Source organism: Cupriavidus sp. 01L43 (assembly GCF_056399925.1).
Genome location: NZ_JBFTSH010000002.1, coordinates 565,389 through 621,595, shown reverse-complemented (window position 1 = coordinate 621,595; position 56,207 = coordinate 565,389). Strand labels below are relative to the sequence as shown.

Genomic DNA, 56,207 nt, shown 5'->3' with positions numbered 1-56,207 from the left:
CTGGAGTCGCTCGAAGGCAAGAAGGGCCAGCCGCGCTTCAAGCCGCCTTTCCCGGCGAGCTTCGGCCTGTACGGCAAGCCGACCACGATCAACAACACCGAGACGTTTGCCGCGGTGCCCTTCCTGCTGGAAGTGGGCCCGGAAAACTATCTCAAGCTGGGCAAGCCGAACAACGGCGGCACCAAGATCTTCTCGATCTCGGGTGACATCGAGCGTCCGGGCAACTACGAGATCCCGCTGGGCACGCCGTTCTCGACGCTGCTCGAGCTGGCTGGCGGCATGCGCGGTGGCAAGCGCATCAAGGCGGTGATTCCGGGCGGCTCGTCCGCTCCGGTGGTGCCGGGCGACCTGATGATGGCGTCGGACATGGACTACGACTCGATCGCCAAGGCCGGCTCGATGCTGGGCTCGGGCGCCGTGATCGTCATGGACGAAACGCGCTGCATGGTGCGCTCGCTGCTGCGCCTGTCGTATTTCTACTTTGAAGAATCGTGCGGCCAGTGCACGCCGTGCCGCGAAGGCACCGGCTGGCTCTATCGCATGGTCAATCGCATTGAACACGGAGAAGGGCGCCAGGAAGACCTGGACCTGCTCAACAACGTCGCGGAAAACATCATGGGGCGCACGATCTGCGCGCTCGGCGATGCAGCGGCGATGCCGGTACGCGGCATGCTCAAGCACTACTGGAAAGAGTTCGAGTATCACGTCGAACACAAGCAGTGCATGGTCCCGGCCCATTCTTAAGCGTGGCAGAACATGGTTGAACTCGAGATCGACGGCAAGAAGGTAGAGGTTGCGGAAGGCAGCCTCGTGATGGAAGCCGCCCGCAAGCTGGGCACTTACATCCCGCATTTCTGCTACCACCGCAAACTCTCCATCGCGGCGAACTGCCGCATGTGCCTGGTGGAAGTGGAGAAGGCGCCCAAGGCGCTGCCCGCCTGCGCCACGCCGGTGACGCCCGGCATGAAGGTCTTCACGAACTCTGAAAAGGCCGTCAAGGCCCAGAAGTCCGTGATGGAATTCCTGCTGATCAACCACCCGCTCGACTGCCCGATCTGCGATCAGGGCGGCGAATGCCAGCTCCAGGATCTGGCGGTGGGCTACGGTGCGTCGGAGTCGCGCTACAAGGAAGAGAAGCGCGTGGTGTTCCACAAGAATGTGGGCCCGCTGATCTCCATGGAGGAGATGACCCGCTGCATCCACTGCACCCGTTGCGTGCGCTTCGGCCAGGAAGTGGCCGGCGTGATGGAACTGGGCATGCTGAACCGTGGCGAGCACTCGGAAATCACGACCTTCGTCGGCCAGACCGTGGATTCGGAACTGTCCGGCAACATGATCGACCTGTGCCCGGTTGGCGCGCTGACGAGCAAGCCGTTCCGCTACTCGGCCCGTACGTGGGAACTGGCGCGCCGCAAGTCGGTGTCGCCGCACGATGGCCTGGGCGCGAACCTCGTGATCCAGACCAAGAACCAGCGCGTCATGCGCGTGCTGCCGCTGGAAAACGAAGAGATCAACGAGTGCTGGCTGTCGGACAAGGACCGCTTCGCCTATGAAGGCCTGAACAGCCCGGACCGCCTGGTGCGTCCGCTGCTGAAGCAGGGTGGCGAATGGATGGAAACCGACTGGCAGACCGCGCTGGAATACGTGGCCAACGGCCTCGCGAGCATCAAGCGCGACCATGGCGCCGACCAGATCGCCGCGCTGGCCAGCCCGCACAGCACGCTCGAAGAGATGTACCTGCTCGGCAAGCTGGTGCGCGGCCTCGGCAGCGACAACATCGACTTCCGCCTGCGCCAGACCGATTTCTCGGCAGCCCTGAAGGGCACGCCGTGGCTCGGCATGCCGGTGGCCGACGTGACCACGCTGCAACGCGTGCTCGTGATTGGTTCGTCGTTGCGCAAGGATCACCCGCTGCTGGCCTCGCGTCTGCGTCAGGCTGGCAAGAAGGGCGCTCGCGTGACGGTGCTGGGCGCTGGCGGTGAAGACCTGCTGATGCCGGCAACGCGCATCGACGTGGTCCCGTCCGCCTGGACCGCCGCCCTGGCCGGTGTGGCCCGTGCCGTGGCGTCTGCCAAGGGCGTGGCGGCTCCCGCCGGTACCGATGGTTTCGATGGCGGCGACGCCGCGGCCAAGCTGGCCGAAGCGCTGCTGTCCGGCGAACGCCGCGCGGTGTTCCTCGGCAACGAGGCCGTGCGCCACCCGCAATTTTCGGCGCTGCACGCGCTGGCACAGTGGATCGCCACGGAAACGGGCGCGACGCTGGGCTTCCTGACCGAAGCGGCCAACACCGTCGGCGGCTACATCGCCGGCGCGCTGCCGCAGCAAGGCGGCGCCAATGCGCAGGCGATGCTCGACACGCCGCGCAAGGCCTATATCGTACTGAACGCCGAACCCGAGTTCGACACCGCCGACGCCCGCAAGGCGCTGGCTGCGCTGAACCAGGCCGGTACGGTCGTGGTGCTGTCGCCGTTCCGCTCGGAAGCGGCCATGCAGTACGCCGACGTGATCCTGCCGGTGACGCCGTTCACGGAAACCGCCGGTACCTTCGTCAATGCCGAAGGCACGCCGCAGAGCTTCAACGGCGTGGTGCGCGCACTGGGCGAATCGCGTCCGGGCTGGAAGGTGCTGCGCGTGCTGGGCAACCTGCTGGACGTGCCGGGCTTCGACTTCGACACGGCGGAAGCCGTGCGCGAGGAAGTGCTGGCCAAGCCGGTGGCGCCGCAACTGAATAACACCACCGATGCCCCGATCCGCGTGACGGCAGCTGCCGCCAACGGTATCGAGCGCATTGCCGATGTACCGATCTACCACGCCGACCCGATCGTGCGCCGTGCCGACTCGCTGCAGCTGACCGCGGCTGCGCGCCGTGCACTGCAGGTGGCGCTGTCGTCGGACCTGTTCGACAAGCTGGGCGTGCAGGTGGGCGACCCGGTGCGCGTGACGCAGGGCGAGGGTAGCGTGGTGCTGCCGGCCGCACTGGAAATCACGCTGCCGGCCAACACCGTGCGCGTGCCGGCCGCTACCGTGGCCGCCGCGACGCTGGGTGCGCTGTACGGTAACGTCACCGTCGAGAAAGCCATCGAGCTGCCGGGCCAGCAGGCCACGGCAACGCCGGCGGCCACCGCATAAGAAGAGCGAGAACGCAACATGATCGATTGGATTACCTCGCAAGGCCAGGCCGTGTTCGGTGGCGCGTGGACGCCGCTGTGGATTCTCATCCGCGCGGTGGTCATCGTGGTCCCGCTGCTGCTGTGCGTGGCCTACCTGATTCTCTGGGAGCGCAAGCTGATTGGCTGGATGCACGTGCGGATCGGTCCGAACCGCGTGGGCCCGCTCGGCCTGCTGCAGCCGATTGCCGACGTGCTGAAGCTGCTGCTCAAGGAAGTCATGATGCCGTCGCAGGTCAGCCGGGGCATGTACCTGGTGGCCCCGCTGATGGTGCTGATGCCGGCCGTGGCGATCTGGGCGGTGATCCCGTTCCAGGCCGAGGTGGTGATGGCCGACGTGAACGCCGGCCTGCTCTATGTGATGGCGATCAGCTCGGTGGGCGTCTATGGCGTGATCCTGGCTGGTTGGGCCTCGAACTCGAAGTATGCGTTCATCGGCGGGATGCGCGCCGCTGCGCAGATGGTGTCGTATGAAATCGCCATGGGCTTCGCGCTCGTGACGGTGCTGATGGTGTCGGGCAGCCTGAACCTGTCGGCCATCGTGAACAGCCAGAACACCGGCTACTTCGCCAACATGGGCATCAACGTGCTCTCGTGGAACTGGTTGCCGCTGCTGCCGATGTTCGGCGTCTACTTCATCTCGGGCGTGGCGGAAACAAACCGTCACCCGTTCGACGTGGTGGAAGGCGAATCGGAAATCGTCGCCGGCCACATGATCGAATACTCGGGCATGGGCTTCGCGCTGTTCTTCCTGGCCGAATACATCAACATGATCGTCATCTCGACGATGACCGCGCTGATGTTCCTTGGCGGCTGGGCGCCCCCGTTCTCGAGCGCGCTGACCAACTGGATTCCGGGCTTCTTCTGGCTGCTGATCAAGGTTTTCCTGCTGCTGTCGGTATTCATCTGGATCCGTGCATCGTTCCCGCGCTACCGCTATGACCAGATCATGCGCCTGGGTTGGAAGATCTTCATTCCGCTGACCGTAGGCTGGCTGATCATCGTGGCGATCTGGATCAAGTCGCCGTGGAACATCTGGCACTGATGTGCCMGGCGACGGTGCGCTGCTGCAAGTGGCAGGGCGCGCCGCGCGGAAATAATTAGGAAGCAATCGTCATGCTGCTCGCCATCAAGGACTTCTTCAACAGCCTGCTCCTGAAGGAACTCTTCAAGGGCATGGCGCTGACCGGCCGCTATCTCTTCGCGCGCAAGATCACCGTCCAGTTCCCGGAAGAGAAAACGCCGATGTCGCCGCGTTTCCGCGGTCTGCACGCGCTGCGTCGCTACCCGAACGGGGAAGAGCGTTGCATCGCCTGCAAGCTGTGCGAAGCGGTGTGCCCGGCCGTGGCCATCTCGATCGAGTCGGACCAGCGTACGGACGGCACGCGCCGCACCACGCGTTACGACATCGACCTGACCAAGTGCATTTTCTGCGGCTTCTGCGAGGAAGCCTGCCCGGTCGACGCGATCGTCGAGACGCACATTCTCGAGTATCACGGCGAGAAGCGCGGCGACCTGTACTTCACGAAGGACATGCTGCTGGCCGTGGGCGACCGCTACGAGCCGCAGATTGCCGCGAGCAAGGCTGCGGACGCCAAGTACCGCTAAGCAGGTCAGCCTCGCTGAACAGGGCGGGCGCCGGAAGCGGCACCCGGACCTGAAGTGAATTTGAATTTGAATCGGCCCTGAACAGGGGCCACCAGAAGGATGCCGCGCACGGCGCGGGCCACCCCGGGGGTGGTTCGTGCCGCGCGGCCCAAAGAGGATCCGATAGGGACCATGGAACTCACGACCGCCATCTTCTACGTCTTTGCGCTGGTGCTGGTGCTTTCTGCACTGAAAGTCATCACGGCAAAGAACCCGGTGCATTCCGCACTGTTCCTCGTCCTGGCGTTCTTCACCGCCGCGGCGATCTGGATGATCCTGAAGGCGGAGTTCCTCGCCATCCTGCTCGTGCTCGTCTACGTGGGCGCCGTGATGGTGCTGTTCCTGTTCGTGGTGATGATGATCGATATCGATATCGAGCACCTGCGCCGCGACTTCTGGACCTACGTGCCGCTGGCCTCGGTGGTGGGCGCGCTGATCATCGCCGAAATGGCGATCGTGCTGGTGCGCAACTTCATCGGCACCACGGCCGCCGCGCTGCCGCCCGGCTCGCAGGACCCGAACTACTCGAACACCGGCGCGCTCGGCAAGCTGATCTACACCGACTACATCTTCGCATTCGAAGTGGCCGGCATCATCCTGCTCGTGGCCATCGTCGCCGCCGTGGCGCTGACGCTGCGCCGCCGCAAGGACGTCAAGGCACAAGATGTGTCGAACCAGCTGCGTACCCGCCGCGACGACCGCGTGCGCCTGGTGAACATGCCGGCCGAGGGCCGGGCCGGAGCGGATGCGAACGCAGCCGCCAATAAGAACTAAGCCCGGAGAATAACGCTGTGCTCTCTCTCGCCCACTTCCTCGTGCTCGGTGCGATCCTGTTCGCAATCAGCATCGTTGGCATCTTCCTGAACCGCAAGAACGTAATCGTGCTGCTGATGGCGCTCGAGTTGATGCTGCTTGCGGTCAATATGAACTTCGTCGCCTTCTCGCACTATATGGGCGACCTGGCCGGACAGGTTTTCGTTTTCTTCATCCTTACGGTGGCCGCTGCCGAGTCGGCAATCGGTCTGGCAATCCTGGTCGTGCTGTTCCGTAACCTGGACACGATCAACGTGGATGACATGGATACGCTCAAGGGCTGATCCATGACCTCCATGACCCAAGACTGCTCCCCGACCGCACACCAATAAGCGTCCTATGGCAACCACGCTCAACCCCAACCTGCTGCTGGCGATTCCGCTGGCGCCGCTCGCCGGCGCCGCGATAGCCGGCCTGTTCGGCACCAAGTTCTTCGGCACGTTCTCCTCGGACACGCGCGGCGGCCGCATCGTGGCCCACACCGCCACGATCCTCGGTGTGGCCATCGCCTTCATCCTCTCGCTGCTGGTGCTGCGCGACGTGATGGACGGCGCCGGCTACAACGGCACTGTCTACGAGTGGATGGCCATCGGCAGCCTGAAGATGGAAGTCGGCTTCCTGGTGGATTCGCTGACCGCGATGATGATGGTCGTCGTGACCTTCGTGTCGCTGATGGTTCACATCTACACCGTCGGCTACATGCAGGGCGACGACGGCTACAACCGATTCTTCGCCTACATCTCGCTGTTCACCTTCTCGATGCTGATGCTGGTGATGAGCAACAACTTCCTGCAGCTGTTCTTCGGCTGGGAAGCGGTGGGCCTCGTCTCGTACCTGCTGATCGGCTTCTGGTACACGCGCCCGACGGCCATCTTCGCCAATATGAAGGCGTTCCTGGTCAACCGCGTGGGCGACTTCGGTTTCATCCTCGGCATCGGTCTGCTGCTGGCCTACAGCGGCAGCATGGATTACAGCGCCGTGTTCGCCAAGCGCGAGGCTCTGGCCGCCGTGACCTTCCCGGGCACCGACTGGATGATGCTGACCGTGGCCTGCATCTGCCTGTTCATCGGCGCGATGGGCAAGTCGGCGCAGTTCCCGCTGCACGTGTGGCTGCCTGACTCGATGGAAGGCCCGACCCCGATCTCGGCACTGATTCACGCGGCAACCATGGTGACCGCCGGCATCTTCATGGTGGCGCGCATGTCGCCGCTGTTCGAACTGTCGGATACCGCGCTGTCCTTCGTGCTGGTGATCGGCGCGATCACCGCGCTGTTCATGGGCTTCCTGGGCATCATCCAGAACGACATCAAGCGCGTGGTGGCGTACTCCACGCTGTCGCAGCTGGGCTACATGACCGTTGCGCTGGGCGCTTCGGCCTACTCGGTGGCGGTGTTCCACCTGATGACGCACGCGTTCTTCAAGGCACTGCTGTTCCTTGGCGCCGGCTCGGTCATCATCGGCATGCACCACGACCAGGACATCCGCAACATGGGCGGCCTGCGCAAGTACATGCCGATCACCTGGATCACGTCGCTGGTGGGCTCGCTGGCCCTGATCGGCACGCCGTTCTTCGCGGGCTTCTATTCGAAGGACTCGATCATCGAGGCCGTCGCCGAGTCGCATATCGCCGGTTCGGGCTTTGCGTACTTCGCGGTGCTGGCCGGTGTGTTCGTGACCGCCTTCTACTCGTTCCGCATGTACTTCCTGGTGTTCCACGGTGAAGAGCGCTTCGGCAAGGCCCACGCGCACGATCACCACGATCATCACGAGGAAGAAGAAGAATCGCACGGTGACGACCATCACCATGGTCTGGCACCGGGCGAGAAGCCGCACGAGTCGCCGTGGGTGGTGACGCTGCCGCTGGTGCTGCTGGCCATTCCGTCGGTCATCATCGGCGCCATCGCCATCGAGCCGATGCTGTTCGGCGAGTTCTTCAAGCACGGCGTCGCGTTCAAGGACGTGATCTTCGTGGGCGAGAACCACCATGCGATGGAAGAGCTGCGCGAAGCGTTCCACGGCTGGGTGCCGATGGCGATCCACTCGCTGACGACCCCGGTGCTGTGGCTGGCCATCGCTGGCGTGGTGCTGTCGTGGTTCTTCTACATGAAGCGCCCGGACATCCCGGCCGCGATCCAGCAACGCTTCTCGGGCCTCTACAAGCTGCTCGACAACAAGTACTACATGGACGCGTTCAACCAGGCGGTGTTCGCACGTGGTGCGCGCCTGCTGGGTACCGGCCTGTGGAAGGGCGGCGACCAGGGCCTGATCGATGGCCTGTTCGTCAACGGTTCGGCCCGTGTGGTGGCGTCGTTCGCTGCCGCCAGCCGCTACCTGCAGTCCGGCTACATCTACCATTACGCATTCGCGATGATCCTCGGCATGCTGGTGCTCCTGACGCTGACGATCACTGGCGTGATAGGCACCAAGTGATAGGCACCAAGTAAGGAAAACAAAGAAATGGTTCTGTCTTTCGCAATCTGGCTGCCTATCTTCTTCGGCTTGCTGGTCCTCGCCTCGGGCTCTGATCGCAGCAAGTGCTACGTGCGCTGGATGTCGCTGTTCGGCGCGCTGGCCAGCTTCGTCGTTACGCTGCCGCTCGTGTTTCACTTCGAGACCGCCTCGGCGGCCATGCAGTTCGTCGAGAACGTGAACTGGATCGACCGCTTCAAGATCAACTACCACCTCGGGGTGGACGGGATCTCGATGTGGTTCGTCGTGCTGACCTCGTTCATCACCGTGATCGTCGTGATCTCGGCCTGGGAAGTGATTACCGAGCGCGTGGCCGAGTACATGGCCGCGTTCCTGATCCTGTCCGGCCTGATGGTCGGCGTGTTCTGCGCGCTCGACGGCATGCTGTTCTACGTGTTCTTCGAGGCCACGCTGATCCCGATGTACATCATCATCGGTGTCTGGGGCGGCCCGAACCGCGTCTACGCGGCCTTCAAGTTCTTCCTCTACACGCTGCTCGGCTCGCTGCTGACGCTGGTTGCGCTGCTGTATCTCTACAGCAAGACCGGTACCTTCGACATCCTGTCGTGGCACCAGGCCAAGCTGACGATGAACGAGCAGATCGCGCTGTTCCTGGCGTTCTTCATGGCCTTCGCGGTCAAGGTGCCGATGTGGCCGGTCCACACCTGGCTGCCGGACGCCCACGTGGAAGCGCCGACCGGCGGTTCCGTGGTGCTGGCCGCGATCATGCTGAAGCTCGGTGCTTACGGCTTCCTGCGGTTCTCGCTGCCGATCGCCCCGGATGCCAGCCACACGCTCGCCCCGTTCATCATCACGATCTCGCTGATCGCGGTGATCTACATCGGCCTCGTGGCGCTGGTCCAGGCCGACATGAAGAAGCTGGTGGCCTACTCGTCGATCGCCCACATGGGTTTCGTGACGCTGGGCTTCTTCATCTTCAACGACATCGGCGTGGAAGGCGGCATCATCCAGATGATCTCGCACGGCTTTATCTCGGGCGCCATGTTCCTGTGCATCGGCGTGCTCTATGATCGCGTGCACTCGCGCCAGATCGCCGACTACGGCGGTGTGGTGAACACGATGCCGAAGTTCGCAGCGCTGTCGGTGTTCTTCGCCATGGCCAACTGCGGCCTGCCGGCCACCTCGGGCTTCGTGGGCGAGTTCATGGTCATCCTGGGCGCCGTGAAGTACAACTTCTGGATCGGCCTGCTGGCTGCCACGGCCCTGATCCTCGGCGCGGCGTACTCGCTGTGGATGGTCAAGCGCGTGATCTTTGGCGACATCGTGCACCAGCACGTGCGCGAGCTGATCGACCTGAACAAGCGCGAGTTCTTCATGCTGGGCCTGCTGGCCATCATGACGCTGTACATGGGCCTGTACCCGAAACCCTTTACCGATGTGATGCACGCGTCGGTCGCGAACCTGCTGTCCCACGTGGCGCAGTCCAAGCTGTAACAGCGGGGGAGAGAAATCAACATGCAACCGTCTTCTAGCCTGGCTCCGGTGGCGCCAATCATCTTCCTGGCGATTGCCGTCGCGGCGATCAACTGGATCGACCTTGCCCGTGGCAAGGGCAGCAAGAGCGTGGCGTACCCGCTGTCGCTGCTGACCACCCTGGTGCTTACCGTCTGGTTCGGCATGGACGCCGCCGCCGGCGAAACGCACTACGCCTTCGCCAACCTCGTCGTGATCGACCCGATGGCCAACGTGCTGTCGGCGTTCTGCTCGGCCGGCATGTTCCTGACGCTGGTCTATACGCGCAGCTACCTCGGCGAGCGTGACATGTTCGCGGGCGAGTTCTACATGCTCGCGCTGTTCACGCTGGGCGGGCAGATCGTCATGATCACCGGCAACAACTTCCTGACCCTGTACCTGGGCCTGGAACTGCTGTCGCTGTCGTCCTACGCGCTGGTGGCCCTGCGCCGCGAGTCGCGCGTGACGTCGGAATCGGCGATGAAGTACTTCGTGCTGGGCGCGCTGGCTTCGGGCTTCCTGCTCTACGGCGTGTCGATGATGTACGGCGCCACCGGTTCGCTGAATCTGGGCGAAGTGTTCCGTGCCGTGGAATCGGGCCGTATCAACACGACGATGCTGGCCTTCGGCGTGGTGTTCATCGTCGCCGGCCTGTCGTTCAAGCTCGGCGCCGCGCCGTTCCATATGTGGATTCCGGACATCTACCAAGGTTCGCCGACTGCCGTGACGCTGCTGATCGCGGCCGGCCCGAAGGTCGCCGCCTTCGCGCTGTTCATGCGCGTGCTGGTGGAAGGCCTGCTGCCGCTGGCCAATGACTGGCAGATGATGCTGGTCGTGCTGTCGGTGCTGTCGCTGGCGATCGGTAACCTGACCGCCATCGTCCAGACCAACCTGAAGCGGATGCTGGCGTACTCGACCATCTCGCACATGGGCTTCATCCTGCTGGGCCTGGTGTCCGGCGTGGTGGCGAACAAGACGGATGGTGCCGCCGATGCGTACAGCGCATCGATGTTCTACTCGGTGACGTACATGCTGACCACGCTCGGCACGTTCGGCCTGATCCTGATCCGCACCCGCAAGGGCTTCGAAGCCGAGACGCTTGATGACCTGAAGGGCATGTCGCGCCGCCACCCGTGGTTCGCGCTGCTGATGCTGGTGATGATGTTCTCGATGAGCGGCATCCCGCCGACCGTTGGCTTCTACGCCAAGCTGGCCGTGCTGGAAGCGGTGGTTTCGGCTGGCATGAGCTGGCTGGCGATCGTCGCGGTGCTGTTCTCGTTGATCGGCGCGTTCTACTACCTGCGCGTGATCAAGCTGATGTACTTCGATGCGCCGGTGGGTGAAGAGCCGCTGGAAGCGTCGATTGGCCTGCGCTCGGTGCTGAGCCTGAATGGCCTGGCCATCATCCTGCTGGGCCTGTTCCCGGCGGCGCTGATGAACCTGTGCTACCAGGCGATCCGCGCCACGCTGGCGTCCTGATCGTCACCCATAGAATAGGCACCGGATCATGAGTTCCTCGGCGGGCGGCTGGTTTGTCATCTTGTTGGCACTGGTGTGTGCCAACCTGCCGTTCGTCAACCAGCGCCTGTTCGCGGCGGTGGGCCTCCGCTGGAAGGATGCCCGCAAGCCGCTGTGGGTGCGGGTGGCGGAACTGATCGTGTGGTACGCGGTGGCAGGTGCCGCCGGTTTCGCGGTGGAGGCTGGCCTCGGCAACGCCTTCCCGCAGGGCTGGCAGTTCTACGCCATTACGGCTTGCATGATGCTGGTGTTCGCCTTCCCCGGCTTCACTTGGCAATACCTGGTCAAACATCGCACGGCCTGAAGGCTTGCCCGCGCCCCGGCCGTGCTTTCCTCACCGGAGCGTTCATGACGGACAAGACCCACAAGGCCCCCCCGGCGCCCGCAAGCGGTGCCGACGAGCATCTCAGCGAAACCTGCGTGGCGTCCGCCACCCTCCATCGCGGTAAATTCCTCACCCTCAAGCAAGACATCGTCAGGCTGCCGGACGGCAAGCAAGCCGGCCGCGAGTACGTGCTGCATCCGGGCGCGGTCATGATGATCCCGCTGTTCGACGACGGCACCGTGCTGATGGAACGCCAGTTCCGCTACCCGGTGGGCGAGGTCATGCTCGAGTTTCCGGCCGGCAAGCTGGACCCGGAGGAGGGCGCGCTGCGCTGCGGCCAGCGCGAGTTGCTGGAGGAGACCGGCTATACCGCCCAGCGCTGGGACTATCTGACGCGGATTCACCCGGTCATTTCCTACTCTACCGAATTCATCGACCTGTTCCTGGCGCGCGACCTGACGTCCGGCGAATCCAAGCTCGATGACGGCGAATTTCTCGAGACCTTCATCACGCCGGCGGGCCAGGTCATCGACTGGGTCCGGCAGGGCCGAATCACCGACGTCAAGACCATCATCGGAGCGTTCTGGCTCGAAAAGATCCTCTCAGGAACTTGGCAGCCGGGCGAACAATCCGAGCCGCCGTTCCCCGTCAGCCGCGTCGGCTGAATCTGCACATTACTGTTAAGCTTGCGGCGGCTGCGAGCCGGACATCCCGGGGTTTTCCCTTGGTTTTCCTGGTCTGGCGGGCCCGCCTTGGCCGTTTGTGTTTCCAACGCATCCTGCTGGGCGAAACGGTCAGAGAAAAAATTAGCACGACCGTTCACAAAATTTCGATTCACGGCTAATATTTGCCCGACGGGCTGGAAAGATCATGAAGGTGCTCGACCTGCGCTGTGCGCAAGACCATCGTTTCGAGGGCTGGTTCGCCTCGGAGGAAGATGCGCAATCGCAGTTCTCGCGCGACCTCGTCCAATGCCCGGTCTGTGGCGACCACGCGGTCAGTCGCCTGCCGAGCGCGCCGCGCCTGAATCTCTCGGGCGCCACCGCCAGGCAGGAGACACCCAAGCCGGCCAATGCGCCGGGCGCGGTGACTGCCGAAGTCCAGCAAGCGTTGCAGGCAGTGCAGGCGCGCTACCTGTCGGCGGTACGGCAGGTGTTGGCACAGACCGAGGACGTGGGCGACCGCTTTGCCGAGGAGGCGCGGCGCATGCACTACGACGAAGCACCGGAGCGCGGCATTCGCGGTTCGGCTTCGGCGGAGGATGTGCAGGCGCTGGCCGAGGAGGGCATCGAGACCTTTCCGCTCATCGTGCCGGACGCATTGAAGCAGACGGCCCACTGAACAAGCATCCTGTGCCCGGTTTTCCCCGCGCAGTGATGCGCAGGGATAACAACTCGCCGCGCGCTCAACTAGGGAGCCGGCACCACTGGAGACGGGCATGGATCTCAACTACTCGGCGGCCGACAACGACTTCCGACAGGAAGTGCGTAGCTGGCTCGAAGCCAACCTGCCGGCGCAAATCAGCGAGAAGGTTCTCAATCATCGCCGCCCCAATCGCGATGACTTCAAGACGTGGCACAAGCTGCTGGCCGGCAAGGGCTGGTCGGCCCCGCACTGGCCGGTAGAGTTCGGCGGCACGGGCTGGAATGCTACGCAGCGCCATATCTGGGACGAGGAAAATGCCCGCGTCGGCGCGCCCGGCGTGCTGCCGTTCGGCGTGGCGATGGTCGCGCCCGTGATCATCAAGTACGGCAATGCCGAGCAGAAGTCCTACTACCTGCCGCGTATTCTCGATTGCACCGACTGGTGGTGCCAAGGCTACTCCGAGCCAGGTTCAGGTTCGGACCTCGCATCGCTGAAGACGCGCGCCGAACTGACCTCGGACGGCAAGCACTACATCGTCAACGGCCAGAAGACCTGGACCACGCTCGGCCAGCACGCCGACATGATCTTCTGCCTGGTCCGCACGGATCCCGAAGCCAAGAAGCAGGAGGGCATCTCGTTCCTGCTGATCGACATGAAGACGCCCGGCATCACCGTGCGCCCGATCATCATGCTCGACGAAGAGCATGAGGTGAACGAGGTCTTCTTCGACAACGTAAAGGTACCTGTCGAGAACCGCGTGGGCGAGGAAAACCGCGGCTGGACCTACGCCAAGTACCTGCTCGGCCATGAGCGCACCGGCATTGCCCGCGTGGGCAACTCCAAGCGCGAACTGGGCTTCCTGAAGCGGGTGGCGCGCCAGCAGCAAAAGAACGGCAAGCCGCTGCTGGAAGATCCGGTGTTCGGCGCCAAGGTAGCTGCGCTCGAAATCGAACTGATGGCGCTGGAGTTGACCGTGCTGCGCGTGGTGTCCAGCGAGGCGGCAGGGAAGGGTCCCGGCCCTGAGGCATCGATGCTCAAGATCAAGGGCACCGAGATCCAGCAGATGCTGACCGAACTGATGGTGGAAGCCGTCGGCCCGTACGCACAGCCGTTCGATACGGCCTACCTCGAGTGCGAGCAGCCGCACGCGGTGACCGGTTTCGACGACGCCGCGCCGCTGGCCGCGTACTACTTCAACTATCGCAAGACCTCCATCTACGGTGGGTCCAACGAAATTCAGAAGAACATCATCAGCCAGATGATTCTGGGGCTGTGAGGAGACACGCAACATGAACTTCAATCTCAGCGACGAACAGAAGCAGCTGGCCGACGCCGTCCGCCGCTTCATCGACAAGAGCTACGACTTCGAGTCGCGCAAGAAAAACATCAAGGCCGAGGCTGGTTACGGCGAGGGCACCTGGGGCGCGCTGGTCGAACTGGGCCTGACCGCGCTGCCGGTGCCGGAAGCGCAGGGCGGCTTCTCGGGCACGGCCGTCGACATGATGGTGGTGCAGCAGGAACTGGGCCGCGGCCTGGTGGTGGAGCCGTACTTCGTCACCGTGGTGGCTGCGCATGCGCTGAAGCTGGCTGGCGGCCAGGACGCCCTGCTTGAGCAGGTAGCCGGTGGCGAGGTCAAGCTGGCCACGGCGTTCAACGAGCCGCAGTCGCGCTACACGCTGAATGATGTGCGCGTGACGGCCAAGGGCGGCAAGCTCAACGGCCGCAAGGTGGTGGTGATCCACGGTGCGCAGGCCGACAAGCTCGTGGTGTCCGCCCGCACCAGCGGCGCCGATGCCGACACGAACGGCATCTCGCTGTTCCTGGTCGATACGAAGGGCGCCGGCGTGACCGTGACCGACTACCGCACCATCGACAACCTGCGCGCTGCCGACGTGGCCTTCCAGGACGCCCCGGCCACGCTGCTGGGTGCCGAAGGGCAGGGCTGGGACGTGCTCGAATCTACCGCCGACTACGGCGCGGTGCTGCTCTGCGCCGAAGCCGTGGGCGTGATCGACACGCTTAACGCCGCCACGCTCGAGTACGCCAAGACGCGCCAGCAGTTCGGCATGCCGATCGCCCGCTTCCAGGCGCTCCAGCACCGCATGGTCGAGATGTTCATCCATGCCGAGCAGGCCCGTTCGATCACGCTGCTGGCTGCGGCCCGCTTCGAGGAGTCGAATCCCGAGGCGCGCCGCCGCTACGTGTCCGCCGCCAAGGCGCGCGTGGGGCAGGCCGCTCGCACGGTTGGCCAGGAAGCGGTGCAGATCCACGGTGGCATGGGCGTGACGGACGAATTGCCGGCCGCGCACATGTTCAAGCGCCTGACGCTGATCAACACCACGTTTGGCGATGTGGACCATCACCTGGGTCGCTTCGCCAGCCAGCCGGGTTTCCAGGCAGCCGCCTGAGGCCCACGCAGTACAGAAACCGCGCCCGTTGTCCCCGGCGCGGTTTTTTGCTTCTGGTTACGCCATCTACGGAGCGAACATGTCAAAGATGTATTTCGAGGATTACCAGGTCGGCGGCGAGCACCCGCTGGGCAGCTACACGGTCACCGAGGCGGAGATCGTGGCATTTGCCAGCCAGTACGACCCGCAGCCGTTCCATATCGACAAGGACGCGGCCGCCAAGAGCATCTACGGCGGGCTGATCTCGAGCGGTTGGATGACCTGCGCGATCATGATGAAGCTGCTGGTGAAGTCCATGGGCGACCGGAGCAGCAGCATGGGCTCGCCGGGCGTGGACGAGATCCGCTGGATCAAGCCCGTCTATGCCGGCGATACGCTGACGGCCGTGCTGAAGGTGCTGGAGACGCGGCCGTCCTCGTCCAAGCCGGACCGCGGCGTGGTGCTGACCCAGTGGCAGGCCACCAACCAGCATGGCGAGCTGGTTTGCACGGTCAAGGGCATGGGCATGTACGGCCGGCGGCCGGCATAATACGAACCCCGAATCGAGACGACGCAAGAGAGGAGACACCATGCGCACCATCGCATCGCTGGAAGAGCTGGAGGGCCTGCAAGGCCAGGAAGTGGCCGTCAGCGACTGGACCGAGATTACGCAGCAGCAGGTCAACCTGTTTGCCGAAGCCACTGGCGACCATCAGTGGATCCACGTCGACGTGGAGCGCGCCAAGCGCGAGTCCCCGTTCGGCGCCCCGGTCGCCCATGGCTTCCTGACGCTGTCGCTGCTGCCGCAGTTCATGCAGAACGCCATCCATATGGAAGGCGTCAAGATGGGCGTCAACTACGGCCTGAACCGGGTGCGATTCACTTCGCCGGTGCCGGTGGGCAGCCGCCTGCGCGCCCGCGTGAAGCTGCTCAAGGTCGAGCGGCTCGACCCGACGCCCAACGGCCTGATCGGCGCCCAGTCCACCTGGGAGGTGACGGTGGAGCGGGAGGGCAGCGATCGCCCGGTCTGCGTGGCAGAATCGATTAGCCGACGCTACTCCTGAGCGCCAGCCAGTTCCGATCTGAATCGGAAAACGACGAGGGCCGCTAGAACGCGGCCCTCGTCGTTTGTCCAGCGGAATCGTCGAAAAACGATCCATCACGACATGACTGTTTCCTGCGCGCGACACTTTCGGGCGGCCGATGTCATTGTCCGATTTTCCGAACAGTGTTTCCGCACCCCGTGGGTTTACCCCTAATGTTGCGTTGCGGTACAGTCGCGCCCACGATGCTTTATGTTATGCGATATCCGCTCGAAGACCGTGCCCGCTGCGCTGGCGGGGTGGTCGAAACCGGTGGAAATCGCGTGAGTGTCGTGACACAACGCTCGTCCCGGCGGCAGTCTCGAGCCGGGATCGATCGCAGTTCAGGCAGTCGGTTACCTCAGCGCACGCACCGCCCCCTCCGGCATCCCGCGCACGCAGTCGTCAGTTGCTGTCCAGCCGCGTTCATGGCGTTGCCCGGCCGCATGGTCCGCAGGCGCTTGCATCGCCAGTCCCGCAACGCCAGCTTTGGACACGTCCTCCGGTTTTTCCCAGCCCAGCCAGCCAGTTGCCCCGTGCAGCGGATGGCGGTGCCGCGCCTGCATGTCGGGAGCGGCCCAACCAGACCGTCGTGACATGAAAAAACCCATAATGCCGCGCTGGACGCGGTTCCTGCCTAGCCTTGGCTTGCTGTTGCTGGCCGGCTGCAACATGACGCTGCTCGACCCGAAGGGTCAGGTCGGTGTCGACATCAAGGGCATCATCCTGATCGCCACCTGGCTCATGCTGCTGGTGGTGGTGCCGGTGATCGTCCTGACGCTGGTCTTCGCCTGGAAGTACCGCGCCACGAACACGGCTGCCCGGTACGAGCCGGACTGGTCGCACTCGACCAAGATCGAAGTGGTGGTCTGGCTGATCCCCTGCATCATCATCGCGGTGCTGGGCTATATCACCTGGAAGTCGTCGCACGACCTGGACCCCTACAAGCCGCTGGAATCGAACGTCAAGCCGATCACGGTGGAAGCGGTCGCGCTGAACTGGAAATGGCTGTTCATCTATCCGGAACTGAAGATCGCCACGGTCAACCAGCTGGCGCTGCCGGTGGGTACCCCGGTGAACTTCAAGATCACCTCGGATTCGATCATGAATTCGTTCTTCATTCCCCAGCTGGGCAGCCAGGTGTATGCCATGGCCGGGATGGAGACCAAGCTGCACCTCATCGCCAACGAAGCCGGCACGTATGACGGCATGTCCGCCAACTACAGCGGCGGCGGCTTCTCGGGCATGAAATTCAAGGCCATTGCGATGTCGAACTTCGACTTCGACGCGTGGGTGGCCCAGGTGCGCGCTTCTGACCGCCAACTCGCTGCCGCGGACTACAAGGTCCTGGCCAAGCCGAGCGAAGCGGAACCGGTTGCCCTCTACGGCAAGGTCGAAGACGGCCTGTACACCGGCATCCTGCATCAGTACATGGGCGCCGACGGCCGCGCCATGGCCCGCGAGGGCTTCGATGGCGGCCCGGTCTGCACGTCGCGTAACACGCTCGGCGAAGAGCGGGTGTCCATGACCACGCCGGCCAAGCCGGCGCTGGGCGCGCAATCCTAGGAGCAATGATGTTTGGCAAATTGAGTTTGTCGGCGATTCCGTTTCATGAGCCGATCATCATGATCACACTGAGCTGCGTGGCCCTGGGCGGGCTGGCGCTGCTCGGTGGGATTACGTACTTCAAGAAGTGGAACTACCTGTGGAGCGAGTGGATTACGTCCGTCGACCACAAGAAGATCGGCGTGATGTACTCGCTGGTGGCGCTGATCATGCTGCTGCGCGGCTTTGCCGACGCGGTCATGATGCGTACCCAGCTGGCGCTGGCCACCAACGGCGACCCCGGCATCCTGCCCCCTGAGCACTACGACCAGATCTTCACCGCCCACGGCGTGATCATGATCTTCTTCGTGGCCATGCCGCTGATGACGGGCCTGATGAACCTCGTGGTGCCGCTGCAGATCGGCGCGCGCGACGTGGCGTTCCCGTTCCTGAACACGCTGAGCTTCTGGCTGTTCGTGGCCGGCGCGATGCTGGTCAACGTGTCCCTGGGGGTTGGTGAATTCGCACGTACCGGCTGGCTGGCGTATCCGCCGCTGTCGGGCATCGACTACAGCCCTGGCGTAGGGGTGGATTACTACCTCTGGTCCTTGCAGATATCAGGCTTGGGCACGCTGCTGACCGGCGTGAACTTCCTCGTGACCATCCTCAAGATGCGCGCCCCGGGCATGACCCTGATGCGCATGCCGGTGTTCACCTGGACCGTGCTGTGCACCAACGTGCTGATCGTGGCCGCCTTCCCGGTGCTGACGGTGTCGCTGGCGCTGCTGGGCCTGGACCGCTACTTCGGCATGCACTTCTTCACGAACGACGGTGGCGGCAACGCCATGATGTACGTGAACCTGATCTGGATCTGGGGCCACCCCGAGGTGTACATCCTGATCCTGCCGGCGTTCGGCATCTTCTCGGAAATCATCTCGACGTTCTCGGGCAAGAAGCTGTTCGGCTACAAGGGCATGGTCTACGCGACGGCCGCGATCATGGTGCTGTCGTTCCTGGTCTGGCTGCACCACTTCTTCACGATGGGCTCCGGCGCTAACGTGAATGCCTTCTTCGGCATCACCACGATGATCATCTCCATCCCGACCGGGGTGAAGATCTTCAACTGGCTGTTCACGATGTACCGTGGCCGCGTGCAGCTGACGTCGCCGGTGCTGTGGACGCTGGGCTTCATGGTCACCTTCGTGATCGGTGGCATGACCGGCGTGCTGATGGCCGTGCCGGCCGCCGACTTCGTGCTGCATAACAGCCTGTTCCTGATTGCCCACTTCCACAACGTGATCATCGGTGGCGTGCTGTTCGGCTACCTGGCCGGCGTGACCTACTGGTGGCCGAAGGCGTTCGGCTTCAAGCTGGACGAGCGTCTGGGCAAGTGCGCGTTCTGGTGCTGGCTGGTTGGCTTCTACTTCGCGTTCATGCCGCTGTACGTGCTGGGCCTGATGGGCATGACCCGCCGCCTGAACCATACCGACAACCCGGCCTGGACCCCGTTCCTGTACGCGGCCGTGATCGGCGTGGTGTTCATCGCCATGGGTATCGGCTTCCAGGTGCTGCAGATCGTCGTGTCGATCCGCAACCGCAAGGCGCTGGCGGACGTCACGGGCGATCCGTGGGGTGGCCGTACGCTGGAGTGGGCCACGTCGTCGCCGCCCGCGTTCTACAACTTCGCGCACACCCCGGTGGTGCGTGACCTGGACGCGTTTGCCGACATGAAGGCCCGCGGCGAGACCATCCGCACGGACGGCTACGAGCAGATCCACATGCCGAAGAACACCGCTGCAGGCTTCTACATGGGTGCCTTCAGCCTCGCGCTGGGCTTCGCGCTGACCTGGCATATCTGGTGGCTTGCCGCCGTGGGCCTGGTTGGCATGGTGGTGGCGTTCATCCGCCGCGCCAACGACGACCATATCGATTACTACGTGCCGGCCAAGCAGGTCGAGCAGATCGAAACGCTGCACCAGCAGCGCATCGCTACGCAGGGCTGATCATCATGTCGACTGAAGTTCTAGACCGTTTTGGGGCGCAAGCCCCCGCCCACGGCCACGCGCACGATGCCGCGCATGACCACGACCACGCCCATCACGACACCAGCGAGAACACCATCTTTGGTTTCTGGCTGTATCTGATGAGCGACTGCATCTTGTTCGCGTGCCTGTTCGCCGCCTACGCCGTGCTGCGCGGCGAAGTGGCGGGCGGCCCGTCGGGCAAGGAGCTGTTCGAGCTCAACTTCGTGCTGGTCGAGACGTTCATCCTGCTGTTCTCGTCGATCACGTACGGCTTCGCGATGATCTCGCTGCAGAACCGCAGCAAGGGTCGCGTGCTGATCTGGCTGGGCGTGACGTTCCTGCTGGGCGCCGCGTTCATGTCGATGGAAATCTATGAGTTCCATCACCTGATCCACGAAGGCGCCGGCCCGGGCCGCAGCGCGTTCCTGTCGTCGTTCTTCACGCTCGTGGGCACCCACGGCCTGCACGTGGCCAGCGGCATGGTCTGGATGCTCGTGCTGATGTGGCAGCTGAACAAGAAGGGCATGACCCCGACGATGGAAAAGCGCCTGAACTGCCTGAGCCTGTTTTGGCACTTCTTGGACATCGTCTGGATCGGTGTCTTCACCGTCGTCTACCTGATGGGAGCACTGTAATGGCACAACAACATGCAACGGCGGCCCACGGCGAGTCGCACGGCCACAGCAGCGTCAAGTCGTATGTGATCGGCTTCGTGCTGGCCGTGATCCTGACGGTGATCCCGTTCAAGATCGTGATGGACGGCACGATGGACCGCGGCACCATCCTCTGGATCATCCTCGGCATGGCCGTGGTCCAGATCGTGGTCCACCTGAAGTACTTCCTCCACATGGATGGCTCCAAGGGCCAGCGCTGGAACGTCATGGCGTTCCTGTTCACGCTGCTGATCCTGTTCATCGTGCTGGCCGGTTCGCTCTGGATCATGCACAACATGAATGCCAACATGATGCCGATGATGAAGTAAGCATCGTCAGGCATGGAGCGAAGACGGGGCCCTCGGGCCCCGTTTTTTATTGTCGGCGGTGCGCGATGCACTGCCGCCGGCCCGGATCCTGCACTGATTTGCGGCTATGCACGATGCCGGTGCGGGAGTTGGCGCGCCCCCGCCGGCCCCGGTGACCCGATTGGCACCGGATTGGTGCGACGGGATCACCCGCCGTGACGTTTTCTCCCACCTTTGATCGTTCCCGGCCCGGCAGTCCATGGCACGCTAGTTGCAGAAGGATCACCCGGGGTGCGTAGAGTCCCTGACCACATACGACAAACTGGGAGCTGCAATGAAACGACGTGACATGCTGAAGCTGTCGGCGGTAGCCGCCGCGGCAATGATCGGTACCAGCCCGCTGCTGGCGCAGTCGAAGGATCCGATCAAGGTCGGCATCCTGCATTCGCTGTCGGGCACGATGGCCATCTCCGAGACCTCGCTCAAGGACGTGGCGCTGATGACCATCGACGAGATCAACAAGAGCGGCGGCGTGCTGGGCCGCAAGCTCGAGCCGGTGGTGGTGGACCCCGCCTCCAACTGGCCGCTGTTCGCCGAGAAGGCGCGCCAACTGGTCACGCAGGACAAGGTCGCCGTCACGTTTGGCTGCTGGACCTCGGTATCGCGCAAGTCCGTGCTCCCGGTCTACGAGGAACTGAACTCGCTGCTGTTCTACCCGGTGCAGTACGAGGGCGAGGAAATGTCGAAGAACGTGTTCTACACCGGCGCCGCGCCTAACCAGCAGGCCATCCCGGCTGTGGAATACCTGATGAGCAAGGAAGGCGGCGGCGCCAAGCGCTTCTTCCTGCTCGGCACCGACTACGTGTACCCGCGTACGACCAACAAGATCCTGCGCGCGTTCCTGAAGAGCAAGGGCGTTGCCGACAAGGACATCGAGGAGGTCTACACCCCGTTTGGCCATAGCGACTACCAGACTATCGTCGCCAACATCAAGAAGTTCTCGCAGGGCGGCAAGACGGCCGTGATCTCGACGATCAACGGCGACTCCAACGTGCCGTTCTACAAGGAACTGGGCAACGCCGGCCTGAAGGCCAAGGACGTGCCGGTGGTGGCCTTCTCCGTGGGCGAGGAAGAACTGCGTGGCATCGACACCAAGCCGCTGGTCGGCCACCTGGCCGCCTGGAACTACTTCATGTCGGTGAAGAACCCCGAGAACGACGCGTTCAAGAAGCAATGGGCGGCATGGGTCAAGGCCAACAACCTGCCCGGCGGCGACAAGCGCGTGACCAACGACCCGATGGAAGCCACCTACGTCGGCATCCATATGTGGGCGCAGGCGGTCAAGAAGGCCGGCACCACCGACGCGGACAAGGTGCGCCAGGCCATGTATGGCCAGACCTTCAAGTCGCCGGACGGCTTCACGCTGACCATGGGCGAGAACCACCACCTGTACAAGCCGGTGATGATCGGCGAAGTGAAGGGCGACGGCCAGTTCTCCGTGGTGTGGAAGACGGCGAAGCCGGTGCGCGCGCAGCCGTGGAGCCCGTTCATCGCGGGTAACGAAGGCAAGCCGGACAAGGTTGTCGCCGGCCGCTGATCTCCAGCGTACCCATGGTGTTTTGCCCCTCTCCCTTGGGAGAGGGGAGCCCTCCCTCGGTCGTTCCACGCATAAAAGACGCGAACCATCGCGCCATATCAGACGCCAGCCAGCCCTATGCACCGATCTCCATTCCCGTCCGCCTTGCCGTGGCTGCGCGCCATGCTGGCTGCGCTGTTGCTGGCCGCCGCGCCGCTGTGGGCGGCACCGCTCACGCAGGCTGATCTCAAGCCGCTGGTCGAAGACGACTTCGACGCGAAGACCGCCGCGCTCGCCGCGCTGACCCAGGCGCCGCCCGAGCAGGCCGGCCCGATCCTGCGCGCGCTCCAGGACGATGCACTCCAATATGCGCCATCGGTGGGCATGGTGCGCCAGGATGGCGACAAGACCGTCGATGCCATCACTGGCAAGCCGGTGACCGTGAAGGCCGATGAACTCGAGTCCCTCACGCTGAACAACAGCCTGCGGGCCATCGTCGATAGCGCCGCGAGCAGCCTCCTGCTGCAGTCGCCGGACATCGCGGTGCGTACGCAGGCCATCAACACCTTGTCCGATCAACCCGAGAGCGCCTCGCGCGAAGTCGTGGAAGCGGCCCGCAAGGCCGAGGCCGATGCCGGCCTGCGCGCCCGGCTCGACGTGATCTGGGCCAACACCGTACTGGCGCAGGGCACCGACGCCACGCGCGACGCGCGGCTGGAAGCCATCCGCATCCTCGGCCAGGACAGCAATCCGCAGATCCGCCAGAAGCTGACGCCGCTGGTGGAGCGCGATGAAGCGGGCAAGTTCAAGGAGCCCGACGCCGACGTGCGCGCCGCCGCCCAGCAGGCCATCGACAAGATGCGTGGCGAGCAAGGCCGCGCCGAGCTGCTCGGCAACCTGTTCGCCGGCCTGAGCCTTGGTAGCGTGCTGCTGCTGGCCGCGCTGGGCCTGGCCATCACCTACGGGCTGATCGGCGTCATCAACATGGCGCACGGCGAGTTCCTGATGATCGGCGCCTACGCCACCTACGTGGTGCAGACGCTGTTCCGCGCCTATGCGCCGAATGCGTTCGATTGGTACCTGCTGGCGGCGCTGCCGGCGTCGTTCCTGGCAGCGGGTGTCGTCGGCTTCGCCATCGAGCGGATCGTGCTGCGCCACCTGTACGGCCGCCCGCTCGAGACGCTGCTGGCCACCTTCGGTATCAGCCTGCTGCTGATGCAGGCCGTGCGCACCCTCTTCGGCGCCCAGAACGTGGAGGTAGCAAACCCCAACTGGATGAGCGGCGGCGTGACGGCGATGGCCGGCCTCGTGATTCCGTACAACCGCATCGTCATCATCGCCTTCGCGCTGGCCGTGGTGGCCGTGGCGTGGGCGGTGCTGAATCGCACGCGGCTCGGCCTGTTCGTGCGCGCCACCACGCAGAACCGCACCATGGCGGCCTGTGTGGGCGTGCGCACGTGGAAGGTGGATAGCTACGCCTTCGCCTTCGGCGCCGGCATCGCCGGGCTGGGCGGCTGCGCGCTGTCCCAGATCGGCAACGTAGGGCCGGACCTCGGGCAGGCCTACATCATCGATTCGTTCATGGTGGTGGTGCTCGGCGGCGTGGGCCAGCTGGCCGGCACCATCGTCGGCGCCTTCGGGCTCGGCCTCATCAACAAGTTCATCGAGCCGTTCTACGGCGCGGTGCTGGCCAAGATCTTCGTCCTGGTGCTGATCGTGCTGTTTATCCAGAAACGCCCGCAGGGCCTGTTCGCGCTCAAAGGGCGCAGCGCGGAGGCATGACATGCGTAGCTTTCAATCGAAATCCTCGAACGGGGCGCCGTTCCGCCTCTCGGTTCCCGAGCGCCAGCCGCTCTTCTCGCGCAAGGTGTGGCTGGCGCTGGTCATCCTCACGCTGGTGGTCGCGGTCGGCGTGCCGATCTGCGCGCTGGTGATTCCGGAGGGCCACCCGCTGCACCTGTCGGCCTACGCGCTGACGCTGATCGGCAAGATCATGTGCTTCGCGCTGGCGGCCATTGCGCTGGACCTGGTGTGGGGCTACTGCGGCATCCTGAGCCTCGGCCACGGGCTGTTCTTCGCGCTGGGCGGCTATGCGATGGGCATGTACCTGATGCGGTCGATCGGCCGCGAAGGCGTGTACAAGAGCGACCTGCCCGACTTCATGGTGTTCCTCGACTGGAAGGAGCTGCCCTGGTTCTGGCACGGCACCGAGCACCTGCCGTACGCGATGCTGCTGGTCGTGCTGGTGCCGGGCGTGCTGGCGTGGCTGTTCGGCTTCTTCGCCTTCCGCTCGCGCATCAAGGGCGTGTACCTGTCGATCATCACGCAGGCCATGACCTACGCGGCGATGCTGCTGTTCTTCCGCAACGAGACCGGCTTCGGCGGCAACAACGGCTTCACGGACTTCAAGCGCATCGCCGGCTACGCCGTGGCCGCGCCGGAAACCCGCGCCGCGCTGTTCGTGCTGACCTTCCTGGCGCTGCTCGGCGGGTTCGTGGCGTGCCGCTATATCGTCACGTCCAAGCTGGGCCGGGTGGTCACCGCAGTGCGGGATGCCGAGATGCGCGTGATGTTCTCCGGCTACAACCCGCTCGGCTACAAGCTGTTCGTCTGGACCTTCTCGGCCGTGCTGTGCGGGATTGCCGGCGCGCTCTACGTGCCGCAGGTGGGCATCATCAACCCGGGCGAGATGTCGCCAGCCAACTCCATCGAGATGGCGGTCTGGGTGGCCGTGGGCGGCCGCGGTACGCTGATCGGGCCGATCGTCGGCGCCTTCCTGGTCAACGGCGCCAAGACCATGTTCACGGCCTACTTCGCCGAATACTGGTTGTTCCTGCTCGGCGCGATGTTCGTGCTCGTGACGCTGTATCTGCCCGATGGCGTGGTGGGCCTGTGGCGCCGCCTGCGTGGCAAGCGCACGGCCGCCCAGAAAATCCAGGCGGCCACGGGCGAGCCGGTGAACCCGGCCGCCGTGACCCCGCAACAAGGGAGCGAGGCATGAACGCGGCCACTTCCCAACAAGGTGCAAAACACGGCGCGGATCAGGCGGAGAGCGGCGACGCCACCGGCCTGGGCCGCGTGCTGGAGCCCGGCGTCATCGACACCTCGCACGGTCCCATCCTTTACCTGGAGGACCTGACCGTGCAGTTCGACGGCTTCCGCGCCCTGAACAAGCTGTCGCTGTCCATCGATCACGGCGAGCTGCGCTGCGTGATCGGCCCGAACGGCGCCGGCAAGACCACGATGATGGACGTCATCACCGGCAAGACCGGCCCGCGCAACGCCAACGTCAGCGGGCGCGTCTTCCTCGGGCAGTCCATCGATCTGATGCGGATGACCGAGCCGCGCATCGCGCAGGTCGGCATCGGCCGCAAGTTCCAGAAGCCCACGGTCTTCGAGCAGCACGAGGTCTGGGAGAACCTGGAACTGGCGATGAAGGCGGACAAGCGCTGGTGGTCGTCGCTGCGCGCGCGGCTGACCGGCGAGGGCCATCGCCGCATCGAGGAAACGCTGGCGCTGACCGGGCTCGAAGACGAGGCGTATCGCCCGGCCGGCCTGCTGTCCCACGGCCAGAAGCAGCGGCTCGAAATCGGCATGTTGCTGATGCAGCAACCGCAACTGCTGCTGCTCGATGAACCCGTGGCCGGCATGACCGACGAAGAGACGATGCAACTGGCCGGCCTGCTGAACAGCCTGCGCGGCAGTTGCTCGATGATGGTCGTGGAGCACGACATGGAATTCGTGGCGGCGCTGGCCGGCGAGTCCGGCAAGGTTTCGGTGCTGGCCGAAGGCAGCCTGCTGGCCGAAGGCACGCTAGACGCCGTGAAGCGCGACGAGCGCGTGATCGAGTCCTATCTGGGAAGGTAACCATGCTGCAGGTCAATGCACTGAACCAGTTCTACGGCGGCAGCCACATCCTGCGCGACATCTCGTTCGAGGTGCCCCAGGGCAAGCTGACCACGCTGCTCGGCCGCAACGGCGTGGGCAAGAGCACGCTGCTCAAATGCCTGATGGGCGTGGTGCCCACGCGCAGCGGCCACATCAGCTGGGAGGGCAAGGCCCTCGAGAAGAAGGCCCCGTACGAGCGCGTCTCGGCCGGGCTCGCCTACGTGCCGCAGGGCCGCGAGATCTTCCCGCGCCTGACCGTCGAGGAAAACCTGCTGATCGGCGCCGCCAGCCGCGCGCGCCCGAACGGCGTGCCGGACCGGATCTACCAGCTCTTCCCGGTGCTGCGCACCATGCGTTCGCGCCGCGGCGGCGATCTCTCCGGCGGCCAGCAGCAGCAACTGGCCATCGGCCGGGCGCTGATGAGCGAGCCGCAGCTGCTGATTCTCGACGAGCCCACCGAAGGCATCCAGCCGTCCATCATCCAGGACATCGGCCGCGCGCTGCGCCTGCTGGTGGACGAGTTCGGCATGACGGTGCTGCTGGTGGAGCAGTACTACGAATTCGCCCGCCATCTGGCCGATCACTACGTCGTGATGAGCCGGGGCGAAGTGGTGGCCCGGGGCGAGGGCGCCACGATGGAACAGGATGGTGTGCGGGAGCTGATCGCGGTGTAATCTTCGCCCATGCGTCACCCCGATTTCCCCTCCCAACTCGCCATGCCTGCCTGGCATGCCAGCCTGCGCCTGCGCTTTGCCGCGCGCGCGGGCCGCACGGCCTTGGTCGAACGCCGCCATCAGGGGCCGCTGCTGGTGCAGAAGCCGCTGTATCCCGAGGGCGGCATCTGCCACGTGGTGGTGCTGCATCCGCCCGCCGGTGTGGCTGGTGGCGACCGGCTCGACATCGACATCGCCGTGGAAGCCGGCGCCCATGCCGTGCTGGCCACGCCGGGCGCCACCAAATGGTACAAGTCGCTCGGCCGCGAGGCCGCCCAGCAGGTGCGCATCGAGGTGGCCGACGGGGCCCGGCTGGACTGGCTGCCGCAAGAGAACATCGTGTTCGACGATGCACGCGCCCGCATCGCCACGGACGTCGTCGTGGCGCCCACCGGCAGCGCCATCGGCTGGGATGCCGTGGTGCTGGGCCGGCAGGCCTCGGGCGAACGCTGGTCGAGCGGCGCGCTGTGGCTGGACACCCGCGTGGCCGGCCCCGACCGCGCGCTGTGGATCGAGCAATCGCAGGTCGATGCCACCTCGGCGCTGCGCCCTGCCGTGGCGGGCATGGACGGCCTGCACATCCTCGGCACGCTCTGGGCGGTGGGGCAGGGCGCCACGCCGGCGCTGGCCGAAACCCTGGCTGAACAATTACCCTATGTCCCGGACCTGCGCGCCGGCGTGACCTGCCTCGCCGGGTCTGCAGGGCAGTCCATGCTGCTGCTGCGCGTGCTCGGGCGCGACATGGAAGCCGTGCGGCGCGTGATGACCGGCGCCTGGTCCACGCTGCGCGCGCCGATCCATGGCGTGGCGGCGCGGCCGCTGCGCCTCTGGGCCACCTGACAACAAGACAAGCAAAGAACGAGGAACAGAACGATGGAACTGACGCCGCGCGAGAAGGACAAGCTGCTGATCTTCACCGCCGCCCTGCTGGCCGAGCGCCGCCGTGCACGCGGGCTCAAGCTCAACTACCCCGAGGCGGTGGCCCTGATCACCGCCGCGATCATGGAAGGCGCGCGCGACGGCCGCACCGTGGCCGACCTGATGCACGAGGGCACCACCGTGCTGACGCGCGAGGACGTCATGGACGGCGTGGCCGAACTGATCCCCGAGATCCAGGTCGAGGCCACCTTCCCGGACGGCACCAAGCTCGTCACCGTGCACCATCCCATCGTCTGACACCCAATTCCACAACAAGAGAGCAACCATGCACCGATTCCTCCATCGCGCCGCCACCGGCGCCGTGCTGACCCTGGCCACCGCCTCCGCCTTCGCCCACCCCGGTCATGACGCCGGCACCGTGGGCGCCAGCCTCTGGGCCGGCGTGCTGCACCCGTTCACCGGCGCCGACCACCTGCTGGCGATGGCGGCCGCGGGCGTGTGGAGCGCGCTCGCCACGAATTCGCGCGGCGCCTTCGGGCAAGGCGCGCCGGCCAAGGCCGACCTGCTGCGCCTGCCGCTGGCCTTCGTCGCCATGATGCTGGTGGGCGCGGCGCTGGGCCTTGCCGGCGTGACGCTGCCGGCCGTGGAGCCGATGATCGCGGTGTCGCTGCTGGTGATCGGCCTGCTGGTGGCCGTGCGGGCGCGGCTGTCGGCCATGGCCGGGATGGCCATCGTCGGCGGCTTCGCGCTGTTCCACGGCTACGCGCACGGCGCCGAGCTGCCGGCCACGGCCGGGGCGATGCCGGCGGTGCTGGCCTATGTGGGCGGCTTCGCCGTGGCGACGATGGCGCTGCACGGCCTGGGCATCGGTGCGGGCCTGTTCCTGCGCCGCCATGCGGGCTGGCTCGCCCGCGTGGCCGGGGCTGGCGTGGCGCTGTACGGCGCCGGCCTGCTGGTCGCCTGAGCGGCGGACGTCACGATCAAGGAGCCTTGCGATGATTCCCGGTGAACTGATGCCGCTCGACGGCGAAATCGAACTGAACGCGGGCCGCGCCACGGTGAGCGTCACGGTGGCCAACACCGGCGACCGCCCCGTGCAGGTGGGTTCGCACTTCCACTTCTACGAAACCAACGCCGCGCTCGACTTCGACCGCGAGGCCGCGCGCGGCTTCCGGCTCGACATCGCGGCAGGCACGGCGGTGCGCTTCGAGCCCGGCCAGTCGCGCACGGTGCAACTGGTGGCGCTCGACGGCGACCGCATCGTCTACGGCTTCAACGGCAAGATCATGGGAGCGCTGTAATGAGCGTGAAAATCTCCAGGCAGGCCTATGCCGAGATGTTCGGCCCCACCACCGGCGACCGCCTGCGGCTGGCCGACACCGGGCTGGTGATCGAAGTCGAACGTGACTACACGATCTACGGCGAGGAAGTGAAGTTCGGCGGCGGCAAGGTGATCCGCGACGGCATGGGTCAGAGCCAGCGCATGGCCAAGGACTGCGTCGACACCGTCATCACCAATGCGCTGATCGTGGACCACTGGGGCATCGTCAAGGCCGACATCGGCCTCAAGCACGGCCGCATCGCGTCGATCGGCAAGGCCGGCAACCCGGACATCCAGCCCGGCGTGACCATCGTCGTGGGACCGGGGACGGAGGTCATCGCGGGCGAGGGCATGATCGTCACCGCCGGCGGCATCGACAGCCACATCCATTTCATCTGCCCGCAGCAGATCGAGGAAGCGCTGATGAGCGGCGTGACGACGATGATCGGCGGCGGCACCGGCCCGGCCACGGGCACCTTCGCCACCACCGTCACGCCGGGGCCGTGGTACATGGAGCGCATGCTCCAGGCGGCCGATGCCTACCCGATGAATATCGGCTTCCTGGGCAAGGGCAACGCCAGCCAGCCCGGCCCGCTGACCGAGCAGGTCGAGGCGGGCGCCATCGGCCTGAAGCTGCACGAGGACTGGGGCACCACGCCGCAGGCCATCGACACCTGCCTGACCGTGGCCGACGCCACCGACACCCAGGTGGCCATCCACACGGACACGCTCAACGAGGGCGGCTTCGTCGAGGCCACCATCGCCGCCTTCAAGGGCCGCACGATCCACACCTACCACACCGAGGGTGCCGGCGGCGGCCATGCGCCGGACATCATCAAGGTCTGCGGCGAGGCCAACGTGCTGCCGTCGTCGACCAATCCCACGCGCCCGTACACCGTGAACACGCTGGACGAGCACCTGGACATGCTGATGGTGTGCCATCACCTGGATCCGGCGATTGCCGAGGACATCGCCTTCGCGGAGTCGCGCATCCGCCGCGAGACCATCGCGGCCGAGGACATCCTGCACGACCTGGGCGCGTTCTCGATGATTTCGAGCGATTCGCAGGCCATGGGCCGCGTGGGCGAGGTCATCATCCGCACCTGGCAGACCGCGCACAAGATGGCGGCGCAGCGCGGCAAGCTGCCGGGCGACCCGCACGACGCGCGCGGCGGCCACGACAACTTCCGCGTGAAGCGCTACATTGCCAAGTACACGATCAACCCGGCGCTGACGCATGGCATCGCGCACGAGGTGGGCTCGATCGAGGTCGGCAAATGGGCGGACCTGGTGCTGTGGAAGCCGGCCTTCTTCGGCGTGAAGCCGAGCCTGATCCTGAAGGGCGGGATGATCGCGGCGGCGGCGATGGGCGACCCCAACGCGTCGATCCCCACGCCCCAGCCGGTGCACTATCGGCCGATGTTCGCCTCGGCGGGCGGGGCGCTGCCGCGCTCGTCGCTGACCTTCGTGTCGCAGGCGGCGCTGGCGGCGGACGTGGGCGGGCGCTACGGGCTGGCCAAGACGCTGGCGGCGGTGCGCGGCACGCGTACGGTGAGCAAGCGCGATATGGTCCACAATGACTGGCAGCCGAACGTCACCGTGGACCCGGAGACCTACCAGGTGGTGGCCGACGGCCAACTGCTGATGTGCGAACCCGCCACCGTGCTGCCGATGGCGCAGCGCTATTTCCTGTTCTGACGGCCCCGGATTGTGATCAAGATCGACAAACACCTCCCCGCCCCGCACGGCATTGCGCCCGTGCTGGTGCGCCGCGCCCCCAAGCTCGTGCTGCCGTTCGGCGAGCGTAGCAAGAGCCGCCTGCGCGCCGTGCTCGACAATGGGGCGGAAGCAGCGCTGTTCCTGCCGCGCGGCACCGTGCTGCGCGGCGGCGACCTGCTGGTGGCCGAGGACGGTACTTTCGTCGAAGTGCAGGCGGCCCCCGAGTCCGTGCTGCAAGTGACGGCGGCCGACCCGCTGGCCCTGATGCGCGGCGCCTACCACCTGGGCAACCGCCACACCCCGGTGGAAGTCGGCCGCGATTACCTCCGCCTCGAATTCGATGCCGTGCTGGCCGACATGCTGGCCCGCCTCGGCGTGCAGGCCACCCGCGCCGAACTGCCCTTCGAACCCGAAGCCGGCGCCTACGGCGGCGGCCACAAACACGGCCACGACGCGACCTTCGCCGAAGACTACGCAGCGGCGCAGGCGGTGTTTCAGGATCACCATGGGCATTCGCACGGGCATGACCACGGCCACAGCCATGACCACGGGCACGACCACAGTCACGACCATGGTCACGTCCATGACGAGCACTGCGGCCACAAGCGCTGAATCCGTCCCAACCGTCCCATGACCGCGCTCCTCCAACTGATTTCGCTGCTGCATCTGGCGTCGCCGGCGTTGCCGATTGGCGGTTTCAGCTATTCGCAGGGGCTTGAGGCGGCCATCGACTGCGGGCTGGTTAGCGATGCGGCCAGCGCCGAGCGGTGGATCCGGGACAACCTCACGCATGTGCAGGCGCACTGCGAGGCGCCGGTCTGGCTGCTGCTTCATCGTGCCTGGCAGGCGCGCGACCTGGCCGCCGTGCGGCGTTGGAACGACTGGTTTCACGCCACGCGCGAGACGGCGGAGCTTCGGCTTGAAACCGAGCAGATGGGCTGGTCGCTGTCGAAACTGATCGGCCAGATGGGGTGGGGCGAGGCCGCCATGGCATCGGACTTGTCCGAACTGGCGCCGATCTGCCTGCCCACCGCGTTCACGGCCGCCTGCGTGGCGCTTGGCGTGGATGCGCGCGACGGTCTCGCGGCCTATGCCTTCAACTGGGCCGAAAACCAGGTCGCCGCCGCGCTCAAGGCGGTGCCGCTCGGCCAGGTGGCCGGCCAGCACATCCTGCGCGGGCTGCACCCGGACGTGCTGGCCGTGGTCGACGAAGCGGCGCAGCGCGCCGACGCCGATCCGCCCCGCCTGTCCACTTTTTCCCCGATGCTGGGCCTGCTCTCCGCACGCCACGAGACGCAGTACTCCCGGCTGTTCCGTTCCTGACCCAGCCACAAACATGACCCGAACCAAGAAAAATCCGCCCCTGCGCGTTGGCGTGGGCGGCCCCGTGGGCTCCGGCAAGACCACGCTGCTGGAAATGCTCTGCAAGGCCATGCGCGACCGTTACGACCTGGTCGCCATTACCAATGACATCTATACGAAGGAAGACCAGCGCCTGCTGACGATCTCCGGCGCGCTGCCGGCGGAGCGGATCATGGGGGTGGAGACGGGCGGCTGCCCGCACACGGCGATCCGCGAGGACGCCTCGATCAACCTCGAGGCCGTGGACCGTATGCTGGCGAAGTTTCCCGATGCCGACATCGTCTTCATCGAGTCTGGCGGCGACAACCTGGCCGCCACCTTCAGCCCGGAATTGTCCGACCTGACGATCTACGTGATCGACGTGGCCGGCGGGGAGAAAATCCCGCGCAAGGGCGGGCCGGGGATCACGAAGTCTGACCTGCTGGTGATCAACAAGACTGACCTCGCGCCGTACGTGGGGGCCTCACTCGAGATCATGGAAGCCGATGCCCGCAAGATGCGCGGGGAGCGGCCGTTCGTGATGGGGAGTGTCAAGGCCGGGCAGGGGCTCGATCAGATCATCGCCTTCATCGAACGCCAGGGCCTGCTGACGGTATAAGGCTCAGCGCGGCTGCTTGCGGGCCAGCGCGCGGGCCACGCCGGCCACCACGTCGCGCTCGAAATCGCTCAGTTCGGCCATGTAGCGCATCGTTGCCTGCACGGCCGGCGAGGTGTCGGCCTGATACGGCGAGCGCGGCGCCTCCACGGGCGCGGCGGCGGTTTCGTGGCGCGAGAAGTCCAACATCTCGGGCGGAGCCACGCCGAGTGTGTCAGCTAGAGTACATATGTTATAAAGAGCCACATTACGTGTGCCGCGTTCGATGCCGCTGAGGTACGATCTTGCCAGACCGCTTTCCAGCGACAGGGCTTCTTGTGACCAGCCGCGCTGCTTGCGCAACCAGGTCAGATGTCGCCCGAACAGCTTGAGAGGGTCGCCTGTCATATGCTGCTTTGTGGATTTTAAGTCGCTCAGAGCCTAAGGGTTTGACCCAAGCGTCACGACAACCTATAGTTCGTCGTTCTATCGGTACCAGATCCGCATCATAAGGGATGTGCCCAAAACGGGTACGGAGCGATGGTATTACCGGACGGCACCTAAGCCGTACCGAAACGGGGCAGTCGCGCAGTGAGGGGGGAGGTCGTCGGGCGGGAGATCCGCGCCGCATCGGGCCTGCCGCCATTGCGCATTCCGTGGGACCCCTGCGTCCCAGGCTCCGTTTTGGGGAATGCCATGCAGATTTTTTCGTTTTTCGACGCCGGGTTGTGCGGTGCAACGCCGCCCCTGCCGGACTCTCCGGACCTGAGCGTCGGTTTACAGTTATGTGTCATTCCGGCAACGGCCGGGCTCGGCCACGCCTGCCACCACGTGTTCCTGCGTGCCGGCGACGTGCAATCCGGCATTGTTTCCGCCCCGTCCGAATGGTGGGCCTGCCTGCGCGGCGGCCTGCGCGTGCTGTCCGCCGGGCAGGAACTGGCCGCGCTGGCCGGGGGCGATGTCTTCACGCCCCAGCCGGGGCAGCCGGTCATGCTCCAGGCCGTGCTGGATAGCGTGCTGGTGCGCACCGTGCCGCAGGCCGGCAGCCGGCCCGGCACGCCGAGTTTTGTCGTGATCGAGCCCGGCGAGCCTGACTGGGCCCAGCAGCTGCACGCGCATGACACGATGTGGGCCACCTGCTATCGCGGCACGTTGTGCCTGCAATGGCGCGCCACGCGCGGCACGGCCGGTGTGCGCACCGTCTACCTGCAGCCGGGCATGGCTTTCGCGCCGGACCGTCACGACGACTACTGCATCGACGCCATGGTGCCCGGCGCGGGTCTGCTGTGCTGCGCGCGCTCGCCAATCTTGGAAGCCGAACCCGTGGTCGCGCTGCCCCGGGCGGCCTGAAGGCTGACCGGGATGCAGGCGATCAGCGGCGCTGGTACTGCGTGGCGCCGAACAGGATCTCGCGCTCCGCGTCGGTCCGCATCGGCTTGCGCTCCTTGGCGAGCACTTCCACGCCGCGCTTCACGGCGGGGCGCTCGGCAATTTCGTTGAACCAGCGCTTCAGGTGCGGGTAGTCGTCCAGCTCCACGCCCTGGTTCTGCCAGCTGCGCAGCCACGGGAAGGTGGCGATGTCCGCCACGCTGTAGCTGTCGCCGGCCAGCCAGGCGTGCTGCGACAACTGCTTGTCGATCACGCCGTAGAGCCGCTCGGCCTCGTTGGTGTAGCGGTTCACCGCGTACTCGATCTTCTCCGGCGCGTAGATGCGGAAGTGATGCGCCTGGCCCAGCATCGGCCCCACGCCACCCATCTGGAACATCAGCCACTGCAGGGCCTCGTACTTGCCGCGCACGTCCTCCGGCAGGAACTTGCCGGTCTTGCCGGCCAGGTACAGCAGGATGGCGCCCGATTCGAATAGCGAGATGGGCTGGCCGTCCGGCCCGTCACTGTCGACGATGGCCGGGATCTTGTTGTTGGGGCTGATCTTGAGGAAGGCCTCGCCGAACTGGTCGCCGGCGCCGATGTTGATCGGATGAACCTTGTACTCGAGGCCGCATTCCTCGAGCATGATGTGGACCTTGTGACCGTTGGGCGTGGCCCAGGTGTAGACGTCGATCATGAGGGAGCGCTCTCCTGGCTGCTTCGGAAACTTTCGGAAAATTCCGATGGGGAAGGGGCCCGGCGACCAGCGTCGCCAGGGTCCGAGCGATTAGAGCACAGAAGAAATAAGCCTGCTGGCGGTGCGGTCATCGCGGCGGCTCCCATGAAAAAACGCGCGACCGACAGGCCGCGCGTTTCGGGGAATTACGACTACCAGCGAGGCTCAGGAGCCGCGCGTCACCGGCATCTGGATGCTGTCCGGGTTCAGGCTCATGTGCTTGGCCAGTTCCAGCTTGGCGATGGCGTTGCGGTGCACCTCGTCCGGACCATCGGCCAGGCGCAGCGTGCGCTGGTGCGCCCACCAGTTGGCCAGCGGGAAGTCGCCCGAGACACCCGCGGCGCCATGCACCTGGATCGCCCAGTCGATCACGCGCAGCGCCACATTCGGCGCCACCACCTTGATCATGGCGATCTCGGCCTTGGCTACCTTGTTGCCTACGGTATCCATCATGTAGGCGGCCTTCAGCGTCAGCAGGCGGGCCATCTCGATGTCACAACGGGCTTCGGCGATGCGCTCCTGCGTCACACCCTGGCGGGCGATCTGCTTGCCGAAGGCCACGCGGTCCAGGCTGCGCTTGCACATCAGTTCCAGCGCGCGCTCGGCCACGCCGATGCTGCGCATGCAGTGGTGGATCCGGCCCGGGCCGAGGCGACCCTGGGCGATCTCGAAGCCGCGCCCTTCACCCAGCAGGATGTTGGCGGCCGGCACGCGCACGTTCTTGAGTTCGATCTCCATATGGCCGTGCGGCGCATCGTCATAGCCGAACACGGGCAGGAAGCGCTTGATCGTGATGCCCGGGGTATCCGCTGGCACGACGACCATCGACTGCTGCTCGTGGCGGCCGGCATCGGGATTGGTCTTGCCCATCACGATGTAGACCTTGCAGCGGGGGTCGCCGGCGCCCGACGACCACCACTTGGTGCCGTTGATCACGTAATGGTCGCCGTCGCGCTCGATGCGGCAGCTGATATTGGTGGCGTCCGAGGAGGCCACGTCCGGCTCCGTCATCAGGAAGGCCGAGCGGATCTCGCCGCGCAGCAGCGGTTCCAGCCACTGGTCCTTGAGTTCCTCGGTGGCGTAGCGCTCCAGCGTTTCCATGTTGCCGGTGTCCGGCGCAGCGCAGTTGAACACCTCGGGCGACCAGGGCGCGCGGCCCATGATCTCGCACATCGGTGCGTATTCGAGGTTCGACAGCCCCTCCGGCGCCCGCTTGGAGCGCGGCAGGAACAGGTTCCACAGCCCGGCTTCGCGTGCCAGCGGCTTCAGCTCCTCGACCACCTTGGTGGGAATCCAGGCGTTGCCGGCTTCGCGGTTGGCCTGGATCTCGGCGTAGAAGCGCTTTTCGTTCGGATAGATATGCTTGTCGAAAAAGGCCAGCAGCCGGGCCTGCATGTCCTTGACCTTGGGCGTGTACTCGAATTGCATGGGGTCTCCTCGCTACATTCGGGGGTGTGACGGCAGGCATCGCTTGGGGAAGGATGCCGACTGGGGCCTACTCTAGCGGACTGCGCGTAATAAGAAAAATGAATTTTCTGGATTGGACAGTATCAATGTCCTGCATTTTCATGCCAGAATGCCTGCCATGCAGCTATCCCGGATCGACCTCAATCTCTTCGTGGTGTTCGATGCCATCTACAGCGAAGGCAGCATCACCGCAGCCGCGCGTCAGCTCAACCTGACGCAGCCCGCCGTCAGCCACGCGCTGGGGCGGCTTCGCACGCTGTTCGACGATCCGCTGTTCGAGCGGCGCGGGCAGGGCATGGCGCCCACGCCGCTGGCGCGCTCGCTGGCGGGCGAGGTGCGCGGCGCGCTGCAGTCGTTCGCGCGCACGCTGCAGGATACGCCGCACTTCGATCCCACCGCCACCACGCGCCGCTTCACTATCGGCATGCGTGATGCGCTGGAATCTACGCTGCTGCCGCCGCTGATGGCGCGTGTCACGGCCATGGCGCCGCACGTGGAGATCGCGGCGATCCGCTTCGACCGCCGCGAGATGGAGTCCGAACTGCTCGCCGGCACGCTCGATGCGGCCATCGACATCCTGCTGCCGGTGTCGCCGGCGATTCACCATGCCGCGTTCATGTCCGATCCGATGGTGGTGCTGGCGCGGCGCGACCATCCGCTGGTGAAGAAGGAGCTGACGCTGGAGCGCTATCTGGCGGCCGAACATGTGCACGTGTCGTCACGCCGGCGCGGAGCGGGCCTGGAGGACCAGGCGCTGCACCGAATGGGCCTGACCCGCCGCGTGCGGCTGCGCTGCCAGCACTATGCGGCGGCGTGCCGCGTGGTCAGTTGCACGGACCTGCTCGCCACCTTGCCGATGCGCTACGCCCGCATCGCCAACGAACCGTACGCCAACCGGCTGCTGGCGTTGCCGTTCAAGGTGCCGGCGCTCGAACTGCATCTCTATTGGCACGCCGGCGGCGAGAACGACGGCGCCAACCGCTGGCTGCGCGAGCAGCTGATGGCGGTGATGACGTCGCTCGGCAATGGCATGGGCGACGGTCCCCCCGCCGACGCGTAACGCGTAACGCGCATTTCCCCCGCGTGCCGCGCGCGCGGGTCACAACGTAAGCCATTGTTAGCAGGCTGGACGATGCGGGAGGCGCTCCCTAACATCGTCCCGTTCCACCTGCCCCGGACGCCTCATGCCACGCATGACACCGCGCCGCCGCGCGCGCGTCCACACCCAGGCAGCCCCCTCCATCCACGACGACAGAGCCGCATTCCGATGCCAGGGAAACACTTGTCTAACGATTTCATGCCCTCCCGCGCGAACGCCTTCGCGCGACCGATCCCGATGACGATCCTGGCAGCCTGCGCTGCCTTCGCGCTCAGCGCCTGTGGCGGCGGCGGCGATAGCGCCCCCAGCGCGGGCACCAGCGCCGCCCCGGCAGCCGGCGCCGCCAATGCGAGCCAGGCGGCGTCCGGGCAGGCCCCCGTCAACGGCAGCCAGACGGCGACGCTCCCGGCCGGCGCCGACCGCGCCTGCTACACGGTGACCGGCAGCGCGCCGGCGCCGGTCACGGGCAGCGTGAGCCTGCTGCCGGCGCGCGGCACCGGCGTCTCGGGCTATCGCGTGCTGGACGACGCGCGCAGCGCCGGCCTCTGCTACGCCAACTATCGGCGCGAGCAGGTGGGCCTGCCGCCGCTGACCGCGCGCGACGCGCTCAATACCGTCGCCCAGAACCACACCGCCTACATGCTGGCCAACAACCTGCTCACGCACGACGAGCAGTCGGGCAAGTCCGGCTACACGGGCGCCGCGCCGAACGACCGCATCCAGGCCGCCTATCCGACCAATGYCACGGCGGAAGTCGTGGCGGCCGGCAACAAGTGGACCAGCGCGGCGGGCGCCAACCTGTCGATGGCGCCGAAGGACGCGCTCGTGGCGGACCTCGTCAACGCGCCGTTCCACCGCGCCGCGCTGCTGGGCAGCTACGGCTCGGCCGGCAGCGGGTTTGCGGAAAGCGTGGGCGCCGGCAGCAGCGGCGGCACCTCGGCCAGCTACTACCAGACCATCGACCTCGCCGATGCCAGCAAGGGCGGCGCGGACAACCAGGTGGTGGCGTACCCGTACAGCGGCCAGGCCGATGTGCCGGCGAACTGGGTCAACAATGAGAGCCCCAACCCGGCGCCTTCGTACACGGGCCAGACCATGGGCTACCCGGTGACGGTGCAGGCCATCAACACGTCGCTGGTGTTCAATGCCGATACGTTCACGATCACCGACGCCGCCGGCGCCAACGTGCCCTGCGAGAAGGTGGATGCGCGCACGTCGGGCATGTCGAGCTACGCGCGCGGGCTGGCCATCTGCACGCCGCGCGCGCCGCTGGCCGCCCACACGCGCTACAACGTCACCGTCGGCGGCACGCTGAACGGGCAGGGCGTGAACCTGAACTGGTCGTTCACCACGCTGTGACGGCGAACTGACACTATGTATACGGGGCGGCGCCCGCCGCCTCGTTCACGTGCCTCCGCGCCGATCATCCCCGATCGGCCAATCAGCCGTTTACAAGCGCATTACCGGTCATCTGCGTCTACAATCGCCTCAGCTTCCCCCCAGGAGAGATGGCATGACTCGCGCAGTGACGAAGACACCGGCAGTTTCCCAGTCAACCCCCTCCCTGCTGTGGCGCGGCACGCTGGCCGTGGCGCTGGCCGCCGTGCTGGCGGGCTGCGGCACCGCCGCCAAGGATGCGGGCACGCCATCGGCATCGGGCACGGCCACGGCCGCGCCGGCCCAGGCGCCGGCGGCTGCCATGCCGCCCGCGCCGGAGGTCTCGTCGGGCTACCGCCCCGACATGACCACCAGCTACGGGCAGAAGCACATGGCCGCCGCGGCCAATCCGCTGGCCACCGAGGCCGGGCGCGAGATCCTGCGCGCGGGCGGCTCGGCCATCGACGCCGCCGTCGCCATGCAGGCCGTGCTGACGCTGGTGGAGCCGCAGGCCACCGGCATCGGCGGTGGCGCCTTCATCATGTACTGGGACGGCAAACGCGTGCAGGCCTTCGATGGGCGCGAGACGGCCCCGGCCGGCGCCACCGAGAACCTGTTCATGCGCGCGGACGGCAAGCCGATGGAATTCTCCGAAGGCCAGATCGGCGGCCGCTCGGTGGGCGTGCCCGGCGTGCTGCGCGCGCTGGAGATGGCGCACCGCCAGCATGGCCGGCTACCCTGGGCGCGACTGTTCCAGCGCGCCATCACGCTGGCCGAGAACGGTTTCCCGATGTCCCAGCGGCTCTACACCCAGGTGGCGGCCGACAAGTTCATGATGGGCTCGTCGGAGATGGCCGGCTACTTCCTCGATACGCAGGGCAAGGCCAAGCCGGTCGGCACCCTCGTCAAGAATCCGCAACTGGCCAAGACGCTGCGCGAGATCGCCAAGGGTGGCCCGAACGTGTTCTATAACGGGCCGATTGCGCAGGACATCGCCGCCAAGGTCAACAGCCATGCCAATCCGGGCAGCCTGAGCACGGCCGACCTGAAGGGCTATCGCGCCAAGGAGCGCGTGCCGGTCTGCACGGACTACAAGCGCTGGAAGGTGTGCGGCATGCCGCCGCCGTCGTCGGGCGGCATCGCCATCGCCCAGATCCTGGGCACGCTGGAGGCCCTTGAGAAGCGCGACCCGCGCTACGCGCTGGCCAGCCTGAAGCCGCAGCCGGTGAACACCCCGGCGCGTGTGGAAGCCGCGCCGCTGGCCGTGCACGCCATCTCCGAGGCCGACCGCCTGGCCTACGCCGACCGTGGCCTCTACGTGGCCGATGCCGACTTCGTGCCCGTGGACGTGGCCGCGATGGTCAGCCCGGCCTACCTGACCGAGCGCGCCGCGCTGATCGGCGACAAGAGCATGGGCCGCGCCCAGCCGGGCACGCCGCCGGGAGTGAAGGTGGCGTTCGCGCCGGATCGTTCGCCGCCGCGCATCTCCACGTCGCAGATCGTGGCCGTGGACAACCGGGGCGGGGCGTTGTCGATGACGACGACCATCGAATCGTACTTCGGCTCGCACATCATGGTGCGCGGCTTCATGCTGAACAACGAGATGACCGATTTCTCGTTCACGCCGAGCGAGAACGGCAAGCCGGTGGCCAACCGCGTGCAGCCGGGCAAGCGCCCGCGCTCGTCGATGGCGCCGACGCTGGTGTTCGACCGCCAGAGCGGCAAGCTGGTGGCGGCGCTGGGCTCGCCGGGTGGCTCGCAGATCATCGAGTACGTGTCGAAGACGTTGGTCGGCCTGCTGGACTGGGACATGGACGTGCAGACCGCCGTGGGCATGGGCAACTTCGGCAGCCGCAATGGCCCGACCGAAGTGGAGAAGGGTCTGGTGACGCCGCAACTGGTGGAATCGCTGCGCGGCATGGGCCATCAGGTGGCCGAGATCGAGATGACGAGCGGCACGCAGGCCATCGTGCGCAAGACCCTGCCGAACGGCAAGCCGGGCTGGGCCGGCGGCGCGGACCCGCGGCGTGAAGGGGTGGCGCTGGGGGAGTGACGGGATCTTGAAACGCTGAGGGTTTGCTCCTCTCTCCCTTTGGGAGAGAGGCCGGGAGAGAGGGGCGGCGATTCTGCGAAGTGATATCGCATCTTGCACCGCCTGCCCTCTCCCCCGCCCCTCTCCCTGAGGGAGAGGGGAGACAACAAGGGGTCCTTCTTCCGGTCAGCCGTCCAGCTTCACGCCAGCGGCCTTCACCACCTGGGCCCAGCGCTTTTCCTCGGTCGAGAAGAACTTGCTGGTTTCCGGCGGCGTCATGGTCACCACTTCGGCGCCCTGGCCGGCCAGTTGCGCGCGGATTTCGGGGGTGCGGATGATGCGGATCAGCTCGCTCGAGAGGCGGGCCACGAGCGCATCCGGCATGCCGGACGGCGCCATCACGCCCTGCCACGTACCCGATTCGAAGTTCGCCACGCCTTGCTCGGCAATCGTCGGCACCTGTCCGACCAGCGCCATGCGCGTGCGCTTGGACACGGCCAGCAGCTTGAGCTTGCCGGCCTGCACCTGCGGATAGGTCGCCAGCATCCCGTTCATCAGCACCTGCGCGGTACCGCCCACGGTGTCGGCAATCGCCTGCGCGCCGCCCTTGTACGGCACGTACTGCCATGCCGCGCCGGTGGCCTGCTGCACCGCCACGCCCGCCAGATGCGGCGCGCTGCCGATGGCCGTCACGGCGAAGTTCAGCGTCTGCTTGTGCGACAGCGCCACCAGTTCCTTGAGGTTGTTGGCGGGCACCGACGGATGCACCACCAGCAGGTGGGGCGAGTAGGCCAGCATCGACACGCCCTTGAGATCTTTCTCAGGGCTGAAGCTCAGCTTGGTGTAGACGGACGGGCTGATGGCCAGCGCGCCCACATCGCACAGCAGCAGCGTGTGGTTGTCCGTGCCGGCCTGCGCCACCATGGCGGCGCCGATGTTGCCGTTGGCGCCCGGACGGTTGTCCACCACCACGGCCTGGCCCAGCGCTTCGCCGAGCGGCTTGCTGATCAGGCGGGCGATGATGTCCGACGAACCGCCGGCGGGGTAGGGCACCACCAGCCGGATCGGCTTGGTTGGCCACTTGTCGGCAGCCCAGGCCGAAGCCGGGGCGAGGATGCCAGAGGTGCCGAAGGCGCCCAGTGCGGCCAGGCCCGATGCCTGGCCAAGGAATTGGCGGCGATTGCTCATGCTGTGTCTCCTAATGCTTATCTGCTTATCGTCTGTTGTCGTACAACATGGCAGCAGTGTAGACGCGATTTAGCCTTTGGTCATCAGGGTTATGGCTAGGGATAGTACTCAGTTGTCTGATGACATGCAGACAATTGCCCCCCAGAAAGCACATCGCCCCGGCGGTGCGGGGCGATGTCTGGCAGGAAGATGCAGGATCAGGCGCCTGATTTCTGCGCGTAGGCCCAGCCCATTTCGGCCATCGGGCGGGCGCGCTTGCCGGCGTCCGTCGCCTGCGCCGACGACGCCGTGCCATCGACCACGCGCTTCATGATCCCCTGCAGGATGCCCGCGATGCGGAACATGCTGAAGGCGAGGTAGAAATTCCAGTCGCCCGTGATCTGGCGGCCGGTGCGCTGCTCGTACAGGCGACGATAGGCGGCTTCATCGGGAATGCCCAGCGCCTGATGGTCGAGCCCGGCGATGCCCCGGAACTGGCCCGGCTGGATATGCCAGCTCATGCAGTGATAGCCGAAGTCAGCCATCGGATGGCCCAGCGTGGACAGCTCCCAGTCGAGCACGGCCAGCACGCGCGGCTCGGTGGGGTGGAACATCAGGTTGTCGAGCCGGTAGTCGCCATGGACGATGGTGGTCAACGCATCGGCATCGGCCGGAATGTGATTCGGGAGCCATGCGATGAGCTGGTCCATCGCCGGGATCGATTCGGTCTCGGACAGCTTGTACTGCTTGCTCCAGCGCTCGATCTGCCGCTGGAAGTAGTTGCCCGGCTTGCCGTAGTCGGCCAGCCCGATCGCCTTGTAGTCCACCGAATGCAGCGCAGCGATGACGCGGTTCATCTCGTCGTAGATCGCGCCGCGCTGGGCCGGGGTCATGTCCGGCAGCGCCTGGTCCCACAGCACGCGGCCGCTGACGAACTCCATGATGTAGAACGCGCGGCCGATCACCGACTCGTCCTCGCAGAGCGCGAACATGCGGGCTACGGGCACGTCGGTCTGGGCGAGGGCGGCCATCACGCGGTATTCGCGCTCGATGGCATGCGCCGACGGCAGCAGCTTCGCCTTCGGCCCCGGCTTGGCGCGCATCACATAGGTCTGGCCGGGCGTGATCAGCTTGAACGTGGGGTTCGACTGGCCGCCCTTGAATTGCTCGATGGCCAGCGGGCCGGCAAAGCCCTCCACATGCTGGCGCATCCAGGTCTCGAGCGCGCCCATGTCGAAGCGCTGCTGGTCGGCCACGGGGCGGGTCCCTTCAAAATGCGAAACGTTGCTGCTCATGCTGTCTCCGGTCTGTCTTTTTTATGTGGCGATGGCGTCGGTGCGTGGCGCGGGTGGGACTTCAGCGGTAGTTCGGCTTGCGCTTCTCCAGGAAGGCGCTGATGCCTTCGCCCGCGTCCGGGTGGTGCAGCGCTTTCACGAAGCTGTCGCGCTCGGCGGCCAAGTGCTCGGTCAGCGAGGCGCTGCCGGCGTGGTTGATCAGCGCCTTGATGCCCTGGACCGCGTTCGGCGATTCCTTGGCCAGGTTCTCGGCAATGCGCAGCGCCTCGGTCACGGCCTGCCCCGGCGGCACCACGCGGTTCACGATGCCGAAATGGGCCAGTCGTGCCGGATCGACCGGCTTGCCATCCATCATCATTTCACTGGCGAGCTGGCGCGGCAGCATGCGGGCCAGTTCGTAGGAGCCGCCGCCGTCCGGCGTCAGGCCCACCTTCACATAGGCCATGACGAACTTGGCGTCGCTGGCCGCCACCACGAAATCGCACGCCAGCACCAGCGAGAAGCCCGCGCCGGCGGCGGGGCCTTCCACGGCGGCGATGATCGGCTTGGGGAACGCGTGCAGCGTTTCGATCCAGTGATTGAGGATTTCGATGCTTTTGGCCTGTACCTCGGCCGGCTGGGAGCGGTTGCCGAGCAGGCGGTTCAGGTTGCCGCCGGCGCAGAACACGCCGTCGGCGCCGGTCAGCACCACCGCGCGGATGGTGTTGTCGCGCGCCGCCACTTCCAGCGCCTCCTGGCTTGCCGCGTAGATGTCCGGATGCAGCGCGTTGCGCGCCTCGGGGTTCGAGATGGTCAGGACGAGCGTGGCGTCCACGCGTTGGGAAAGCAGCTGGGCGGTCATGGCGGCCTCTTGATGGGCAATGCGGGAGAAAAAAGCGCCCCGTGTCTCGGCGGGGCGCCCGGGAGGATCAGGCTTCTTCGGTCAGCAGCGACAGGCCCAGGCCGGCCCTACGCCACAGCCACGGGCTCGGGCGGTAGCGCATGTCGCCAGTCAGGCGGTCCAGGTTGCTCAGCACTTCGAGGATCTGCGCGGCGCCAATCGCATCGCCCAGCGCCAGCGGGCCCTTGGGGTAGCCCAGGCCGAGGTTCACGGCGAGGTCGATGTCGGTCGGCGTGGCGATGCGTTGCTGGGCGATGTCGCTGGCGATATTGACGATGCAGCCGATGATGCGCTGGGCGACGAAGCCGGCCGAGTCGCGGATCACGGTGACGGGCACGCCATCGCTGGCGAACAGGCCGTGCGCGGCGTCGCGGGCGGCGGCGCTGGTGGCCGGCGTGGTCATCAGCGTGCGGCGCTTGGTGGCTTCGAACGGCAGCAGCGTGTCGATGGCGACCACGCGGCTGGCATCGAGCCCTTGCTGCAGGGCAGTCGTGGTGGCGTCGAGACCCAGCGGGGTGACCACGATCAGTGCGTCGGCGGACGGGGCGTTGCCGCCTTCCGGCGTGACGCCGAGCGCGGTCAGCAGCTTCACGGTCATCGCATGACCACGCTCATTGGCGCGGCTCACCCACACGCTGGCCGGGCGCGCATCGGGCACCGGCTTGGCGGCAGGCACCTGCTTCTGGCCGTCCGGGTAGGCGTAGAAGCCCGCGCCGGTCTTGCGGCCCAGCAGCCCGCCCGTGTAGCGCAGCGCCGTGATCGGCGACGGGCGGTAGCGCGCTTCCTGATAGAACTGGTTGTAGATCGATTCCATCACCGGGTGCGACACATCGAGCCCGGTCAGGTCCATCAGCTCGAACGGGCCCATGCGGAAACCGGCTTGCTCGCGCATGATGTTGTCGATATCGACGAATTCGGCCACGCCTTCCTGGGCGATCTTCAGCCCTTCGATATTCATGCCACGGCCGGCGTGGTTGACGATGAAGCCCGGCATGTCCTTGCAACGCACCGGCGTGTGACCCATGCGGCGCGACAGTTCCATGAGCTGGTCACCGATGGCGGGGTTGCCCGACAGGCCGTCGATGACCTCCACCACCTTCATCAGCGGCACCGGGTTGAAGAAGTGGTAGCCCACCACGCGGCCCGGGTGCCTGGCGCCCACGGCGATGGCTGTGATCGACAGCGACGAGGTGTTCGATGCGATCACCGCGTCTTCCCGGACGATGGCTTCCAGCTTGGCGATCAGGTCGCGCTTGACCTCGAGCTTCTCCACGATGGCTTCCAGCACCATGTCGCAGCCGGCCAGGTCTTCCAGCGCGTTGCACGGCTTCACGCGGGCCAGCGCGGCCTCGCTGTCGGCGGCGCTGATCTTGCCCTTGTCGGCCAGCTTGGCGAACGTGTCCTGCAGGTACTGGCGCGCGGCGGCCACGGCTTGGGCGTTGACGTCGAACAGGTTGACCGTCAGGCCCGCCTGTGCGGCAATCTGGGCAATACCGCGGCCCATGGCGCCCGTGCCGACGATGCCGAGCGTTTGAATAGTGGGTTGGCTCATCGTTCGTCCAAAAAAAGTTGTGGTTAAATTAGCACGATCGTACGATTTCTGCATCTTCCGCGACAGCGGGTAGGCTTACGTGGCGTGCGAAGATCGGCCAGGCGGGGGCGCCTCAAGCGTCCTCGGGTCTACATGGACGCGACCCGGACGATCCATTTCAATAACGGAGAGAGACGACATGCTGAAGCTCTGCGGCTTTGCCGCCAGCAATTACTACAACAAGGTCAAGCTGGCGCTGCTGGAAAAGAACCTGCCATTCGAGGAAGTGCTGGCCTGGATCGGCGAAACCGACCTCGCGGCGACGCCCCTCGGCAAGGTGCCCTACATCATCACCGATTCCGGGCCGCTGTGCGAATCGGAAACCATCGCGGAATATATCGAGGCGACTTATCTCCAGGCGCCGCTGCTGCCGCATGACGCCTACCAGGCGGGCAAGGTGCGCGAACTCGTCACCTTCATGGAGGTATATCTGGAGCTGACGGTGCGCGAGCTGTATCCGGAGGCGTTTTTCGGCGGCAAGGTCAGCGATAACCTTAAGGAGCGCCAGCGCCGCCTGCTGGACCGTTATATCCCCGGTTTCGCCAAGCTGGCGAAATTCTCGCCCTTCGTGGCTGGCGACACCTTCACGCTGGCCGACTGCGCCGCCATCTGCCACCTGCCGCTGGTGTCGTCCTGCACGAAAATCATCTACGGCGAAGATTTGCTGGCGGACCTGCCGGTCAAGGCCTACCTCAAGGCCATGTCCGAGCGGGCGAGCGTGCAGAAGGTCAACGCGGACCGCAAGGCCAACACCGAGCTGATGCTGAGCCGCAACCGGTAAATCGCCGCGATTCACCGGATAGGCTTTGATCAGCATTTTCTGGCGCCCCGCTTGCGGGGCGCTTTGCATTGGCAGGGCCGATGGGAAATGCGCGGCTCGGGATTTTCCGAGCACTCACCATTTGGTGCAAATTAATCAGGATTCTTCTATATACGGCCGATTTTTTCGTCGGTTAGATGGCGGCTCATCTAACAACGAAGGGGCACGTATGGCGGGTCAAAAAGGCATCGTTCGCCGGGGCGATACGACGACACACGGCGGCAAGGTATTGGAGGGCGAGCCCACGTTCGTCTTCTACGGGGAACCGGCGGCCGGCGTCGGGCACATGGTCTGGTGTCCGCAATGCAAGGGCACCTTCCCGATCATCGAGGGCGATCCCACCTTCCAGGCCATGGGCCGCGCCATGGCGCTCGACGGCATGCTGACCGCGTGCGGCGCCCGGCTGATTTCCTCGATAGGCGCCCAGGCGACCGTCCGCCACCCGGTGAGCGGAACCTCGTTCGACCCGGCCCCCGATGAAGAGGACCGCTACGACGACCGCTACATCTTGCGCGACAGCGCCACCGGCGAGCCGCTGCCCGACACGGAGTACGCGGCAGTCCGGGCGGGCGCCGAGCCCGAATACGGCACGACGGATGAATTCGGCCGCACCCATCTGCTGGGAGCCCAGCAACGCGCCGACAACGTGACGATCTACGTCGAGGGGTGAGCGATGACCGAAACGCTGACTTCCCCGACCACGGGCAAGACGCTGGTGCGCGCCGGTGTCCGGGCGACTACGTTGACAAGGTTTGATGAAGCGAAGCCGATTCCCGTGCAGCGGGAGTTTATTGAGGTGGTGGTGTTTGATTCGAGGTTGCTTAGCCGTGGCTCGCAGTGGGGGCACGCTGCCATCGAAATTGACGGCACCGTCTACAGCCGTGCCCCAATATTATTCTTCAAGGGCGGGTACAGAAAATATCTGATTGGTAACACGAGGCGATGGAGAACCAAGCCAGACGGCACAATCGGAAAGGGCGTATATCGCGATGCCGTCGGGCTGCTGATGTGGGTATCTCTACGAGAGAAGGCCCTCATTAGAGACGAGCTGGAAAGACGTGTGGCGGTCAATGCGAAATACTCATTATTCGATAATTCATGCAGCTCCAACGTTGCCGATGTGCTTGAGTTGGCCGGCATCATGGCGCGCGATCCGCGAGCGTTTGGCGAGCTGACACCGGTCATGCCCGCTGAATTACTCGGCGTATTGAAGAAGTCGAATCGTCTCGTCGAGACGCGAAACTATAAAAAGGGGTGGGAAGGTGGCGCGTCGGCAAACTGGTAAAGCCCGTCACTGGTGCGCCGTGGGGCTTGCCTGCATTGTTGGCGGAATGCTCTATGGATACTGGGCGGGCTATCGCATCCCTCTTAGCACTCACGTTGCGACAATACCCATCGAGCTATACGGAGATGCCGCTGGGATGGTTGAGCCCGTTGAATCCGTCATAGGTAAGGTGCAGGCCGGTGAACGCTGCAGGTTTATTCAGGTGACCATTGCGGAGGAAATGATGTTCTCCTACCGGGTGAAGTGTGGAGATTTGGACGGATGGACTGACGCCGGTGGTGCATTTGCGCCGCGGCTAGATCCGTACGAACTGTTCTCACTGAAATAAAGGGAGGGGAAGGTGGCGCGTTGGCAAACTGGTAAGGCGTGGCCATGGTTCGTCGCAGCATTGTTCTGCATCGTCTTGGCTCTGGGATATTGCAGCGGCTACCAAGTACCGATCAGAACGCATGTGGCGACGAAACCCGCCCCCCTCCACGGGAATCCCGAAGGAATGGTGCCTCCAGTTGCACCCTTGGTTGGGGAAGTCGCACCCGGTGCGCGATGCAGGTTTGTGCAAATCGGCGTTGCAGCGGAAATGATGTACACCTACCGCGTGATATGCGGGGAACTGGATGGTTGGACCGAGGAGGCGTTTGCATTCGAGCCGGCTCTGAATTCCTATGAGCCAGTTCAACAGGAAGAATGGAGGGAAGGTGGCACGTCGGCAACTAACCCATGCAGCCCGCGAACCCACCACGTTCCCGGGCTGCCGGAATCCCTCAAATCTTCGCCAACCGATCCAGCGCCAACTTCAGCGTCTCTTCCTTCTTCGCGAAGCAAAACCGCACCACGCCCGATTCGCGCGGTTGCGAATAGAACGCCGACACTGGAATCGCGGCCACGCCGATCTCGCGCGTCAGCCACATCGAGAAATCGGCTTCGCTCATATCGGAAATCGCCGAATAATCGACGCACTGGAAGTACGTCCCGTCCGAGGGCAGCAGCTTGAAGCGCGTGGAGGCCAGCCCGGTGCGGAAGTAGTCGCGCTTGGCCTGATAAAAGCCGGCGAGGTCCAGGTAGGGCGCCGGGTCGGCCATGTAGTCGGCCAGCCCGAACTGCACCGGCGTGTTCACCGTGAACACGTTGAACTGGTGGACCTTGCGGAATTCGTTCGACAGCGCAGCCGGCGCGGCCACGTAGCCGATCTTCCAGCCCGTGACGTGATAGGTCTTGCCGAAGCTCGACACCACGAAGCTGCGCCGCGCCAGCTCCGGATGGCGCGAGACCGACTCGTGCCGCTGGCCGTCGTAGACCATGTGCTCGTACACCTCGTCCGAGAGCAGCAGGATGTCCGTGCCGGCTAGCAAATCGGCCAGTTTCTGCATGTCATCGGCACGCCAGATGGTCCCCGTGGGGTTGTGCGGCGTGTTGATGAGGATCATCCGCGTCTTGGGGGTGATGGCGGCGGCGAGCTTGTCGAACGGGATGCGGAACGCCGGCGCTTCAAGCGTGACGGGCACTGCGACGCCGCCGGCCATTTCGATGGCGGGCAGGTAGCTGTCGTAGCAGGGCTCGAGCACGATCACTTCATCGCCCGGATGCACTGCGCACAGGATCGCCGTCAGGAGGCCCTGCGTGGCGCCGGCCGTGATCGTAATTTCCGTATTCCAGTCGTACGTGTGGTCGTACAGCGTGGCGATCTTGCCGGCGATGGCCTGGCGCAGCGCGGGCACGCCGGCCATCGGCGGGTACTGGTTGTGGCCGGTGCGCATGGCGTGGGCCACGGCATCGACGATGCGCGCGTCGCAGTCGAAATCCGGGAAACCCTGGCCGAGATTGACGGCGTTCTTCTCGGCGGCCAGCGCCGACATCACGGTGAAGATGGTCGTGCCGACCTTGGGCAGGCGCGACAGCGGTGGGGTCAGGGGTGCGAGCGAGGATTCTGCGGACATGGCGCGGGAAGGAGGCAGGTTAGGGCGGCGGGTTCAGGACAAGCGGGTCATTTTAGCGGGGATCGGCGCCGGCAGTGGATGCCTCGGTCGCGGCGGCCAGCCAGGCGGCGAAAGCCGGCGGCGGCAGGATCTCCACGCCGCTCATGCGGCGCAGGCGGCTCCTGAGCTTCAGCACGGCCTTGTCCTTGGAGACCAGCAGCGCGGCGCGCGAGAAATGCGCCAGTTCGATGAACTTCTGGTCGTCGGTGTCGCGGCACTTGGGCAGCCGCACGGCGTCGAAGTCGGTCTGGTCCGGGGCGGGTTCGAGCGTGGCGAGCCGGTCCACCTGGGCCAGCGCGGCATCGATATCGACCGAAAACCGCGCGAATTGCGGGTAGGCCAGTACCCGGCGCAGCTCCTCCCGGCAGTCGGCGCGGATCACCGGGGCGATGGTTCCGGCGTCAAGCGCGGCGCGGATCGGCGCCACGTGGGGGTCCTGGAATACGAGCAAATCGACCCAGATATTGGAGTCGAGGACCACGCGGGGCGGCGGGGCGGCAAAAGCGGCGCAAGGGGCGCCGGCGGTGGTGTCTGTGGGCATTCGCTACAATCTGGTCTTTGTTCCTGCCCGCGATTTTGCCATGCTCATCGTTCTGTCTCCTGCCAAGTCGTTGGATTACGAGACACCCCCGCGCATCAAGACCCACACGATGCCGCGTTTTATCGACCGTTCCACCACGCTGATCGAGCGCCTGCGCCGGCTGGCGCCGCAGGACGTAGCCGCGCTGATGGACATCTCCGACAAGCTCGCCGTGCTCAACGTCACCCGCTTTGCGGACTGGAGCCCCGAGTTCACGGCGGCCAACAGCAAGCAGGCGGTGCTGGCCTTCAATGGCGATGTTTACGATGGGCTGGACGCGAAATCGCTGTCCACCGATGACCTCGGGTTCGCCCAGAAGCACATTCGCATCCTGTCCGGCCTGTATGGCGTGCTGCGCCCGATGGACTGGATGCAGCCGTACCGGCTGGAAATGGGCACGCGCCTGGACAACGTGGCCGGCAAGGACCTCTATGCGTTCTGGGGCGACGACGTCACGACCCTCCTGAACAAGGACATGGCCGACCTCAAGCACGAGGGCGCGGCCACGCTCGTGAACCTCGCCTCCGAGGAATATTTCAAGGTTGTGCGACCCAAGGTGCTTGCCGCGCGCGTGATCACGCCAGTGTTCGAGGACTGGAAGGGCGGGCGCTACAAGATCATCTCGTTCCACGCCAAGCGCGCCCGGGGCACGATGGCGCGCTATGCGGTGACGCACCGCGTGACCGAGGCCAGCAAGCTCAAGCGGTTTGCCGAAGACGGCTACGCCTACGACAAGGCCGCGTCGGACGACACCCGCTGGGTGTTCCGCCGCCGCCTGGAAGACTGATAAAAGACTGATCGCTGACTGGAGAACCCGATTCCCATGACCTCAGCCCTGCATATCTCCACGCTGTTCGATTCCGGCGCGATCGAAGTCGAGGCGCTGGACCGTGCCGACGATATCCGCCTGCGCATCCGCGCCGACTCCCACGCCGATTTCCGCCAGTGGTTCCATTTCCGGCTGCAAGGGGCGGCGGGGCAGGCGTGCCGGCTCCAATTCGTGAATGCCGGCGAGTGTACCTATCCCGATGGCTGGCGCGACTACCGCGCGGTGGCGTCCTACGACCGCGCGCACTGGTTCCGCGTGCCCACGCGCTATGAGGGCGGCACGCTGACCGTCGAATTCACGCCCGAGCACGACAGCGTGTGGTTGGCCTATTTCGAGCCGTATCCCGAGGAGCGCCACCTGTCGCTGCTGGCCTCGTGCCAGCGCTCGCCGCTGGCACGGCTGTCGCATCTGGGCAGTACCGTCGATGGCCGCGACCTGACCTGCGTGACCGTGGGCCAGCCGGGGCCAGGCAAGAAGACAGTGTGGATGATCGCCCGCCAGCATCCGGGCGAGAGCATGGCCGAATGGTTCTGCGAAGGCGTGCTGCAGCGGCTGACCGGCACCGGCATGTGGGCCGGCGACCCGGTGGCCCGCAAGCTGCTGGACCGGGCGGTGTTCCACATCGTGCCGAACATGAATCCGGACGGTTCTGCGCGCGGCAACCTGCGTACCAATGCCGCGGGCGCGAACCTGAACCGTGAGTGGATGCAGCCGAGCCTGGAAACCAGCCCCGAGGTATGGCACGTGCGCCGCGCCATCGAGGCCACGGGCGTGGACCTGTTCTTCGACATCCACGGCGACGAAGGGCTGCCCTATAACTTCGTGGCCGGGAGCGAGATGCTGCCGGGCTTCACCGATGCGCAGCGCGAGCAGCAGACGCGCTTTATCGACGCCTTCAAGCGCGCCACGCCGGACTTCCAGGACGTGCACGGCTACGCGGCCAGCAAGTACAACGCGGACGCCCTGAAGCTGGCGTCGAAATACATCGGCCACACCTTCGGGTGCCTGGCGCTGACGCTGGAAATGCCGTTCAAGGACAACGCCGACCTGCCCGATCCCGCGGTGGGATGGAATGGTGCGAAAAGCGGCCTGCTGGGCACGGCGATGCTCCAGGCGGTGCTGGAGTATCTGGAATAAAGGCTCAAGGTGTTCCTCCCCGCCCCGCAAGCGGGCGAGGGGAGAACCTCCAGCGCTTATTGCTTCTTCTTCGTCTTGGTTGACGTCTTCGTCGTCGATTTTGTCGACTTCGACGACGATGTCGACGCCTTGGCGCTGCTCTTGCCCTTCTTCTTCGACGTCGTCGTCGGCGTGGCCACGGCCGGCGCGGCGGCTGGCTCGGCGATGACGTCGCCGTTGCTGTCGAGCAGTTCGTAGGCCAGCATCATCCCCTCGTCATAGCCACAGCGCACCCGCACGGGTTGCCATTGCGCCTCGCCAACACGCTTGTGGGCCGAGGCCGCGAACGTCACCACCGAATTCACCGGCACGGCCTGCTTGCCCTGCGAGAACCGGCCGCTCCACGGCTCCACCGTGGCCTGCCCGTTGCTCAGGGCGCCGGTGGGGATCTTGAGGGCGTCATAGGTGGCCGAGCGCGGCACCACCCAGCTGGCATGCGCGGCGCAATCGGCCACGCTGGCCGTCGCGTTCTCGGTCTTCATCAACTGTTCGCGCATCCGGGTCCGATACTCGGCCAGGCTCACGCGGCCCTTGTCGGGCAACGTCACGGTCTTGATCGGTGGGTTGGTATTGACGACTGGCGGGGGCTTGACAGTCGGTGTGGCAGAAGCGGGAGCGGTAGCGGCGGGCGTGGTGCCCGGGGCGGCGGTGTCGGTGGCCTCATCGCCCGGTGCGGTGGCGCACCCGGCGAGGGCCAGCGCGCCTGCCACTGCGGCGGTCAGCATGCACAGCCGGCCACCAAACAGTTCGGAAATTCGTCGGATCACGGGATCGTCTTTGCTTGTTCAGCAAGGAGGGTTGGCGAAGGATTGCCATGATAGAGGAAAGCCCCGCGCCAAAGTTCCGAAATGTTGTTACGTTCCGTTCGAATTGCGCGTAACGGCAGCGCAACCGCCGTGATCACGCTGCGTTCATGCGGGATCGGCGTCGTTCCAATATCAGAAAAGGCGCACGCGGCGCAAGTCAGGCGAACCCCGATGCAGTGCACGCGATGGAATGATCCCCGCCCGCGAGCGCGGGCGGGAACGGTCAGGGATGACCTTGGGGAAGACCTCAGGCGGTGCGCGTGAAGCGCAGCAGGTCGTCCATCAGCGCGTTGAGGTCGCGCTTGAGCTTGTCGAAGCCGGCGTTGGGCGCGAGGCCGACTTCATCCATGTACAGCTTGCGGTTGATCTCAAGCTGCAGGCTGTTGCGGTTGGCCTGGGGCTGGCCCAGCACCCGCACGATCTCCACGCCCTTGTAGGGGTGGTTGCGCCAGACGTCGTACCCCATCGCCTTGAGCACGCCTTCCACCCGGTCGGTGAAACGCGTGTCGCAGGTGGTGCCGTCACGGTCGCCCACCACGAAGTCCGGGTGTTGCAGGCCGGGGTGCTCGGTCGCGTACTGGGCGGCCTCGCTCGGCATGGAATGGCAGTTGATGTGCCAGACCTTGCCGTGGCGCGCCACGCCTTCGTCCGCCAGCCGTTGCAGCTGGGCGTAGTAGGGCACGTAGTAGCGGTCGATGCGGGACTGGAGTTCGGCCACGCCGAGCTTGCGGTCGTAGATCGGCTCGCCGGTGTCCAGCACGCGCCAGACCAGGCCCTTGCCGAGGCGGGTCTTGGAAGTTTCCTGCTTGGCGCCGGGCCACGGCGCGTCCAGCAGGACTTCGTCGATCTCCCCCAGGCCGCGGTTGGCGTCGAGGTAGCTGCGCGGGAAGCCGGCGCAGAGCAGCGGGATGCCGCGCCCGGGGGCGTCGGCATAGAGCGCATCCACGAAGGTGTCTTCCGCCTGCCGCAGCAGCGGCAGGGGCAGGTTGCCGGCGTAGCGGAAGTCCGCCGGGTACGTGGTGCAGCTGTGCGGGGAATCGAGAAAGAGCGGGCTGCTCTCGCCTTCCGGCATGTGCAGGAAGTACGGGCTTTCCGCGGTCTTTCGGTCTGCTTCAGTCATGCTGTGCCTGGGTTTGTTCCGTGGATTAGTCCAGGGAGATCTTGGCGGCGGCTGCCACGCGCTTGTTCTTGGCCACTTCGGTGGAAATCTGCTTGGCGAACTGCGCCGGGGTGTCGCCCACCGGGGTGGCGCCGAGCTTTTCCAGCTTGGCCTTCACTTCCGGCATCGCCAGCACCTTCACGGCGGCGGCGTTCAGCTTGGCCTGGATGTCGGCGGGCAGCTTGGCCGGGGCGATCAGGCCGAACCATGCCGAGTCGTTCACTTCGCCCAGACCCAGTTCGGCGAAGGTCGGCACGTTCGGCAGGGCAGCCACGCGCTTCGGCGCGGCTACGGCCAGCGCGCGGAGCTTGCCGCCTTCGATGAACGGCAGCGAGGAGGGCAGGTTGTCGAACAGCACCTGGACCTGGCCGGCCAGCGCGTCGTTCAGCGCCGGGCCCACGCCCTTGTACGGCACGTGCAGCAGTTCGGTGTGGCTGCTCATCTTGAACAGTTCGCCCATCATGTGCGAGACGCTGCCGTTGCCGGCCGAGCCATAGGCCATCTTGTTCGGCTCGGCCTTGGCCAGCGCGATGAACGACTTCATGTCGGTGGCCTTCACACCGGGGTGGATGCTCATCACGTTCGGCACCGAAGCCAGGTTCGTGATGGGGGTGAAGTCCTTGGTGGCGTCGTATTGCAGGCGCGGGTACACGGCCGGGTTGATGCCGTGGGTCGAGGCGGTGGCGATGCCCAGCGTGTAGCCGTCCGGCGCGGCCTTGGCGAGGTAGCCCGTGCCGATGCTGCCGCCGGCGCCGCCGCGGTTATCCACGACTACGGCCTGGCCCAGTTGCTGGCCCAGCTTGTCGGCCACGATGCGGGCCACGATGTCGGTGGTGCCACCGGCCGGGAACGGCACGACCAGCGTGATCGGCTTGGTCGGATACGTGCCCTGGGCAAAGGCGGGCAGGGTCAGGCCAGCGGCCGCGAAGGCAGTGGCGGCGGCGATGGCTTGGAGCAGGGGACGGCGTTGCATCAGGTCGATTCCGAGGAGGGAAAGAGGGGGAAGAGGGGGAAGAGATTCGAAAAGAACGGTTTTTCCGATTCTGCGCGTGCGTGCAAGGGACTGGCAAACGAAATAAAATCCCCGGATCATTCCAATTGGTATTGAAGGGGTTAGATTTGGGAGGTGAAGCATGCGCCGCTTATGTCCGTCAATGACGGAGTTGCAGGCCTTCGAAGCGGCGGCGCGCCACAACAGCTTTACCGTCGCCGCACGTGAACTACACGTCACACAGGGGGCCGTGAGCAAGCAGGTGCGCAGCCTGGAGGCGTTTCTGGGCGTGGAGTTGTTCGAGCGTGTCCGCCAGCGCCTGATGCTGACCGACGCGGGCGAGCGCTATCTGGAGCGCATCCGCCCCAGCCTCAACGAGATCGAGGCGGCCAGTGTGGAGTTGATCGCGCGACAGGGCCGCGGCGGCATCCTCCACATCGCCAGCATGCCTACGCTCGGCGCCAAGTGGCTGATACCGCGCCTGCCTCAGTTCTTCGCCCGGTATCCGGAAGTCACGCTGGAGTTCGTGCCCCATGCCCAGGGCTACGATTTTTCCCAGCCCGATCTCGATGCGGCGATTCGTTTTGGCGATGGTGTCTGGCCAGGGAGCCTGGCCGACTATATGACCGGGCGCGAGGTGCTGCCAGTCTGCCGGCCCGGCCTGCTGGCCCAGGAGCCCGACGGGGTGGCGCGCACGCCGGCGGTGCTGCTGGGCTACCCGCTGCTGCACCACACCACGGTGCCCGAGGCGTGGCCAGACTGGCTGTC

55 protein-coding genes and 1 pseudogene (2 of these 56 cut by a window edge) are annotated in these 56,207 nt (G+C 65.6%); 43 read left to right on the top strand and 13 right to left on the bottom strand.

Going from position 1 to position 56,207, the window contains the following annotated elements:
* The 33 genes from nuoF to ureG all read left to right on the top strand — a co-directional run.
* Positions 1 to 744, top strand: partial view of an NADH-quinone oxidoreductase subunit NuoF gene (nuoF, locus tag AC1DP9_RS05985; protein ID WP_092292395.1) — the 3' portion only. Its footprint begins 552 nt before the window's first position; 744 of the gene's 1,296 nt are visible here — the last part of the coding sequence; its start codon lies off the left edge, out of view; the stop codon is at positions 742 to 744.
* Positions 745 to 756: 12 nt separating this feature from the next.
* A complete protein-coding gene (gene nuoG / locus AC1DP9_RS05980; protein ID WP_477106846.1) occupies positions 757 to 3,129 on the top strand; it encodes an NADH-quinone oxidoreductase subunit NuoG in 2,373 nt (790 codons plus the stop codon).
* An 18-nt stretch (positions 3,130 to 3,147) separates the two neighbouring features.
* Positions 3,148 to 4,212: an NADH-quinone oxidoreductase subunit NuoH gene (nuoH, locus tag AC1DP9_RS05975; RefSeq protein ID WP_092292399.1), complete on the top strand. Its 1,065-nt coding sequence runs from the start codon at positions 3,148 to 3,150 to the stop codon at positions 4,210 to 4,212.
* A 74-nt stretch (positions 4,213 to 4,286) separates the two neighbouring features.
* On the top strand, positions 4,287 to 4,775 hold the full coding sequence (gene nuoI, locus AC1DP9_RS05970) for an NADH-quinone oxidoreductase subunit NuoI (RefSeq protein WP_177219886.1): 489 nt from the start codon (positions 4,287 to 4,289) through the stop codon (positions 4,773 to 4,775).
* Positions 4,776 to 4,946: 171 nt separating this feature from the next.
* Positions 4,947 to 5,588 (top strand): NADH-quinone oxidoreductase subunit J, encoded by a 642-nt coding sequence (locus AC1DP9_RS05965; RefSeq protein WP_092292403.1) that lies wholly within the window; start codon positions 4,947 to 4,949, stop codon positions 5,586 to 5,588.
* Positions 5,589 to 5,605: 17 nt separating this feature from the next.
* Positions 5,606 to 5,911: an NADH-quinone oxidoreductase subunit NuoK gene (gene nuoK / locus AC1DP9_RS05960; protein ID WP_029050842.1), complete on the top strand. Its 306-nt coding sequence runs from the start codon at positions 5,606 to 5,608 to the stop codon at positions 5,909 to 5,911.
* A gap of 55 nt (positions 5,912 to 5,966) precedes the next feature.
* Positions 5,967 to 8,057, top strand: a complete 2,091-nt coding sequence (gene nuoL / locus AC1DP9_RS05955) for an NADH-quinone oxidoreductase subunit L (RefSeq protein ID WP_441643846.1) — start codon at positions 5,967 to 5,969, stop codon at positions 8,055 to 8,057.
* A gap of 27 nt (positions 8,058 to 8,084) precedes the next feature.
* A complete protein-coding gene (locus AC1DP9_RS05950; protein ID WP_477106845.1) occupies positions 8,085 to 9,551 on the top strand; it encodes an NADH-quinone oxidoreductase subunit M in 1,467 nt (488 codons plus the stop codon).
* A gap of 21 nt (positions 9,552 to 9,572) precedes the next feature.
* Complete coding sequence (nuoN, locus tag AC1DP9_RS05945) at positions 9,573 to 11,048, top strand: NADH-quinone oxidoreductase subunit NuoN (RefSeq protein WP_477106844.1); 1,476 nt, start codon at positions 9,573 to 9,575, stop codon at positions 11,046 to 11,048.
* 28 nt (positions 11,049 to 11,076) lie between these two features.
* A complete protein-coding gene (locus AC1DP9_RS05940) occupies positions 11,077 to 11,391 on the top strand; it encodes a DUF2818 family protein (protein WP_092292411.1) in 315 nt (104 codons plus the stop codon).
* Between the two features lie 44 nt (positions 11,392 to 11,435).
* Complete coding sequence (locus tag AC1DP9_RS05935; RefSeq protein WP_477106843.1) at positions 11,436 to 12,077, top strand: NUDIX domain-containing protein; 642 nt, start codon at positions 11,436 to 11,438, stop codon at positions 12,075 to 12,077.
* A 205-nt stretch (positions 12,078 to 12,282) separates the two neighbouring features.
* Complete coding sequence (locus tag AC1DP9_RS05930) at positions 12,283 to 12,753, top strand: DUF1178 family protein (RefSeq protein WP_477106842.1); 471 nt, start codon at positions 12,283 to 12,285, stop codon at positions 12,751 to 12,753.
* Positions 12,754 to 12,850: 97 nt separating this feature from the next.
* Positions 12,851 to 14,053, top strand: a complete 1,203-nt coding sequence (locus tag AC1DP9_RS05925; protein WP_092292417.1) for an acyl-CoA dehydrogenase family protein — start codon at positions 12,851 to 12,853, stop codon at positions 14,051 to 14,053.
* A gap of 13 nt (positions 14,054 to 14,066) precedes the next feature.
* Positions 14,067 to 15,185, top strand: coding sequence for an acyl-CoA dehydrogenase family protein (locus AC1DP9_RS05920; protein WP_477106841.1), 1,119 nt, complete (start codon positions 14,067 to 14,069; stop codon positions 15,183 to 15,185).
* 79 nt (positions 15,186 to 15,264) lie between these two features.
* On the top strand, positions 15,265 to 15,714 hold the full coding sequence (locus AC1DP9_RS05915; RefSeq protein WP_477106840.1) for a MaoC family dehydratase: 450 nt from the start codon (positions 15,265 to 15,267) through the stop codon (positions 15,712 to 15,714).
* Between the two features lie 40 nt (positions 15,715 to 15,754).
* Positions 15,755 to 16,228 (top strand): MaoC family dehydratase, encoded by a 474-nt coding sequence (locus AC1DP9_RS05910; protein WP_092292423.1) that lies wholly within the window; start codon positions 15,755 to 15,757, stop codon positions 16,226 to 16,228.
* A 615-nt stretch (positions 16,229 to 16,843) separates the two neighbouring features.
* Entirely contained in the window at positions 16,844 to 17,812 is a 969-nt protein-coding gene (cyoA, locus tag AC1DP9_RS05905) for a ubiquinol oxidase subunit II (protein ID WP_092292425.1), read from the top strand.
* Between the two features lie 8 nt (positions 17,813 to 17,820).
* Positions 17,821 to 19,794 carry a cytochrome o ubiquinol oxidase subunit I gene (gene cyoB / locus AC1DP9_RS05900; RefSeq protein ID WP_092293285.1) on the top strand — a complete coding sequence of 658 codons (1,974 nt, stop codon included), beginning with the start codon at positions 17,821 to 17,823 and terminating at the stop codon, positions 19,792 to 19,794.
* Between the two features lie 5 nt (positions 19,795 to 19,799).
* Positions 19,800 to 20,450 carry a cytochrome o ubiquinol oxidase subunit III gene (cyoC, locus tag AC1DP9_RS05895; RefSeq protein ID WP_477106839.1) on the top strand — a complete coding sequence of 217 codons (651 nt, stop codon included), beginning with the start codon at positions 19,800 to 19,802 and terminating at the stop codon, positions 20,448 to 20,450.
* Positions 20,450 to 20,797 carry a cytochrome o ubiquinol oxidase subunit IV gene (cyoD, locus tag AC1DP9_RS05890; RefSeq protein ID WP_092292429.1) on the top strand — a complete coding sequence of 116 codons (348 nt, stop codon included), beginning with the start codon at positions 20,450 to 20,452 and terminating at the stop codon, positions 20,795 to 20,797. The genes cyoC and cyoD overlap by 1 nt, the downstream gene beginning before the upstream one ends.
* Before the next feature lie 313 nt (positions 20,798 to 21,110).
* A complete protein-coding gene (urtA, locus tag AC1DP9_RS05885; RefSeq protein WP_477106838.1) occupies positions 21,111 to 22,373 on the top strand; it encodes an urea ABC transporter substrate-binding protein in 1,263 nt (420 codons plus the stop codon).
* 117 nt (positions 22,374 to 22,490) lie between these two features.
* Entirely contained in the window at positions 22,491 to 24,134 is a 1,644-nt protein-coding gene (urtB, locus tag AC1DP9_RS05880) for an urea ABC transporter permease subunit UrtB (RefSeq protein ID WP_477106837.1), read from the top strand.
* 1 nt (position 24,135) lies between these two features.
* A complete protein-coding gene (gene urtC / locus AC1DP9_RS05875) occupies positions 24,136 to 25,353 on the top strand; it encodes an urea ABC transporter permease subunit UrtC (RefSeq protein WP_454756917.1) in 1,218 nt (405 codons plus the stop codon).
* Positions 25,350 to 26,219 carry an urea ABC transporter ATP-binding protein UrtD gene (gene urtD, locus AC1DP9_RS05870; protein WP_092292437.1) on the top strand — a complete coding sequence of 290 codons (870 nt, stop codon included), beginning with the start codon at positions 25,350 to 25,352 and terminating at the stop codon, positions 26,217 to 26,219. Before urtC ends, urtD begins: the two co-directional genes overlap by 4 nt.
* A 2-nt stretch (positions 26,220 to 26,221) precedes the next feature.
* The gene (urtE, locus tag AC1DP9_RS05865; RefSeq protein ID WP_092292439.1) at positions 26,222 to 26,914 is read left to right on the top strand and encodes an urea ABC transporter ATP-binding subunit UrtE; all 693 of its coding nucleotides are present in this window, start codon (positions 26,222 to 26,224) and stop codon (positions 26,912 to 26,914) included.
* A 9-nt stretch (positions 26,915 to 26,923) separates the two neighbouring features.
* On the top strand, positions 26,924 to 27,793 hold the full coding sequence (locus tag AC1DP9_RS05860) for an urease accessory protein UreD (protein ID WP_477106836.1): 870 nt from the start codon (positions 26,924 to 26,926) through the stop codon (positions 27,791 to 27,793).
* 33 nt (positions 27,794 to 27,826) lie between these two features.
* A complete protein-coding gene (locus tag AC1DP9_RS05855) occupies positions 27,827 to 28,129 on the top strand; it encodes an urease subunit gamma (RefSeq protein WP_441643842.1) in 303 nt (100 codons plus the stop codon).
* A gap of 28 nt (positions 28,130 to 28,157) precedes the next feature.
* Positions 28,158 to 28,796, top strand: coding sequence for a HupE/UreJ family protein (locus tag AC1DP9_RS05850; protein WP_477106835.1), 639 nt, complete (start codon positions 28,158 to 28,160; stop codon positions 28,794 to 28,796).
* Positions 28,797 to 28,827: 31 nt separating this feature from the next.
* On the top strand, positions 28,828 to 29,133 hold the full coding sequence (locus AC1DP9_RS05845) for an urease subunit beta (RefSeq protein WP_441591996.1): 306 nt from the start codon (positions 28,828 to 28,830) through the stop codon (positions 29,131 to 29,133).
* Positions 29,133 to 30,851, top strand: coding sequence for an urease subunit alpha (gene ureC, locus AC1DP9_RS05840; protein WP_441643841.1), 1,719 nt, complete (start codon positions 29,133 to 29,135; stop codon positions 30,849 to 30,851). Before AC1DP9_RS05845 ends, ureC begins: the two co-directional genes overlap by 1 nt.
* A gap of 12 nt (positions 30,852 to 30,863) precedes the next feature.
* A complete protein-coding gene (gene ureE / locus AC1DP9_RS05835; protein WP_477106834.1) occupies positions 30,864 to 31,484 on the top strand; it encodes an urease accessory protein UreE in 621 nt (206 codons plus the stop codon).
* An 18-nt stretch (positions 31,485 to 31,502) separates the two neighbouring features.
* Entirely contained in the window at positions 31,503 to 32,195 is a 693-nt protein-coding gene (locus AC1DP9_RS05830; protein WP_477106833.1) for an urease accessory protein UreF, read from the top strand.
* A 13-nt stretch (positions 32,196 to 32,208) separates the two neighbouring features.
* Complete coding sequence (gene ureG, locus AC1DP9_RS05825) at positions 32,209 to 32,832, top strand: urease accessory protein UreG (protein ID WP_092292457.1); 624 nt, start codon at positions 32,209 to 32,211, stop codon at positions 32,830 to 32,832.
* Positions 32,833 to 32,835: 3 nt separating this feature from the next.
* Here the strand turns inward: ureG and AC1DP9_RS05820 are convergent, their stop codons facing one another.
* Together AC1DP9_RS05820 and AC1DP9_RS05815 are read right to left on the bottom strand one after the other, a co-directional pair.
* Positions 32,836 to 33,018, bottom strand: a complete 183-nt coding sequence (locus AC1DP9_RS05820) for a hypothetical protein (protein ID WP_369823399.1) — start codon at positions 33,016 to 33,018, stop codon at positions 32,836 to 32,838.
* 57 nt (positions 33,019 to 33,075) lie between these two features.
* Positions 33,076 to 33,216 (bottom strand): annotated as a pseudogene (locus tag AC1DP9_RS05815) (helix-turn-helix domain-containing protein); the annotation flags it as partial.
* Between the two features lie 288 nt (positions 33,217 to 33,504).
* On the opposite strand from AC1DP9_RS05815, the gene AC1DP9_RS05810 reads away from it, so the two are divergent.
* Positions 33,505 to 34,158, top strand: coding sequence for a hypothetical protein (locus AC1DP9_RS05810; RefSeq protein ID WP_454756918.1), 654 nt, complete (start codon positions 33,505 to 33,507; stop codon positions 34,156 to 34,158).
* Between the two features lie 22 nt (positions 34,159 to 34,180).
* On the opposite strand, the gene AC1DP9_RS05805 is transcribed toward AC1DP9_RS05810, so the two are convergent.
* Positions 34,181 to 34,873: a glutathione binding-like protein gene (locus AC1DP9_RS05805; RefSeq protein ID WP_477106832.1), complete on the bottom strand. Its 693-nt coding sequence runs from the start codon at positions 34,871 to 34,873 to the stop codon at positions 34,181 to 34,183.
* A 204-nt stretch (positions 34,874 to 35,077) separates the two neighbouring features.
* Positions 35,078 to 36,340 carry an acyl-CoA dehydrogenase family protein gene (locus tag AC1DP9_RS05800; RefSeq protein WP_092292465.1) on the bottom strand — a complete coding sequence of 421 codons (1,263 nt, stop codon included), beginning with the start codon at positions 36,338 to 36,340 and terminating at the stop codon, positions 35,078 to 35,080.
* A 157-nt stretch (positions 36,341 to 36,497) separates the two neighbouring features.
* Between AC1DP9_RS05800 and AC1DP9_RS05795 the strand changes: the two genes are divergently transcribed.
* From AC1DP9_RS05795 to ggt, 3 genes are all read left to right on the top strand, one after another.
* Positions 36,498 to 37,439 carry a LysR family transcriptional regulator gene (locus tag AC1DP9_RS05795; RefSeq protein ID WP_092292467.1) on the top strand — a complete coding sequence of 314 codons (942 nt, stop codon included), beginning with the start codon at positions 36,498 to 36,500 and terminating at the stop codon, positions 37,437 to 37,439.
* Positions 37,440 to 37,715: 276 nt separating this feature from the next.
* Positions 37,716 to 38,837, top strand: a complete 1,122-nt coding sequence (locus AC1DP9_RS05790) for a CAP domain-containing protein (protein WP_477106831.1) — start codon at positions 37,716 to 37,718, stop codon at positions 38,835 to 38,837.
* A gap of 154 nt (positions 38,838 to 38,991) precedes the next feature.
* A complete protein-coding gene (gene ggt / locus AC1DP9_RS05785) occupies positions 38,992 to 40,908 on the top strand; it encodes a gamma-glutamyltransferase (RefSeq protein WP_477106830.1) in 1,917 nt (638 codons plus the stop codon).
* 165 nt (positions 40,909 to 41,073) lie between these two features.
* On the opposite strand, the gene AC1DP9_RS05780 is transcribed toward ggt, so the two are convergent.
* From AC1DP9_RS05780 to AC1DP9_RS05765, 4 genes are all read right to left on the bottom strand, one after another.
* Positions 41,074 to 42,075 carry a Bug family tripartite tricarboxylate transporter substrate binding protein gene (locus AC1DP9_RS05780; protein ID WP_092292473.1) on the bottom strand — a complete coding sequence of 334 codons (1,002 nt, stop codon included), beginning with the start codon at positions 42,073 to 42,075 and terminating at the stop codon, positions 41,074 to 41,076.
* A gap of 197 nt (positions 42,076 to 42,272) precedes the next feature.
* Positions 42,273 to 43,349 (bottom strand): phosphotransferase, encoded by a 1,077-nt coding sequence (locus AC1DP9_RS05775; RefSeq protein WP_477106829.1) that lies wholly within the window; start codon positions 43,347 to 43,349, stop codon positions 42,273 to 42,275.
* A gap of 61 nt (positions 43,350 to 43,410) precedes the next feature.
* The gene (locus AC1DP9_RS05770) at positions 43,411 to 44,190 is read right to left on the bottom strand and encodes an oxepin-CoA hydrolase, alternative type (protein ID WP_441592011.1); all 780 of its coding nucleotides are present in this window, start codon (positions 44,188 to 44,190) and stop codon (positions 43,411 to 43,413) included.
* A gap of 67 nt (positions 44,191 to 44,257) precedes the next feature.
* Positions 44,258 to 45,781 carry a 3-hydroxyacyl-CoA dehydrogenase gene (locus AC1DP9_RS05765; protein ID WP_441592012.1) on the bottom strand — a complete coding sequence of 508 codons (1,524 nt, stop codon included), beginning with the start codon at positions 45,779 to 45,781 and terminating at the stop codon, positions 44,258 to 44,260.
* Positions 45,782 to 45,959: 178 nt separating this feature from the next.
* On the opposite strand from AC1DP9_RS05765, the gene AC1DP9_RS05760 reads away from it, so the two are divergent.
* The 3 genes from AC1DP9_RS05760 (at position 45,960) to AC1DP9_RS05750 (ending at position 47,925) form a co-directional block, all read left to right on the top strand.
* Complete coding sequence (locus tag AC1DP9_RS05760; protein ID WP_092292481.1) at positions 45,960 to 46,601, top strand: glutathione S-transferase; 642 nt, start codon at positions 45,960 to 45,962, stop codon at positions 46,599 to 46,601.
* A gap of 208 nt (positions 46,602 to 46,809) precedes the next feature.
* A complete protein-coding gene (locus AC1DP9_RS05755) occupies positions 46,810 to 47,310 on the top strand; it encodes a PAAR domain-containing protein (RefSeq protein ID WP_477106828.1) in 501 nt (166 codons plus the stop codon).
* Between the two features lie 3 nt (positions 47,311 to 47,313).
* Positions 47,314 to 47,925: a hypothetical protein gene (locus tag AC1DP9_RS05750; protein WP_092292485.1), complete on the top strand. Its 612-nt coding sequence runs from the start codon at positions 47,314 to 47,316 to the stop codon at positions 47,923 to 47,925.
* A 761-nt stretch (positions 47,926 to 48,686) separates the two neighbouring features.
* Here the strand turns inward: AC1DP9_RS05750 and AC1DP9_RS05745 are convergent.
* Positions 48,687 to 49,859: a pyridoxal phosphate-dependent aminotransferase gene (locus tag AC1DP9_RS05745; RefSeq protein ID WP_092292489.1), complete on the bottom strand. Its 1,173-nt coding sequence runs from the start codon at positions 49,857 to 49,859 to the stop codon at positions 48,687 to 48,689.
* Positions 49,860 to 49,911: 52 nt separating this feature from the next.
* Positions 49,912 to 50,439: a putative toxin-antitoxin system toxin component, PIN family gene (locus AC1DP9_RS05740; RefSeq protein ID WP_477106827.1), complete on the bottom strand. Its 528-nt coding sequence runs from the start codon at positions 50,437 to 50,439 to the stop codon at positions 49,912 to 49,914.
* Between the two features lie 40 nt (positions 50,440 to 50,479).
* Between AC1DP9_RS05740 and yaaA the strand changes: the two genes are divergently transcribed.
* Both yaaA and AC1DP9_RS05730 read left to right on the top strand, forming a co-directional pair.
* Entirely contained in the window at positions 50,480 to 51,265 is a 786-nt protein-coding gene (gene yaaA / locus AC1DP9_RS05735) for a peroxide stress protein YaaA (RefSeq protein WP_092292493.1), read from the top strand.
* A gap of 36 nt (positions 51,266 to 51,301) precedes the next feature.
* Positions 51,302 to 52,444 (top strand): M14 family metallopeptidase, encoded by a 1,143-nt coding sequence (locus AC1DP9_RS05730; protein WP_092292495.1) that lies wholly within the window; start codon positions 51,302 to 51,304, stop codon positions 52,442 to 52,444.
* Between the two features lie 56 nt (positions 52,445 to 52,500).
* Here the strand turns inward: AC1DP9_RS05730 and AC1DP9_RS05725 are convergent, their stop codons facing one another.
* The 3 genes from AC1DP9_RS05725 to AC1DP9_RS05715 form a co-directional block, all read right to left on the bottom strand.
* Complete coding sequence (locus AC1DP9_RS05725) at positions 52,501 to 53,250, bottom strand: BspC domain-containing protein (protein ID WP_477106826.1); 750 nt, start codon at positions 53,248 to 53,250, stop codon at positions 52,501 to 52,503.
* 286 nt (positions 53,251 to 53,536) lie between these two features.
* Positions 53,537 to 54,409: an N-formylglutamate amidohydrolase gene (locus AC1DP9_RS05720; protein ID WP_477106825.1), complete on the bottom strand. Its 873-nt coding sequence runs from the start codon at positions 54,407 to 54,409 to the stop codon at positions 53,537 to 53,539.
* Between the two features lie 25 nt (positions 54,410 to 54,434).
* Positions 54,435 to 55,421, bottom strand: coding sequence for a Bug family tripartite tricarboxylate transporter substrate binding protein (locus AC1DP9_RS05715; protein WP_092292501.1), 987 nt, complete (start codon positions 55,419 to 55,421; stop codon positions 54,435 to 54,437).
* Positions 55,422 to 55,581: 160 nt separating this feature from the next.
* Here AC1DP9_RS05715 and AC1DP9_RS05710 point away from each other — a divergent pair, with 160 nt between their 5' ends.
* On the top strand, positions 55,582 to 56,207 hold the 5' portion of the coding sequence (locus AC1DP9_RS05710) for a LysR family transcriptional regulator (protein ID WP_092292503.1). Its footprint extends 277 nt past the window's final position; 626 of the gene's 903 nt are visible here — the first part of the coding sequence; it begins with the start codon at positions 55,582 to 55,584; its stop codon lies beyond the right edge, outside the window.

Bases quoted from the DNA above. Each gene is read 5' to 3' on its own strand.
- nuoG (WP_477106846.1), top strand. From the start codon at position 757: ATGGTTGAACTCGAGATCGACGGCAAGAAGGTAGAGGTTGCGGAAGGC.
- nuoH (WP_092292399.1), top strand. From the start codon at position 3,148: ATGATCGATTGGATTACCTCGCAAGGCCAGGCCGTGTTCGGTGGCGCG.
- AC1DP9_RS05965 (WP_092292403.1), top strand. From the start codon at position 4,947: ATGGAACTCACGACCGCCATCTTCTACGTCTTTGCGCTGGTGCTGGTG.
- nuoL (WP_441643846.1), top strand. From the start codon at position 5,967: ATGGCAACCACGCTCAACCCCAACCTGCTGCTGGCGATTCCGCTGGCG.
- AC1DP9_RS05950 (WP_477106845.1), top strand. From the start codon at position 8,085: ATGGTTCTGTCTTTCGCAATCTGGCTGCCTATCTTCTTCGGCTTGCTG.
- nuoN (WP_477106844.1), top strand. From the start codon at position 9,573: ATGCAACCGTCTTCTAGCCTGGCTCCGGTGGCGCCAATCATCTTCCTG.
- AC1DP9_RS05940 (WP_092292411.1), top strand. From the start codon at position 11,077: ATGAGTTCCTCGGCGGGCGGCTGGTTTGTCATCTTGTTGGCACTGGTG.
- AC1DP9_RS05935 (WP_477106843.1), top strand. From the start codon at position 11,436: ATGACGGACAAGACCCACAAGGCCCCCCCGGCGCCCGCAAGCGGTGCC.
- AC1DP9_RS05930 (WP_477106842.1), top strand. From the start codon at position 12,283: ATGAAGGTGCTCGACCTGCGCTGTGCGCAAGACCATCGTTTCGAGGGC.
- AC1DP9_RS05925 (WP_092292417.1), top strand. From the start codon at position 12,851: ATGGATCTCAACTACTCGGCGGCCGACAACGACTTCCGACAGGAAGTG.
- AC1DP9_RS05920 (WP_477106841.1), top strand. From the start codon at position 14,067: ATGAACTTCAATCTCAGCGACGAACAGAAGCAGCTGGCCGACGCCGTC.
- AC1DP9_RS05915 (WP_477106840.1), top strand. From the start codon at position 15,265: ATGTCAAAGATGTATTTCGAGGATTACCAGGTCGGCGGCGAGCACCCG.
- AC1DP9_RS05910 (WP_092292423.1), top strand. From the start codon at position 15,755: ATGCGCACCATCGCATCGCTGGAAGAGCTGGAGGGCCTGCAAGGCCAG.
- cyoA (WP_092292425.1), top strand. From the start codon at position 16,844: ATGAAAAAACCCATAATGCCGCGCTGGACGCGGTTCCTGCCTAGCCTT.
- cyoB (WP_092293285.1), top strand. From the start codon at position 17,821: ATGTTTGGCAAATTGAGTTTGTCGGCGATTCCGTTTCATGAGCCGATC.
- cyoC (WP_477106839.1), top strand. From the start codon at position 19,800: ATGTCGACTGAAGTTCTAGACCGTTTTGGGGCGCAAGCCCCCGCCCAC.
- cyoD (WP_092292429.1), top strand. From the start codon at position 20,450: ATGGCACAACAACATGCAACGGCGGCCCACGGCGAGTCGCACGGCCAC.
- urtA (WP_477106838.1), top strand. From the start codon at position 21,111: ATGAAACGACGTGACATGCTGAAGCTGTCGGCGGTAGCCGCCGCGGCA.
- urtB (WP_477106837.1), top strand. From the start codon at position 22,491: ATGCACCGATCTCCATTCCCGTCCGCCTTGCCGTGGCTGCGCGCCATG.
- urtC (WP_454756917.1), top strand. From the start codon at position 24,136: ATGCGTAGCTTTCAATCGAAATCCTCGAACGGGGCGCCGTTCCGCCTC.
- urtD (WP_092292437.1), top strand. From the start codon at position 25,350: ATGAACGCGGCCACTTCCCAACAAGGTGCAAAACACGGCGCGGATCAG.
- urtE (WP_092292439.1), top strand. From the start codon at position 26,222: ATGCTGCAGGTCAATGCACTGAACCAGTTCTACGGCGGCAGCCACATC.
- AC1DP9_RS05860 (WP_477106836.1), top strand. From the start codon at position 26,924: ATGCGTCACCCCGATTTCCCCTCCCAACTCGCCATGCCTGCCTGGCAT.
- AC1DP9_RS05855 (WP_441643842.1), top strand. From the start codon at position 27,827: ATGGAACTGACGCCGCGCGAGAAGGACAAGCTGCTGATCTTCACCGCC.
- AC1DP9_RS05850 (WP_477106835.1), top strand. From the start codon at position 28,158: ATGCACCGATTCCTCCATCGCGCCGCCACCGGCGCCGTGCTGACCCTG.
- AC1DP9_RS05845 (WP_441591996.1), top strand. From the start codon at position 28,828: ATGATTCCCGGTGAACTGATGCCGCTCGACGGCGAAATCGAACTGAAC.
- ureC (WP_441643841.1), top strand. From the start codon at position 29,133: ATGAGCGTGAAAATCTCCAGGCAGGCCTATGCCGAGATGTTCGGCCCC.
- AC1DP9_RS05830 (WP_477106833.1), top strand. From the start codon at position 31,503: ATGACCGCGCTCCTCCAACTGATTTCGCTGCTGCATCTGGCGTCGCCG.
- ureG (WP_092292457.1), top strand. From the start codon at position 32,209: ATGACCCGAACCAAGAAAAATCCGCCCCTGCGCGTTGGCGTGGGCGGC.
- AC1DP9_RS05820 (WP_369823399.1), bottom strand. From the start codon at position 33,018: ATGTTGGACTTCTCGCGCCACGAAACCGCCGCCGCGCCCGTGGAGGCG.
- AC1DP9_RS05810 (WP_454756918.1), top strand. From the start codon at position 33,505: ATGCAGATTTTTTCGTTTTTCGACGCCGGGTTGTGCGGTGCAACGCCG.
- AC1DP9_RS05805 (WP_477106832.1), bottom strand. From the start codon at position 34,873: ATGATCGACGTCTACACCTGGGCCACGCCCAACGGTCACAAGGTCCAC.
- AC1DP9_RS05800 (WP_092292465.1), bottom strand. From the start codon at position 36,340: ATGCAATTCGAGTACACGCCCAAGGTCAAGGACATGCAGGCCCGGCTG.
- AC1DP9_RS05795 (WP_092292467.1), top strand. From the start codon at position 36,498: ATGCAGCTATCCCGGATCGACCTCAATCTCTTCGTGGTGTTCGATGCC.
- ggt (WP_477106830.1), top strand. From the start codon at position 38,992: ATGACTCGCGCAGTGACGAAGACACCGGCAGTTTCCCAGTCAACCCCC.
- AC1DP9_RS05780 (WP_092292473.1), bottom strand. From the start codon at position 42,075: ATGAGCAATCGCCGCCAATTCCTTGGCCAGGCATCGGGCCTGGCCGCA.
- AC1DP9_RS05775 (WP_477106829.1), bottom strand. From the start codon at position 43,349: ATGAGCAGCAACGTTTCGCATTTTGAAGGGACCCGCCCCGTGGCCGAC.
- AC1DP9_RS05770 (WP_441592011.1), bottom strand. From the start codon at position 44,190: ATGACCGCCCAGCTGCTTTCCCAACGCGTGGACGCCACGCTCGTCCTG.
- AC1DP9_RS05765 (WP_441592012.1), bottom strand. From the start codon at position 45,781: ATGAGCCAACCCACTATTCAAACGCTCGGCATCGTCGGCACGGGCGCC.
- AC1DP9_RS05760 (WP_092292481.1), top strand. From the start codon at position 45,960: ATGCTGAAGCTCTGCGGCTTTGCCGCCAGCAATTACTACAACAAGGTC.
- AC1DP9_RS05755 (WP_477106828.1), top strand. From the start codon at position 46,810: ATGGCGGGTCAAAAAGGCATCGTTCGCCGGGGCGATACGACGACACAC.
- AC1DP9_RS05750 (WP_092292485.1), top strand. From the start codon at position 47,314: ATGACCGAAACGCTGACTTCCCCGACCACGGGCAAGACGCTGGTGCGC.
- AC1DP9_RS05745 (WP_092292489.1), bottom strand. From the start codon at position 49,859: ATGTCCGCAGAATCCTCGCTCGCACCCCTGACCCCACCGCTGTCGCGC.
- AC1DP9_RS05740 (WP_477106827.1), bottom strand. From the start codon at position 50,439: ATGCCCACAGACACCACCGCCGGCGCCCCTTGCGCCGCTTTTGCCGCC.
- yaaA (WP_092292493.1), top strand. From the start codon at position 50,480: ATGCTCATCGTTCTGTCTCCTGCCAAGTCGTTGGATTACGAGACACCC.
- AC1DP9_RS05730 (WP_092292495.1), top strand. From the start codon at position 51,302: ATGACCTCAGCCCTGCATATCTCCACGCTGTTCGATTCCGGCGCGATC.
- AC1DP9_RS05720 (WP_477106825.1), bottom strand. From the start codon at position 54,409: ATGACTGAAGCAGACCGAAAGACCGCGGAAAGCCCGTACTTCCTGCAC.
- AC1DP9_RS05715 (WP_092292501.1), bottom strand. From the start codon at position 55,421: ATGCAACGCCGTCCCCTGCTCCAAGCCATCGCCGCCGCCACTGCCTTC.